The organism is Streptomyces griseus subsp. griseus (genome assembly GCF_000720255.1).
GTDB classification, from domain to species: domain Bacteria; phylum Actinomycetota; class Actinomycetes; order Streptomycetales; family Streptomycetaceae; genus Streptomyces; species Streptomyces griseus_I.
In genome coordinates this window covers 115,187-169,623 of record NZ_JOJE01000004.1, presented here as the reverse complement: position 1 = coordinate 169,623, position 54,437 = coordinate 115,187, and the positions used below count along the sequence as shown (strand labels likewise).

Below are 54,437 nucleotides of genomic sequence, written 5' to 3'. Positions count from 1 at the left end.
GGCATCATCACGCCGCTCCAGCGGCACCTGCCCAAGGAGGAGATGATCGAGCGCGGCTGGATCGACGAGGCGGGCAACGTGCTCAACCCCGAGGGCTTCAAGAGCCCGCAGCAGGGCGCCGCGACCCAGGTGTGGGCCGCGACCTCGCCCCAGCTGGCGGGTCTGGGCGGCGTCTACCTGGAGGACTGCGACATCGCCGAGGCCGCCCTGTCCGACGACGTGACCTCGGGCGTGCGGCCCTGGGCGACCGACCCGGAACAGGCGGCCCGACTGTGGAAGCTGTCGGCGGAGCGGACAGGCGTGGACGCGTTCGACGTCCGGTGATGGTTCGCCCGTGACCCGGGTACTCGGTCCGTTCCCCGGCGGAGCAGGTGAGAGGAGCCGAAGGTGAGCAGCGAAACGGGCATGAGGATCGTCGTCACGGGCGCCACGGGCAATGTCGGCACCAGTGTGGTGCGCCTGCTCTCGGAGGACCTGGGGGTGGGCTCCGTACTGGGTCTGGCGCGGCGGATCCCGGACTGGAAGCCGCCGGGGACGGAGTGGGCGGCGGTCGACCTGTCGGCCGAGCGGACCGACCTGGCCGCGCACTTCGAGGGGGCCGACGCGGTGATCCATCTGGCGTGGGCCTTCCAGCCGACGCACGATCCGGCGCGGACCTGGCGCACCAACGTCCTGGGCAGCATCAGGGTGTTCGAGGCGGTGGCGGCCGCGGACGTGCCGGTGCTGGTGCACGCGTCGTCGGTGGGCGCGTACTCGCCCGGACCCAAGGACCACACGGTGGACGAGTCCTGGCCTACGCACGGCTGGCCGGACGCCGCGTACTGCCGGGAGAAGGCCTACCTGGAGCGGGCGCTGGACACGTTCGAGCGCGACCATTCGAACACCCGGGTGGTGCGGATGCGGCCCGCCTTCCTCTTCAAGCGGGAGTCGGCGAGCGAACAGCGCCGCATCTTCGGCGGCCGCTTCCTGCCCGGACCGCTGGCCAGGCCGGAGATGCTGCGCTTCCTGCCCGATGTGCCGGGACTGCGGGTGCAGGCACTGCACACGGACGACGCGGCCGAGGCGTACCGGCTCGCGGTGACCACCGAGGTCCGCGGCGCCTTCAACCTGGCGGCCGAGCCGACGGTCGACGCGGAGCTGCTGGGCGAGATGTTCGGCGCCCGCCCGGTCCGGGTGCCCCGTACGGCGGCCCGCTCGGCGATCGCCGCCGCGTGGGGGCTGCACATGCTGCCGGCCTCCCCGCACCTCTTCGACGCGGTGCTCAGGCTGCCGATGATGGACACCGCCCGCGCCCGCGCCGAACTCGGCTGGCACCCCCGGCACACCGCGACCGAGGTGCTGGAGGAGTTCCTCCTGGGCATGCAACGCGGCGAGGGCGAGGACACGGCCCCGATGGCGGGGCGCAAGGTCGGCTGAGGCAGGGCGGAGCCCATCAAGCCGACCGGGGCCTGGTGCCGCGGTCGGCTCGGGGTGGGTGTGCGGGCGGGGATCAGGCCGAGGGTTCGTCCGGTACGGGGTGTTCGGGGTGGACGGTGGCTCCGTGCGGGGCGCCCTGGCGGCCCGTGCCCGCCTCGTCCGTGTCCGGGACGTCCTCGGAGCGGGGGGCGTTGTCCGGATCCTCGGTCTCGGCGTCGGCCTGCGCGCGGGCGGGGTCTCCCTCCCAGGGGTCCTCGCCGCCCTGTGCCTGCTGGTCCGGCAGGTCCCGCGGCACGGGCCCGTCACTCTGGCCCGGTCCTTCGACGCGATGCTCGGTCATGGCGTACTCCTTCCCCTCAGGGTTCCCGTCGTCGAAAGACACGCGAGTACCTCCGCCACGACCTGCGAAACCTCCGCGCCGGGGGCCGCGCGGGTCACGAGGCCGTGGACGACTCGATCTCGGTCAGGGCCGCGACGAGTTCGGGCGCGACCACGTCCCCCACCCAGGTGATGTGGTCAGCGCCGGCGGCCCGCGGGACGGTCTCGGAGATCATGATGAGGTAGAGGTACGCGCGGTAGAGGGCCAGCCGCAGCCGCACGGGCCGGTCGAACTCGGCGCGGCCGCCCGCCTCCCGGTAGCCGGCGAGGAACGCCTCGTCGGCGGTGATGTCCCCGAGCAGCGCCAGGGAGACGAAGTCGGCGAGCGGGTCGCCCCAGAACATGCGCTCACCGTCGATGAGCCCGCCGATCCGGGCCTCCCCCGCCGTACGGTCGACCAGGATGTTGCCCCGCCACAGGTCGAAGTGGACGAGGCGCGGGACGGTGACCTCGTCGAGGGCGTCGTACGCGCGCTCGGCGGTCCGGGCCACCTCGTCGGCCGGGCGGGGCAGCGGGGCCCGGTATCGGCGGGCGTCGTCGAGGACCGCGTCGAACATCGTGGTGAACGCGGTCCGCCAGTCGGGGGCGAGCGGCCCGAGGGCGCCGGACGGATAGCCGAAGGCGGGCCCGGTGATCTCGTGCAGCCGGGCCACCTGCCGCCCCAACTCCCCGCGCAGGACGATCCGTTCCGTCGCGGTGACGGAGTCGTCCCAGGGTGCGCCCGGGCACATCGTCATCAGCAGGTGCTGCCCGTCGAGCGCCACGACGCGCGGTGCCGGTACGCCGGCCCGGGCGGCCGCCCGGTAGAACTCCGCCTCGGAGACGAGCAGTCGGCTCTCGTGCCGCAGGCCCGCCGCGGTCGGCGCTGTCTTCAGCACGTAGCGGCTGCCGTCGGTGAGGCGGAGTTCGTCGACGGCGTTGTACGTCCCGCCGGTGAGCGGCGCCAGGTGGGCGAGGTGCTCGGACCGCAGGCCCGCGTCCGCGAGGACCCGCCGGGCCCGCTCCCAGGAGTCCGCCACCGTGCGCCCACCCTTCCTCTCGGTCCGCCCGCCGCTCGGTCAGCCGGCCACGTAGACGTCCTCGACGTAGCGACCGGCCGCGATCAGCCCGTCGAGCCACTGCTCGGCGTCCGCCTCGCCTGCGTCCGGCGTGCGGTCCCGGTACAGCGTACGGAACGCCGCCCGTACCCCGGGCGCCAGTTTCGAGCCGTCGCCGCAGACGTGGACGCGGGCGCCCGCGTTCAGCAGCTCCCAGACCTCGTCCGCCTCGGCGGCGATGCGGTGCTGTACGAAGGTCACGTCGCCCTCCGGGGCGGCGCTGAAGGCCGGCCGCAGCGAGACCGCCCCGGCGGCCTCGGCGGCGCGCAGTTCCTCGGCGTGCAGGAAGTCGGCGTCGGGCGCGTCGCAGCCGAAGTAGCAGAGCGCCGGGGCGAGTTCGGCGCCCGCCGCGCGTGCCGCCGTACGGTCGGCGACGGCGCCGCGGAACGGGGCGAGGCCGGTCCCCGCGGACACCATGACCACCGGTGCGGCGGTGTCGATCCGGAAGGCCTCGCGGCACGGCTGGACGCGGGCGAGGACGGTGTCGCCGGGTTCGACGTCCGCGAGGTGCCCGGAGCCGGTGCCCCGGTAGACGCCCCTGCCCGAGCGGGCGGGGGCCTCGAGGAGCGACACCATCAGGTCCGCGTGGCCGGGATCGAGGGCGGGCGAGGAGGAGATCGAGTAGTGGCGCGGGCGCAGCGGCGTGAGCAGCTCGAGGAGGTGCGACCAGTCCAGGGCGCCGCGCAGGGCCGGGAAGTCCTCGATCACCTCGACGAGGGTGCGCGGGTCGTCGGTGAGGGCGGCCAGGGCCATGCGCTCCGGCGGGCAGGGGTTGGCGGCGGAGAGCACGGCGAGCTGGGCGGCCGTCGGGCGCTCCTGCAGCTCGACGTGGTGAATGAGGAGCTGACGTACCGTCAAAGGACGGTCCACGGCGAGGCCGTCGCGGCGCGGGCGGGTGGGACGGATGTCCAGGACGGTGTCGAGGTCGACGCCGAGTGCGGCGGCGGCACGCTCGACGAGGGCCGGGGCGTTGGCCGGCAGGACGGTGAGGTGGTCGGCGGTGCGGTAGGCGGTGCCCTCCGGCAGGGCGACGCGGACGAAGCGCTTGCGCCGCGGGTGGCCGGGAGCGGTGAGGTCGTACGCCTCGGTGACCGTCATGGGGACGAGTCCGTGCCGGTCGGCGAGGGCGTCGAGCGGGCCGCCGGTGACCGCGCGGACCTCGTAGGCGGCCGTGGGCTCGGCGCCGGGGGCGGTGGCGTCCGGGTCGCCGTACTGGTCGAGGAGGGCGGTGCGCAGTCGCGCGGTGAAGTCGCGGACGGCGCCGGTCAGGTCGCCGGAGGCGTCGGCTGCGGTGCGGTCGGTGAGGCGGGTGGCGCCGAGTGCGGCGAGGCGTTCGTCGACGCGGGCCGGGACGTGCTGGTAGGTGGCGGCCCAGTTGCGGTCGCCGACGCCGAGGACGGCGTAGGTCACGCCGGACAGGTCGTGGGTGTCCTCCAGCCAGGCGGCGAAGGCGGTGGCGTCGTCGGTGGGGCGGCCGTTGTAGGAAGCGGCGGTGATGACGACGGGGCGGTCGGTGGGCAGTCCCCCGGCGAAGTCGTCGAGGGCGGCGACCTGGGTCTCGCAACCGATCACTGCGGCCTCGTCGGCGAGTTGGGCGGCGAAGTCGCGGCAGGTGCCGTAATTGCTGCCGTGCAGGAACAGGACTCCGGTGCCGGGGCGGACGCGGGTGGGCAGGGCGGCCGTGTCGGCGCTCTCGCCCGCCTGCGCGGGGGCGGCGCCCGGGAGCGGGGCGTGGACGCGGTCGGCCGCGGTGCGCGGGGTGAGGGTCAGGGTGAAGCCCTCGGGCTTGAGGGTGAGGGTCTCCTTGACCGTGAGCCGGTAGTCGGCGTGGTCGGCGGGCCGGTAGCGGTGGACGAGCATCGCGAGCAGCATGGTCGCCTCGTGCAGCGCGAACTGCCGTCCGATGCAGGCGCGTTCCCCCGTGCCGAAGGGCTTGAAGGCGTGCGCGGAGCGGGCCGCCTCCGCCTCCGCGGTGAAGCGCGAGGGGTCGAACAGCTCGGGGTTGTCGCCCCATACCGGCTGCCGGTGCAGCATCGGCGCGAGCACGGCGACGGCCTGCCCGGCCCGCAGCGGGACCCGGCCGCCGAGAAGGGTGTCCTCCACGGCGTGGCGGCTGAAGACGGCGGCCGTCGGCCACAGTCGCAGCGCCTCGTTGAGGACCTGGCGGGTGTAGGTGAGCCGGCCGACCTCGTCGTACGTCGGTTCGGGGTCGGCGCTGTCGCCCCACAGGGCGTCGACCTCGCGCTGCACCAGCTGGAGCGCGGCGGGGTGCTTGGCGAGGTAGTAGAGGGCGAAGGACATCGCGCCGGAGGTCGTCTCGTGGCCGGCGATCAGGAAGGTGATGACCTGGTTGCGGATGTTGGCGGCGTCCAGGGTGGTGCCGTCGGCGGGGTGCGCGGCGCTGAGCATGAGGCCGAGGAGGTCCTCGGCGCCGCTCTGGTCGGTGCCGGTGCGGGCGGCGATGACGTCGTCGACGACCCGGGCGAGGTAGTCGGCGTTCTCTCGGAAGGCCGCGTCGACCGCGGAGTGGTCCTGGCCCGGGATGCGGGCGAGGCGGGTCATGGCCCATTCCAGGCAGCGGACCATCGACTCGACGAAGGGGTGGGGTTCGTCGCGCTCGAAGGAGCCGAAGTCGTAGTCGAATCCGGCGAGTCCGATGGTGTCGAGGGTCATGCGGGTCATGTCGTCGGGGACGTTCACCGGCCGGCCGGCGACGGCGGCGCGGTCCCAGGAGTCGATGAGGCGCCGGGCCACCTTCAGCATGACCGGGTGGTAGGTGCGCATCGAGCCGAGTGCGAAGGCGGGCATGAGGATGTCGTGCGCCTTGGCCCAGTTGGGCTCGTCGTTGTACGCGGTGAACAGGCCGTCGGCGGCGAACTCGCGCACGTTCTCCAGCGCGGGCCCGACGTGCTTGGCGAACCGCCGTTCGTCGGCGAGTTCGGCCACCAGGTCGAGGTCGGCCACGAACAGGGTGTCCCGCCCGTGCAGGCGCCGGACCAGCACCGGCCCGTGCTCGCGCATCAGGTCCATGACCTGCTGCACGGGAGTGTGGCCGGGGCCGGTGGCGGAGATGTCGACGACGGGAACGCCGAGGACGGTGTCTGCGGTCTGCGGGCGCAGTGCGGTGGGGGGCATGGCGCGACAACTGCCTTTCGCGGTACGGGTGTACTGCGATCCAGCGTGATCCACTCCATGTGTCACCCCGGCCCCGCGCACTACACGATCGTGCAGTCGGGAGCGGGCCGATGGGCTTGCGAAGTCGGCGTCGATGCGCAAGACGTCGGTCTACCCTGGCGCGATGACCACCGCGAACGTGCTGTCGATCGCCCTGGACGAGACCGACGACCCGGCGCTGCGGCCGCTTCCCGCGAGGGCGGCCGAGTTGCTGGCGCGCCTGGCCGCTCCGCCACGACTGGTCGCCCATCTGCGGGCCGTGCACGACGTGGCCGCGCGGCTCGTCGAGTGGGTGGAGCGGTACTGTCCCGCGCTGGCCGTGGACCGGGAGGCGGTGCTCTTCGGCGCCGCCACGCACGACGTGGGCAAGACCCGGCACCCGGCGGAGCTGTCCGGACCCGGTTCGGCGCACGAGGAGGCGGGGCGGGCGCTCCTGCTGGCGCACGGGGTGGAGCCGGAGCTGGCCCGTTTCGCCGCCACGCACGCCTCCTGGGGCGCCCCGGGGACCGGCGTCGAGGACCTGCTGGTGAGCCTCGCCGACAAGGCCTGGAAGAACAAGCGCGTCGCCGGGCTCGAGGACCTGGTGGTGGGCGAGCTCTCGCGGGCGGGCGGCCGGCCGGTGTGGGAGGAGTTCATGGCTCTGGACGAGTTCCTCACGGCGGTCGGCGAGGGCGCCGACCGCAGGCTGGCCTACCAGAACGCCCACCCCGTGCATGCGTGATGATGGGCGGCGGGAGGTGCTGGTGGAAGCGGGTCGGCTGGAGGCCGTGGTCTGGCGCAACCGCGCGCTGATGCTGTTCGACCGGGTGGCGGTGCCGGTCGCGGTGTGCGACGTGTACGGCGACGTCCTGCTCGCCAATCCGGCGATGGCGGCGGAGTGCGGTACGACGCCGGGGCGGCTGCGCGGCCGGGCCGTGCTGGAGCTGTTCCGGCCGCAGGAGGCGACCCAGGTGGAGCGCATCGCGCAGGCGCTGCGTCTTCGGCACCGGTCGCGGTACCAGGTGTCGGTCGTCTGGCGGGCGCCCGACGGCCGGGAACGGTACGGGGAGCTGACGGCGGACCCGGTGAGCGACACCGTGGAGGAGACGCCCGCCCTGCTGGTGATGCTGCGGGTCATCGGCGACCGTGAGCCCCGCCCCGAGGAACCGGCGGTGCGGGTCACCGAGGTCGAGGCCACCATCCTCGCCCTGCTCGCCGGAGGCGCGACGACGGTCCGCGCCGCGCGCGAGACCGGCCTCAGCTCGGACGGCGTGACGTACCACCTGCGGCGCCTGTCCGCACGCTGGGGCGCGGCGAACCGTACGGAACTGGTCGCCCGCGCCTACGCGCTGGGTGTGCTGGCGACAGGGGTGTGGCCCCCCTCCCCCGCTCCGGCCGAGTAGGCGGTGCCCGCGCCCTCGGGGGCCCCGAAGCGGGCGAGGGTGTGCCACACCATCTTCAGGTCCTGGATCTCGTACCGCCCGGTGCGGGCGGCGTCCCCGATGACGCGCGGGTCGATGTGACCGTCCTCGGCGATGCGGGCGCCGAGGTCGGCGTACTCCTCGCCCCGGTAGTCGCCGTGGCGGCGCAGCTCGGCCACGGCGAGCCGGTAACCGGGGTGCCATTCGACGGGGACCGGGAGCCGGCGGGCCGCTTCCTCGACGGGGGTGTCGCGGTAGCTCGCGTCCAGGACCAGGGCCTCCACGTCCCGGGTGAGGTCGACGCCGCCGTGGATCTGGGCCTCTATGTAGTCGTTGAGGGCGTCCTGCTCGTCGGCCTCGGCCAGCGCGAGCAGGGACATGCCTGCGGCCACGCCGAAGTCGCCCGGTTCGGCGGCGCTGTCGGGGTAGCAGAACGTCGCCCTGGCGAGCGCGGCGCCGGTCAGCCGGAAATGGGAGGAGCCGAATCTGGGAGCGGCGCCGACGACCTGGCGGCGGAAGTTCAGCGCCCCGTACACCGGCCGCTCGTGCGCGGGCGCGTCGTCGTACGCGCCGCCGAAGATCCTGCTCTCCCAGCGCCAGCGGTCGCCACCCGGGTGCGCGGTCAGGCCGCCGTTGCCGGTACCGGTGACGAACTGCGAGTGGTAGGAGCCGTCCCGGGCCAGGGCATGGAGGATGGGCAGAGCACGGGCCGACCGGTCCGGGTGGAAGTTCAGCGTGATACGCAGGGCGGGGTCGACGGGCGGTCCCGCCGAACGGGCCGCGACATGGCGCAGCGCCTCCCGGGCACGCGGTGGGGCGACCTCCCGGAAATCCATTGGCTCTCCCTCGGCAAGCTAATTACCCTAGGCCAAAACCTAGGCCTACTAGGTTTCGAAGATCGGCGCCCCGGAGGCACTCCATGAGGTCACTCACCGAGCAGGACATCCGCAACTCTTTTATCAACTGCTCCAAGGGCGAGGCCAAACGCCTGGCGGTTCCCCGCGATCTCGACCAACGCCCCTGGGACGACCTGGACTTCCTCGGCTGGCGTGATCCGGGCGCGCCCAACCGCAGCTACCTGGTCACCGAACGGCAGGGCGAGCCGGTCGGCGTGACCTTCCGTTTTCCGTCCTCGCGGCGCGGCTTCCTGCACCGCAGCATGTGCTCCCTCTGTCTGACCACACACCCGGGCGGCGGGGTCTCGCTGATGACCGCCCGCAAGGCGGGCCCGGCCGGCCGCGAGGGCAACTCGATCGGCCTGTACATGTGCACCGATCTGGCCTGTTCCCTGTACGTACGGGGCAAGAAGTCCCCGGAGTCCGGTAGTCGCTTCGAGGAGAGCCTCACCCTGGACGAACAGATCGCCCGCACCACCGCCAATCTGTCCGCCTTCCTCGACACGCTGTACGTCTGAGCGGCGAGGTCCCCCCGAACCGAGGCAGGAAAAAACCACTGGTCGAGACGGGGGTCTTCCTCCGCACGCGGACGGTTACAGTCCCCTGAGCGCGTTCGACGCACCTCAGGAAGGGGAACAGGCCAAAGGATGCAAGACGTACGTGAGTGGCCGTCGTCCCTGGTGGGGTTGGCGAGGCGGTACCGGGAGCCCGTGGTCGTCCAGACGCTGCGGTCGGCGGGTGCCGCGACGATCGCCTACGTCATCGCGCTGCGCCTGAGCCCCGAGCCCGCGCCGCTGACCGCCCCCCTGACCGCGCTGCTGGTCGTCCAGGTCACCCTGTACGCCACGCTCACCAATGGCATCCGCCGGGTGAACGCCGTGGTGGCGGGCGTGCTCGTCGCCATCGCCTTCAGTCTGCTGGTCGGTCTGACCTGGTGGAGCCTCGCCCTGCTGATCGTGGCCGCGCTGGCGGTCGGGCGGCTGGTGCGGGTGGACGAGTACGTCCCCGAGGTGGCGATCAGCGCCATGCTGGTGCTCGGCGTGACCACGGTCGGGGACACGGCCTGGGCGCGGATCGTGGAGACCCTGATCGGCGCGGTGGTGGGGCTGGCCATCAATCTGCTGCTCGCACCGCCGGTGTGGGTGGAGGAGGCGGGCGAGTCGATCGAGGGTCTGGCGCGCCGGGTACGGCAGTTGATGCTGCGGGTCGGCGAGGAGGCGGCCGGCCGTACTCCCGTGGAGCAGGCGGCGGCGCGGCTGCACGAGGCGCGCCGGCTCGACCACGACATCGTGGAGGTGGACGCGGCCCTGCGGCAGGCCGAGGACAGCCTGCGGCTGAATCCGCGGGTGCGGGAGGGCCTGCTGCACCGGGTGGTGCTGCGCACCGGGCTGGACACGCTGGAGATCTGCACGGTGGTGCTGCGGGTCCTGGCACGCACGCTCACCGACCTGGCCAAGGCCCGCGCGCCGAAGCCGCTGTTCGCGTCGGAGACGGGCGCCGCGGTGGAGCAGCTGCTGTCCGAGATCGCCGACGCCGTGGTGAGCTTCGCGGTGCTGGTCACCACCCATCTCAGTGAGAGCGCCGAGTCGGCGGAGGCGCGGCTGACCGCGGAGCTGCGCGCGGCCGTGGGCACGCGCGACAAGCTGGCGCAGCTGCTGCGCGCGGAGTCCGCACACGAGGTCGAGCACTGGCAGCTGCTCGGCGCCGTCCTGACGGAGGTGAACCGGATCCTCGACGAGCTGGACACCGAGCACCGCTCGCGCCGCCTGCTGGAGGAACTGGACCGCGTGTCGCGGGAGCAGCGCGAACGGTTGCCGCGCCTGACCCGGCTGCGTGAGCGCCTCGGCGTTCAGGAACAGCTGTGGCGGAACCGCACGGGGCTCTGAGGGCGTTCTCGGTGAGAGAGCGCCGGGACCGGGCCGGCGCGGGACGAGGGGGAGCGAGCCGATGGCCGAGACCGGCGTACGGATCGACGGGAACACGCTGCGGCTGCCGGGCGGGGTGGCGGTGCGGTTCGTGCGCACCCTGCGGCTGCCCGAGACCGGCACCCATCCGCTGCCGCCCGGGCTCGGGGAGTTCCCGGTCCGCCGGGTCGCCGACTTCCCCGACACCGTGCCGGAGCAGTGGCGGGCGCGCGGTGGTGTGATGCTCCCGGTGTATCTGCGCGAGGCGATGTGGCTGAGCTTCACGGGCACGACCGAGCCCGCCGCGCTGCAGGTCGGGGTGGGCAAGGTGTGCGCGGTCTCGGGGAAACCGTGGAGCGACCGGCTCTCCCGGCACCCGCAGAACTACGTGGTGCTGCCCCGCCAGCCCTGGCTGGACGGCATCAACTCGGGCAAGGGCACGGTCCGCCAGTTCGTGGCGGTGCCGCTGGGCCTCGGCGCGACGGTCGAGGGCCAGGTCACGGGCGAGGAGGTCTGGGGCGGCGTGCAGCTGCAGTCCTTCCCCCTGCGGGACGAGGTGCTGGCGCCGTGGCGCGAGGAGGAGCGGCGCAGGGCCGCGCAGCGCTCCGTGCGGGCGGCAGGCTTCTATGGGGCCCCCATGCCGGTATCCGCCCCGATGGCGCCGGGCGCGGCTCCCGCGGCCGCTCCCGGGGGCCCGCCGCGGGCCGCGGCGGCCATGGGCCTCGGGGTCGGCGGTTCGATGCGTCAGGAGGTCTACCGGGACGAGCGGCCTGCGGCGGACTGGGCCGAGCGGCCCGCCGGGCGGGTCTTCGTCCACCTGGTGACGCCTCCGGAGTGGCGCCGCATCACCGGTGAGGCGCCCCCGCCGTCGCCGGTGGACCGTGCGGCGTACACGCGTGCGGGATTGCCCTGGTACGACTACTACGACGCCGACGCCGACGACCTCACCCCCACCGACACGCTCGGTGCGGTCAAACCGGTGGGCGAGTGGCTCGGTGACGACCTCGACCCCTGGCAGGCCCCCGCGCCCGACCAGGTGCAGCACGTCAAGGGCGAGCCGGTCGAGGACGGCGACTGGTAGCCGCTGCCCGCGTTGCGCCCCGCGCAACGCCCCGCGCCTCTTTTGCAGCGGGCGGGTGATCCGGGCGAAGGTGGCTGTGACGACCGGGGAACCGACGACCTGAGGTGCGGGCATGGGCAGTGGTACGGACGCGTCACGATGGGGGTCCCCCCGCTCGGGCGGAGCCGAGAGTGGGGGCGGCTGGAGCAGGCGCCGTTTCGTGGCCGCTCTCGGCGGGGCGGCGGCGCTTCCGGCCGTGGCGGCCTGTGGGAACTCCTCGGACCCCGCACCGCCGCGGGCGAACGGCGCATCGCCGCGCCCCGAGGGGAGCAGCCGGTCCTCGCCGTCGCCGACCGGGCAGCCCACGGGCCCACGCCCGCTCTACATCGGCACCTACACCTCGGTCGAGGGCGGCGGCACCGGCATCGGCGTGGCCACCTACGACCCCGGCACCGGCCGCGTCACCGGCGGCGACGCCCTCACCGGCGTCGCCGACCCGTCGTATCTCGCGGTGCACCCGGACGGCCGGACGCTGTACGCGGTGAACGAGCGCGAGCGGGGAACCGTGACCGCCGTACGCCTCGCCGACCGGAAGATCCTGGGCAGCCGTGCCACGGGCGGCGCCCAGCCCTGTCATCTCTCCGTCCATCCGAGCGGCCGGTGGCTGCTGAGCGCCGACTACGGTTCGGGCAGCGTGGCCGTGCATCCGATCGAGGCGTCGGGGGGCCTGCGCGAGGCGACCGACACGGTCAGGCACGCGAAGCCCGCTCCCGGACCGGGCCAGGACGGCCCGCACGCGCACCAGTTCGTCACCAGCCCCGACGGCGGCCACGTCCTCGCTGTGGACCTCGGCACGGACACCGTCTACACCTACCGCCTGGACGCCAGGGCGGGCACGCTCACCGAGACCGCGCAGGCCCACACCCGGCCGGGCGCCGGGCCGCGCCACCTCACCTTCCACCCCGGCGGCCGGTACGCCTACCTGGCCAACGAGACCGACGACACCGTCACGGTCTGCGCCTACGACCCCACGAGCGGCCGCCTGACCATCGGCGACCCGCAGTCCACCGGAAACGGCAAGGGCGGCGGGAAGATCACCAACTACCCGGCGCAGATCCTGGTGACGTCCAACGGCGCGTACGCGTTCCTCGCCAACCGCGGCGACAACACCATCGCGCGGTACGCGGTGGAGGCGGACGGCGCCCGGCTGCGGCTGCTCGGCACGGTGCCGGTGGAGGGGGACTTCCCGCGGCAGATCGCGTTCTCGCCGGACGGCGGGCTGCTGTTCGCGGCGAACCAGAGGTCGAGCACGGTCAGCGTCTTCCACGTGGACGTCGGGCGCGGCGAACTGCGCCTCGCGGGCGAGCCGTTCGCGTCACCCGTCGCCGTCTGTGCGCTGCCGCTGTAGGGCGCGCGGGCAGGCCGCCGCGTTCGCCTGTGCCAGCAGGACGTGCACCCGCTCGGTGAGCTGCGCGACGTCGTCGGCGGGCGTGTGGAACGGCAGGCGTACGTCGCCGTGGGCGCGGGCGCGTTCGATGCGCAGGGTGATTCCGTGCCGGTCGACGGCGAGCGGCTGGACACGGACGGCACCGTGCAGGCTGTCGCGTTCGACGAGCCGGGTGAGCCGTTCGACGGCGTCGGCGTGGCAGTCGGCCAGGTGGGTCAGCAGCCGCGCCTCGGCTCCGGCCAGCGGGTCGGGTGCGGCGGCGGCGAACTCGTCGAGGTCGACGACCACCGCGCCGGACGGCTCCTTGAGGACGACACGGGTGGCCGTGAAGACGAGGTGCTCGTCCTCGGGGGCGAACCAGCCGGCGAGCCAGAGCCGGGCGCGGATCCGGCTGTGCACGGGGACGGGCGCGACGTCGGCGAACTCCAGCACGGCGGACGGCTCGCCGCGCGGCGCGCAGATCGCGGCCGTGAGCAGGGCGCTGTCCTCGGGCACGCGCAGCAGCACCCGGCCGTCGTCCGCGACACTGTGCGCGCCGACGAACTCCTCGCGTCCGCCGTCCGTGGTCACCGCGCAGGACCACGCGGTGGCGAGCACGGAACGCGCCCGCTGAGCCGCGGCAGGCGCGGCCGTCCAGCTCTGGCTGTCACCCATCCCAGACCTCCTTAGGTAAGCCTTGCCTAACCTATCGGAGATCCGGGTGCAGGCCAACCGCCGCCCCCGGCCCGGCCGCGGACGTTCACGACGGTGCGGGCTCAGAGGACGCCCAGCAACGCCCGCGCACACAACTCCCGCACCTGCCGCCGGGACAGGTCCGGGCTGCGCAGCCACTCCAGGCAGACCGCGGTGATGAACGCCAGCCAGCCCCGCACCGCCAGCCGTACGTCGGGGCGTTCCTCGAAGGCCGGGCCGAACTCGGGGTCCGCGGCCAGGGTCGCCAGGATCTGGCGTTCCTGTGCGGCCAGGGCCCGCTGGTAGACCCGGCGCACGGTCTGGTCCCCGGCCGCGTCGGCCCGGTGGAAGGCGCGGTAGCCGTGGGCGTGGGTGAGCACGTATTCCAGATAGGTGTCGAGACCGGCGGCGAGCTGATCGCGCACGGGGACGCCGGGGACGGCCGCCGTCAGCCGCAGCATGCGCTCGCTCTCCCGCTCGACGACCGCGGCGAAGAAGTCCCGTTTGGTCGGGAAGTAGTGGTAGAGCAGCCCGCGGGAGACCCCGGCGATCTCGGCGACCTGTTCGATCCACACGTCGTCGTAGGGGCTCTCCGAGAACAGCCGTGCCCCCACCGACAGCAGCTGTTCCCTGCGCTCCTCGGTGCTGAGCCGGCGGCGTGTACGCGCTTGCTGGTTCGCGGCCATCCCCGCACCTTACTTGACGCCGGTTCAACAACGGGTCGAGACTGACCGCGTTATTGACCCCACGTACAACACGGGGTCCCGCACCGCACGTCACACGCACGTCCCGCACGCCCAACTGCCGCCGAACCGAGGGAGATCGCGTCATGGCGACGACGACGGGGGCCGTACCGACGAAGGGCCCGCGCGGCGCCGCTTCGGCCTGGCCCGAGCTGCACCGCATCCCCCATCCCCCGCACCGGCTGCCCTGGCTCGGCGACCTCCTGGGGGTGAGCCGGAACAACCCCCTCCAGGACAACATCCGCTTCGGCCGCCGGCTCGGGCCGATCTTCCGGCGCAAGGGCTTCGGCAAGGAGTTCGTGTTCGTCGGGGGCGCCTCACTCGCCGCCGACCTGGCGGACGAGGCCCGCTTCGCCAAGCACGTCGGCCTGGGCATAGCCAACCTGCGTCCCGTCGCCGGGGACGCGCTGTTCACGGCGTACAACCACGAGCCCAACTGGCAGTTGGCGCACGACGTACTGGCCCCGGGCTTCAGCCGCGAGGCCATGGCGGCCTACCACCCGATGATGCTGGCGGTGGCCGAGCGGCTCACCGCCCACTGGGACCACGCGGTTGCGGCGGGCCGGTCCGTGGACGTGCCCGGCGACATGACCAAGCTGACCCTGGAGACCATCGCACGCACCGGGTTCGGGCACGACTTCGGCTCCTTCGAGCGCACCCGGCCCCACCCCTTCGTCTCCGCGATGGTGGGCACCCTCACCTACGCGCTGCTCCTCGACACCGTGCCGTCACGGCTGTTGCTGCGACGGGCCGCGCGCCGCAACGAGGCCGACATCGCCCACCTCAACCGCACGGTCGACGACCTGGTGCGGGCCCGGCGCGGTGCGAGCGGGAACGGCGACCTGCTGGACCGGATGCTGGAGACGGCCCACCCGGAGACCGGGGAGCGGCTGTCCCCGCAGAACGTGCGCCGACAGGTCATCACCTTCCTGATCGCCGGTCACGAGACGACCTCGGGCGCGCTCTCCTTCGCGCTGCACTACCTCTCCCGGCATCCCGACGTCGCGGCCCGCGCCCGCGCCGAGGTGGACCGGGTGTGGGGCGATTCCGTGGTCCCGGCCTACGACCAGGTGGCCAGACTGCGGTACGTGCGCCGGGTGCTGGACGAGACGCTGCGGCTGTGGCCGACGGCGCCGGCCTTCGCGCGGGAGGCCCGCGAGGACACGGTGCTGGCGGGCGACCATCCGATGCGGCGAGGGGCCTGGGCGCTGGTGCTCACCCCGATGGTGCACCGGGACCCCTCGGTGTGGGGCGCGGACGCCGACCGGTTCGTCCCGGACCGCTTCGACGCCCGGGCCGTCCGCGCGCGTGCCCCGCACACCTACAAGCCCTTCGGGACCGGGGCGCGGGCCTGCATCGGGCGCCAGTTCGCCCTGCACGAGGCGGTGCTGGTCCTCGGTCTGCTGCTGCGCCGCTACGAGCTGGTCCCGGACCCGGGCTACCGGCTGCGGGTGACCGAACGGCTGACCCTGATGCCGGACGGGCTGCGGCTGCGCCTGGAGCGGCGCACCTCCACCGCCTCCCCGACGGCCGCCACCGCTCCCCCCGCCCTGGAGGAACCGTCGTCAGCGCCCCGCTGCCCAGTGCACGGGACGGGTGACTGACTTTGGCAGGCGGGTGCCCGCACTCCCCCGGGCCGCGTTGAGCTGTGGCTGGGTCAGGAAGAACGCGCCGGTCAGGTCGGCGTCGGTGAGGTCGGTGTCCCGCAGGTCGGCGCCTATCAGATCGGCGCCGCGCAGGTCGGCCCCGGTGAGGTCGGCGGCGATCAGGTAGGCGCCCCGCAGGGTGGCTCCGCGCAGGTCGGCGCCCCGGAGGCGGGCGCCCATGAGGTCCGCGTTCCGGCGGTCCTTGCCGCGGCCGCGGACCCCGGCCCGGGCCAGTTCGCTGGTCCGCAGCAGGAGCACGTTGACCTCCTGGCGGTGGGTACCCACGTCCAGCGCGGCGAGTTCCTCGGGGGTCTGCCGGGTGAGGTCCTCGGTACGCTCCAGGGCCCGCCGCAGATCGGCGTGGACCGGACGGGCGGCGGGCAGCGCGAGGGCCTCGGTGAGGTACCAGAGCAGTTCGTGCAGGTGCCGGACGACCGGGAACACGTCGAACATGCGGCGGGCGTGCTCGCGCGGCCCGGTGCGCCAGTCCTGCCCGCCGAAGGTGACCTGCGAGACCTTCTGTCCGGCGCCGAAGCAGTCGTAGACCGTGCAGCCGGTGAACCCCTTCTGCCGCAGCTTCGCGTGGATGCCGCACCGGTGGTCGCCCTGGAGGTTGGGGCAGGGCCGGCCCGCGTCCTTGTCGAGGGCGAAGTCGGCGGAGGCGGCGAAGGGCAGGGCCACGCAGCACAGGCCGAAGCACTGCGCGCAGTCGCCGCGCAGCGCGGCCCGGTCGGCTGTTCGATCTGACATGACGATCAGCCTACGTGCGCCCCGGGCCGCCCCGCGCCGCGGCGGCTACCTGCCGAACACCTCGAAGGAGACCGCGGGCTTCCCGCCGAACCGCTCCCCCGTGGTCTCGGCTTTCCGGGTCAGGAACGCGCGGACGTACGTCTCGGGGTCCTCGTCCGTCAACACCTCGATGTAGGTGCGGTGTTCGAGCAGCGACCGCACCGCGCGCTCCATGCCCGGCGTGGCGTCCACGGCGTGGGTGGGTGAGCAGGAACCGGAGACGGCGACCCAGCGCACCCCGTTCCACGGCTGAAGGCCCTGCTCGACGAGTTCCGGGAAGATCCAGCGGTTGCCCGCGTCCGCGGCCGCGTCCAGGGTGGCGCGCCCCACCGCGACATGGTCGGGGGTGTTCCAGGCGACACCGCCCCAGGTGTCGCGGTGGTTGAGGGTGATCACCAGCTCGGGGCGGTGCCGGCGGATCGCGGCGGCGATGTCGCGGCGCAGCGCGGTGCCGTACTCGACGACACCGTCCCGGTGGTCGAGGAACTCGACCGACGACACCCCGACCACGGCCGCGCTCGCCCGCTGTTCCCGCTCCCGCAGCGGGCCGCACTTCGCCGGCTCCAGTGTGTCGATGCCCGCCTCGCCGCGGGTGGCGAGCACATAGGCGACCTCCCTGCCGCCGTCGGTCCACGCGGCGATCGCCGCCGAGCAGCCGTACTCGAGATCGTCCGGGTGCGCGACGACGGCGAGGGCACGCCGCCAGTCGTCGGGCATGGGCTGGAGTTGGGTGTTCGTCGGCTCGGTCATGGGGCCAGCCTGTCAGACCTCGTCGCGCGCCAGGGCCAGAAGCCGGTCCAGGACCCGTGGGCCGCCCGCGCGGACACCGTCGTGCTCGAACTCGTCGGTGACCCAGGTGCGCAGGCCGCGGATCGCGCGGGCGGTGTCGAGGGAGTGGGCGGTGTCGACGTACATGTCGTCGTGGTAGACGGCCGCCGCGACCGGCACCTCGTTGGCGGCGAGGCGGGCGCGGTCGTAGAGGGGCGGCCAGTCGGTGCGCGCGGCGAGCAGTTCGGCGGTCTCGCGCAGGGGGCGCAGCGCGGGGTCGCAGTCGAACATCCAGGGGTGGACGGTTTCGCCGGTGAAGAGCAGCGGCCCGTCGCCCGCGAGGGTCTTGGCCGCGTCGAACTGCGGGAACTCGGCGCGGACGCGTTCGGCCGACCATGCGGTGGGGCGGGTGCCCTGGCCGTAGATCGCCTCGTGGACGAGGGCGTAGAGGGGGTGGCCGGCGTACGACAGGAGGCCCTGGACTTCCTCCTGGAACGCGTCGGAGAGGGCCGGGCCCTGGAGCGTGCGGACGAAGGCGTGTTCCAGGAGGTGGTGCAGGCGGTGGCTGCCCTCGCTGCCGCCGAGGACGATGCCGAGGGACTGGAAGGCCTCGACGGTGAGACGGTAGCCGTTCGGGAGGACCACCTCGTGCCGGGTGAGGTGCTCGGCGATCGCCCGCGCGCGTTCGACGTCCTGCGGGTAACGGGCGTAGTGCGCGTCCACCTTGCGCTCGATGCGCGGGTAGGCGGCGCGGTAGACGTCGTCGGCGTGCGCGTCGAGCGAGGGCAGGCCGCCGGTGATGATCGCGGTGCTCAGGCCCTCGGGGGCGGTCGAGAGGTAGTTCACCGTGCAGAAGCCGCCGAAGCTCTGGCCGAGGACGGTCCAGGGGGCGCCGCCGGTGACGGCCGGGCGGATCGCCTCGCAGTCGCGGACGATGGCGTCGGCGCGGAAGTGCGTGAGGTAGTCGGCCTGTTCGGCGGGGCCGCCGCGCAGCGGGAGCGTCTGGCGGTTGGCCGGGGTGGAGTGGCCGGTGCCGCGCTGGTCGAGGAGGAGGACGCGGTACTCGTCCAGCGCGCGGGCCAGCCACGCCTGCCTGCCGACGAAGCGCTGGGCGCCGAAGCCTGGGCCGCCCTGGAGGTAGACCAGCCATGGCAGGTCGCGCTGCGCCTTGTCGGCGGCGACGACCTCACGGGCGTAGAGCTCGATCGTCTCCCCGCCCGGGTCGCCGTGGTCGAGCGGCACGGTGAAGTGCCGGTCGGTGAGGACGAGGCCGGGCTGGCGGTAGCTGGCGGTCAACGGAGCTCCAGGGCGGTCGGGGTGCGGGCCGCGACCCAGTTCAGCACATGTCCGGGCCCGCGCGGGAGCCCCTGGATCAAGGTCGGCTACTGAACCGCCGCTCAGCGGGCCGACAGGCTGGAACGGCGGACCACCAGTTCCGGCTGGAGTACGACGCGCCGGTGTTCGTGCGGCCGGGCCGGGGTGCCCGTGGCGGTCTCCTCCGTCTCCTCCAGGAGCAGTTCGGCGGCGAGGGCGCCGAGGGTGACGGCGGGCTGGCGCACCGAGGTGAGCGGGACGGCCGCGGCGGCCGCGAACTCGATGTCGTCGTAGCCGACGATCGCGAGGTCCTCGGGGACGTCCACACCGGCCGCGTACATGGCCTGCAGGACGCCGAGGGCCAGCAGGTCGTTGGCGCAGAACACGGCCGTGGGGCGGTCGGAAAGCCCGAGCAGCCGGGCTCCGGCGTCCCGGCCCGCGGCGACGTCGAGCCGCTCGGTGGGCAGCTCGCGCAGGCACTGCGGACCGAGCCCCGCCTCGGCCAGCGCGTTCAGCGCGCCGGTGCGGCGGTCACGGACCTGGTTGAAGCCGGGCGGGCCGCTGACGTACGCGATGGAGCGGTGTCCGGCGTCGATGAGGTGCCGCACCGCGAGCGCGCCGCCCGCCACGTCGTCCACGGAGACGGAGCACTCGGTGGTGCCCTCGGCGACCCGGTCCACCAGGACGAACGGGATGCCGTGCCGGCGGAACGACTCGATGTTGCGGCCGGTCGCGTCCGCCGGGGTGAGCAGCACTCCCCGCACCCGCTGCTCGGCGAAGAGCGACAGGTACTCGGCCTCCTCGCCGACGCTCTCGGCGCTGTTGCAGACCATCACACCGAGCCCGGCGTCCCGGGCGGCCCGCTCGGCACCGCGCGCGACGTCGACGAAGAAGGGGTTGCCCATGTCGAGGACGAGCAGCCCCATGATCCGGCTGCGGCCCGCGCGCAGTTGCCGCGCGGACTCGCTGCGGACGTAGCCGAGCCGGTCTATGGCGGACTGGACGCGCGCCCGGGTCTCGGTGGCGACGGTGTCCGGCCGGTTGATGACGTTCGACACCGTGCCGACGGAGACTCCGGCGGCACGGGCGACGTCCTTGATACCCACCGACTGGGCCATCAGGCGGGGACCTCCAGGGAAACGAGGGGTGGCGGGCACGCCTTCACGGTACCGTCACGGCGGCACCCGCCAGACCCTCTCATGCGGGCAGGGCGAAGTCGACGACGTGCAGCGCCGACGGGGTCGTACCGCTGGACTTCTCCTGGTACATGAACGACAGCACGTTGTCCGTGCGGACGCGCATCTCGTCGATGACGACCTCGCCGAAGGCGTTGAGACCGCTGCCGTCGAACAGGAGCTTCCAGTCGGTGTAGCCGGAGGCCTTCGACGCGCCGGCGATCCTCCCGAAGGGGAAGACCGCGTAAGCGTTGTCGTACTTGTCCAGGAACAGCTTGGTGCGCTGACTGGAGTTGAGCGGGACCGGGATCTCGGTCTTCTGCCAGGCGCCGGAGGAGTTCTTGCGGAGGTGGAAGGCGCGGCCGTTGGCGGTGCGGTCGGCGACGTAGTTGGTGGTGCACTGCCCGAAGCGGCCGGGGACGTAGCTGATGATGGCGTGCGGCAGGCCGGCGGAGTCGGTGAACTGGCTCTCCTGGTTCATCAGGGAGTGGTCCGGGTTGAGCGGGTCGACGACCAGGCCGCTGTCGGTGACGGCCACCTTGTCGGAGCCGCCGGTGGTGCCGACGACGGTGCCCGCGTTGTTGCGCCAGGTGCGGCCCCGGTCGTCGGAGAAGACGTAGCCGGTGTCGTGGTTGGTGATGCCGCCGCTGTTGCACATCACGGCGCCGTTCTGCTCGCGCCAGGTGAAGAAGGCGTGCAGGCGGCCGTTGACGTCGTAGTCGATGCCGTGCAGGTACATGTTGCGGGCCGTCGAGGAGCCGTGCTCGCTGGTGTAGGTGCCGGTGGAGCTGGACCACTCGCCGAGGTTGGTCCAGGTCGAGCCGTCGTACTCGGCGACGGCGTTGCGGCCGTTGCCGGAGATGGCGACGCGGTAGCTCAGCTGGAGCTTGCCGTCGGGGGTGGCGACGAACTGCGGGTAGGTGAACTGCGAGGTGAGGGCCAGTCCGTCCAGCGTGGACTGGGGCGCGCCGAAGCGGCTCGCGGTCCAGCTCAGCCCGGCCGGGTTGTCCATCAGGCCCGCCACCGACTTGACGTAGGTGAAGCCGTCGCTGTGGGAGTCCATGTTGAGGTGGAGGCGGCCGTCGACCTTGGAGACGCCCATGGAGATGACGTTGTGGGAGTCGTTGGTCTTGAGGGTGTGGCCGACCTGGACCGTGGACCAGGTGCTCCCGCCGAGGACGCGGCGGCCGACGACGGCGTTGCGGTCGGCGGTGTACCAGACGGCGTACTGGTAGCCCTTGTAGGTCAGCAGCCCGTTCTTCTGGAACGAGTTGTTGTTGACCAGGCCGTCGTAGGACACGAAGAAGATGGCCTGGCTGTCCAGCGTGGTGGTGCCGGTACGGCTGACCGAGGGGCCGGGGTCGGCGGCGCGGGCGGTGCCGGCGGCGAGGGCGGGACCCACCACGGCACTGGCGAGGGCGGCGCCCAGCAGCGTACGTCTGTTCATCTCGGGGGACTCCATTGTCGGCGAGCGGGAACTGCGGGTACGGGGGTCAAGCGAGGTGGAACACTTCGGTGAGCGGTTTCATGGCCTCGTCGGGCCGGGCGCCGTCCAGCGACTCGAAGAACGGCGCCATCTCCGCCTGCCAGCGGGCGTTGACGTCGGTGGCTTCCATACCGGCCTGGGCGGCGGCGAAGTCCTCGGTCTCCAGGTATCCGACGAGCAGGCCGTCCTCGCGCAGGAAGAGCGAGTAGTTGTGCCAGCCGGTGGCCGAGAGGGCTTGAAGCATCTCGGGCCACACGGCGGCGTGCCGCTCACGGTACTCGTCGAGGCGGTCCGCCCTGACCTTCAGCAGGAAGCACACGCGCTGCATCAACAACCCTCCAGGGATCAGAAGTTGAACTGGTCGATGTTCTTCTTGTCGAACACGGTCGGCTTGCCGAGGCTGATCACGCCGTCCTTGCCGATGGTGTACGAGCCCATGTCGCCGGCCGTGAAGGTCTCGCCCTCCTTGCCGGTGATCTGCCCCGAGACCAGCGCCACGGCCGTGCGCGCGGCCAGCTCGCCGAGCTTCGCCGGGTCCCACAGCTCGAAGCCGTCGACGGTGCCGTTCTTGACGTACTTGCGCATGTCGTTGGGGGTGCCGAGGCCGGTCAGCTTGACCTTGCCCTTGTACTTGGAGCCCGAGAGGTACTGGGCGGCGGCCTTGATGCCGACGGTGGTCGGGGAGATGATCCCCTTCAGGTTCGGGTACTCCTGGAGCAGGCCCTGGGTCTGCTGGAAGGACTTCTGGGCGTCGTCGTCGCCGTAGGCGACCTTGACCAGCTTGACGTCCTTGTACTTCGGGTCCTTCAGCTCCTCCTTCATGAAGTCGATCCAGGTGTTCTGGTTGGTCGCGGTCTGCGCGGCCGACAGGATCGCGATCTCGCCCTTGTAGCCGATCTGCTCGGCGAGCAGCTGCACCTCGGTGCGGCCGAGGTCCTCGGCGCTGGCCTGCGAGACGAAGGCGTTGCGGCAGTCGGCGGTGGTGTCGGAGTCGTAGGTGACGACCTTGATGTCGTTCTTCATGGCCTGCTTGAGCGCGGGGCACAGCGCGCCCGGGTCCTGCGCGGAGACGGCCATCGCGTCGACCCGCTGCTGGGTGAGCGTGTTGACGTAGTTGACCTGACCGGAGGTGTCCGTGGCGCTGGACGGGCCGACCTCCTTGTAGCTGGAGCCGAGTTCCTTCAGGGCCGCCTCGCCGCCCTTGTCGGAGGAGGTGAAGTACGGGTTGTTGACCTGCTTGGGCAGGAACCCGACGGTCAGCCCCTTCTTCAGAGCGGCGTTCGGGTCGGCCTTGCCCCCCGAGGCCGCGGCCCCGGTGTTCTCGCTCTTCACGTCCTCCTTGGTGGTGCCGCCGCAAGCGGTGAGAGCGAGAGCGAGGGAGGAGACTGCGGCGACGGCCGCACAGGCACGACGAAGGGAAGTTCTGCGCATGACGAGGGTTCCTTTGTACGAAGGTGAGGTGAGTGCGCCCCATAGGGGCGCGGGTCTGGATTGATTTGAGGCTCCGCCGCGCGGGCGCGACCAGCCACGCACGGCCGTGACTCGGGGAGTCGACCTGTCAGGGGGATGAACTGGCCGCCCGGGCAACGGAGATCTGCCGCGCCACACGAGGCCCGAGCACGGACACCACCAGCAGCACACCGGTCACCACGATCTGCGACTGCGCGGAGACGTCCTGAAGGCTCATCACGTTCTGCAGCACACCCAGCAGGAAGACACCCGCGATCGCCCCGCCGAGCGTCCCCTTGCCGCCGTCGAAGTCGATCCCACCGAGCAACACCGCGGCGATGACGGACAGTTCCAGCCCCGTCGCGTTGTCATAGCGAGCGCTCGCGTAGTGCAGCGCCCAGAACACACCGGTGAGTGACGCCACCAACCCCGTCACCGTGAACAGGATCAGCTTGTGCCGCTTGACGCGGACGCCGGCGAACCGCGCGGCCTCCTCGCTCGCTCCGATCGCGAACAGCGACCGTCCGAACGGTGTGGCGTGCAGGACGACCAGGGCGATCGCGAGCAGCACCAGGAAGGGCAGGAGGGCGTACGGGACGAACGTGTCGCCGATGCGTCCCGCGGCGAAGTCCAGGTACTGCGTGGGGAAGTCGGTCACCGCGTCGGAGCCGAGCACGATCTGCGCGATGCCCCGGTAGGCGGCGAGGGTGCCGATGGTGACGGCGAGGGACGGCAGCCCCAGCCGGGTCACCAGCAGCCCGTTGACGAGCCCGCAGACGACGCCGAGGATCAGGCAGATCGGGATGATCGTCTCGATCGTCATGCCCTGGTTCCACAGCTTGCCCATCACCGCGCCGGACAGCCCCGCGGTGGAGGCGACCGACAGGTCGATCTCGCCGGCGACCACGAGCATCGTCATCGGCAGGGCGATCAGCGCGATGGGCAGGGCGCTGCCGATCAGGAACGACAGGTTGAAGGCGTTGCCGAAGCCGTCGACGAAGGAGAAGGAGAACAGCAGCAGGACGATCAGGAGAGCGCCGACAACTGTGTCCCAGCGGATCGCGCGGCTCACCAGGGATCCGGACTCAGGCATGGCGGGCGTTCCTCTTCTTCAGGGCCGACGCCACCCGCAGCGCGACGACGCGGTCCACGGCGATGGCGAGCAGGAGCAGGATGCCGTTGATGGCGAGCACCCAGACGGAGCTGACGCCGAGGGCGGGCAGGACACCGTTGATGGAGGTCAGCAGCAGGGCGCCGAGCGCGGCGCCGTAGACGCTGCCGGAGCCGCCGGTGAAGACGACACCGCCCACCACCACGGCGCTGACGACGGTGAGTTCGTAGCCGGTGCCGGTGCCGGAGTCGACGTTGCCGAACCGGGCCAGGTACATCGCTCCGGCGAGACCGGCGAGGGCGCCGCAGAAGGTGTAGGCGACGAGGGTCCGCTTGCGCACCGGGATGCCGGCGAGGCGGGCCGCCTCCGGGTTGGAGCCGAGCGCGTACAGTTCGCGGCCGCTGCCGAAGTGCTTGAGGTAGTAGGCCGTGGCGATCAGCACGGCGAGGGCGATCAGCGCCAGGTAGGGCACGGCGGAGATGCCGCCGGAGCCGAAGTCGACGAAGCCGCCGGGCAGGTCGGCCGCCGTGATCTGGCTGGAGCCGACCCAGATGGAGTCGACGCCTCGGATGATGTACATCGTGCCGAGGGTGACGACGAGGGCGGGCACCTGGCCGAGGCTGACCAGCAGGCCGTTGAGGAGACCGACGCCGATGCCGAGGAGCACCGCGAGCGCGATCGCGACGACCGGGTTGCCGCCGCCGTTGAGGTAGGTGCCGGCGGCGTAGGCGGTGATGCCGAGCGTGGAGCCGACGGACAGGTCGACGTTGCGGGTGATGACCACCAGCGACTGTCCGGTGGCGACCAGGACCAGGATGGTCGCGTTCAGCAGCAGGTCCTTGATGCCCTGCTCGGAGAGGAACTGGCTGTTGCCCGCCTGGGTGATCGCGATCATCACCAGGAAGACGACCAGGATGGCGAGTTCGCGCATCTTGAAGACGCGGTCGACCAGCCGGGTGCCACTGGACTTGGACACCTCGGTGGCGGGGGCGGGAGTGGGGGCGGTCACCGTCATGCGGCGGCCCTCCCCGTGGCTGCGGCCATCACGGTTTCCTCGGTGGCTTCGGAGCGGGGGATCTCGGCGGTGAGCCGGCCCTCGTGCATCACCAGCACGCGGTCGGCCATGCCGAGGACCTCCGGCAGGTCGGAGGAGATCATCAGGACGGCGACCCCGTCGGCGGCCAGCTGGGACAGCAGCCGGTGGACCTCGGCCTTGGTGCCGACGTCGATGCCGCGCGTGGGCTCGTCCACGATGAGCACCTTGGGGCCGGTGGCCAGCCACTTGGCGAGGACGACCTTCTGCTGGTTGCCGCCGGAGAGCGTATTGACGGTGTCGGCGATCCGGGCGTACTTCACCTGGAGCTTGACGGCCCAGTCGAGGGAGCGGCTGCGCTCGGCGCCGCGGTCCATCAGGCCGGCCTTCACGGTCGTACGCAGTCCGGTGAGGCCGATGTTGCGCTCGATGGACATGTCCATCACCAGGCCCTGGGCGCGCCGGTCCTCGGGGACGAGTGCCAGGCCGGCAGCCATGGCGGTGGAGGGGGCGCCGTTCGTCAGCCGGTGTCCCTGCACCTCCACTTCCCCGGCGTCCCAGCGGTCGATGCCGAAGACCGCCCGGGCGACCTCGGTACGGCCGGCGCCGACGAGTCCCGCGAGGCCGACGATCTCGCCGCAGCGGACCTCGAAGGAGACGTCGGTGAAGACGCCCTCGCGGGTCAGGCGGCGGACGCTGAGGGCGACCTCGCCGGGCTCGACGTCCTGCTTGGGGTAGAGCTCGTCCAGGTCGCGGCCGACCATGCGGCGCACGAGGTCGTCCTCGGTCATGCCCTCGACCGGCTCGCTGGCGATCCAGGCGCCGTCGCGCAGGGTGGTGACCCGCCGGCAGATCTCGAAGATCTCCTCCAGGCGGTGGGAGATGAACAGCACCGCGGCGCCCTGTTCGCGCAGGGTGCGTACGACGCCGAAGAGACGGGCGACCTCGCTGCCGGTGAGGGCGGCGGTCGGCTCGTCCATGATCAGGACGCGGGCGTCGAAGGAGAGGGCCTTGGCGATCTCGACGATCTGCTGGTCGGCGATGGACAGGCCGCGGGCGGGCCGGTCGGGGTCGAGGTCGACACCGAGGCGCTGCATCAAGGCCGCCGTGGCCGTGTGGGTGGCCTTGTGGTCGATCCGGCCGAGGGCGCGGCGCGGCTGGCGGCCCATGAAGATGTTCTCGGCGATCGACAGGTCGGGGAAGAGCGTGGGTTCCTGGTAGATCACGGCGATGCCGGCGTCGCGGGCGTCGCCGGGTCCGTGGAAGACGACGGGCTCACCGTCGAGCAGCACCTGGCCGGAGTCCGGACGGTGCACCCCGGCGAGCGTCTTGATCAGTGTCGACTTGCCCGCGCCGTTCTCACCGGCGAGGGCGTGCACCTCGCCGGGGAACAGCTCCAGGGAGACGCCTCGCAGGGCGCGTACGGCACCGAAGGACTTGGAGATGTCCTTCAGCGCCAGCACCGGGGCGGGTCCCGTGTCGGACGGGTGGGTCATGGGTGGCTCCTCGACGACGCCTGCGGGAGGCCGTCACGGCGTCGTGAAAGGTTTCAACTGGGTTGCCGGGACGTTAGGCACGGCGGCCATGTCACGTCAATGGGTCCGCGTCGAAAAAATTTCGATAGTGGAAGGTCACGCGCCGGTCACGACGAGAAGGGCTGGGCAGAGGGGTTGACAGCCCTCCGGCGGGCTCATAGCTTCCCATTCTGAATCGTTTCATACGGAAGCCGCCAACCCCGATGTCTCAGGAGCCCGAAGTGACCGATCTCGCCGCGGTGAAGGCCGCGCTGAAGACCCAGGCCGTCGAGACGCCTTCGTGGGCGTACGGGAACTCGGGGACCCGTTTCAAGGTCTTCGCCCAGCAGGGCGTCCCGCGCACTCCGCAGGAGAAGCTGGAGGACGCGGCCCAGGTGCACGCGCACACGGGGGTGGCGCCGACCGTCGCGCTGCACATTCCGTGGGACAAGGTGGAGGACTACGCGGCTCTGGCGAAGTTCGCCGAGGAGCGGGGCGTCAAGCTCGGCGCCATCAACTCCAACACCTTCCAGGACGACGACTACAAGCTGGGCAGCATCTGCCACCCGGACGCGAAGGTGCGACGCAAGGCCGTCGACCATCTGCTGGAGTGCGTCGACATCATGGACGCGACGGGCTCCGCCGATCTCAAACTGTGGTTCGCCGACGGGACGAACTATCCCGGGCAGGACGACGTGCGGGGGCGGCAGGACCGGCTGGCGGAAGGGCTGGCCGAGGTGTACGAACGGCTCGGGGACGGGCAGCGGATGCTGCTGGAGTACAAGTTCTTCGAGCCCGCGTTCTACACGACCGACGTTCCGGACTGGGGCACCGCCTACGCGCACTGTCTGAAGCTCGGGCCCAAGGCGCAGGTCGTGGTCGACACGGGTCACCACGCGCCGGGGACCAACATCGAGTTCATCGTCGCGACGCTGCTGCGGGAGGGGAAGCTCGGCGGGTTCGACTTCAACTCGCGGTTCTACGCGGACGACGACCTGATGGTGGGGGCGGCGGATCCGTTCCAGCTGTTCCGGATCATGTACGAGGTCGTGCGTGGGGGTGGGTTCACCTCCGAGGTCGCGTTCATGCTGGACCAGTGCCACAACATCGAGGCGAAGATTCCGGCGATCATCCGGTCCGTGATGAATGTGCAGGAGGCCACGGCGAAGGCGCTGCTGGTGGATCGGGCGGCCCTGGCTGACGCGCAGGTCTCGGGTGATGTGCTGGAGGCCAACGCGGTGCTGATGGATGCGTACAACACGGATGTGCGGCCGTTGCTTCGTGAAGTGCGCGAGGAGATGGGGTTGGACGCGAACCCGATCGCCGCGTACAAGGCGTCCGGGTGGGCCGAGAAGATCGTTGCTGAGCGGGTTGGTGGGGAGCAGGCCGGCTGGGGGGCGTGAGCTTCTGCCGGTTCTGTTGTGTGCGGGGTGCGGGCCCTGTGTGTGGCTGGTCGCGCCCACGCGGCGGAGCCGCATATCGATGCAGCCCCGCGCCCCTATGGAAGTGCACTCATCCCTCCTCTGGAAGTTAGGAACATTCATGTCCACCCATCCCGAAGCCGCCGCCCTTCTCGCGCGGTCCCGTCGGCTTGGTGCTGATCCCCGCAACACGAACTACGCCGGCGGCAACGCGTCCGCCAAGGGCACCGACACCGACCCCGTCACCGGCGGGGACGTCGAGCTGATGTGGGTGAAGGGGTCCGGCGGGGACCTCGGGACGCTCACCGAGGCGGGCCTGGCCGTGTTGCGGCTGGATCGGATGCGGGCGCTCGTCGATGTGTATCCCGGTGTGGAGCGCGAGGACGAGATGGTCGCCGCGTTCGACTACTGCCTGCACGGTAAGGGGGGCGCCGCTCCCTCCATCGACACCGCGATGCACGGTCTCGTCGACGCCGCCCATGTCGATCATCTGCACCCGGACTCGGGGATCGCGCTCGCGTGTGCGGCGGACGGGGAGAAGCTGACCGCGGAGTGCTTCGGGGACAGCGTGGTCTGGGTGCCGTGGCGGCGGCCCGGGTTCCAGCTGGGGCTGGACATCGCGGCCGTGAAGGAGGCCAACCCGCAGGCCATCGGGTGTGTGCTCGGCGGGCACGGGATCACCGCCTGGGGTGACACCGCCGAGGAGTGCGAGCGCAACTCGCTGCACATCATCCGGACCGCCGAGGCGTTCCTCGAGGAGAAGGGGAGGCCGGAGCCGTTCGGGGCGGTCGTCCCCGGGTACGAGGCGCTGCCCGAGGCGGAGCGCAGGGAGCGGGCCGCCGCTCTGGCGCCGTATGTGCGGGCCGCCGCCTCTCAGGACAAGCCGCAGGTGGGGCACTTCACCGACTCCGATGTGGTGCTGGACTTCGTGGCGCGGGCCGAGCACCCTCGGCTCGCCGCGCTGGGGACGTCGTGCCCCGACCACTTCCTGCGGACGAAGGTTCGGCCGCTCGTCCTCGACGTGGCGCCGAACGTGCCGCTTCAGGACGCGGTCGCCCGGCTCAAGGAGCTGCACGCCGAGTACCGGGCGGAGTACGCCGCCTACTACGAGCGGCACGCCGACGCCGACTCACCGGCGATGCGCGGTGCCGACCCGGCGATCGTGCTGGTGCCGGGCGTGGGCATGTTCTCCTTCGGCAAGGACAAGCAGACCGCCCGGGTCGCCGGCGAGTTCTACGTCAACGCGATCAACGTGATGCGGGGCGCCGAGGCGGTGTCGACGTACGCGCCGATCGAGGAGTCGGAGAAGTTCCGCATCGAGTACTGGGCGCTGGAGGAGGCCAAGCTCCAGCGGATGCCGAAGCCGAAGGCGCTCGCCACGCGGGTCGCGCTCGTCACCGGGGCCGGCAGCGGCATCGGCAAGGCGATCGCCCACCGGCTGGTGGCCGAGGGAGCCTGTGTCGTCGTCGCCGATCTGAACGCCGAGAACGCGGCCGCCGTCGCGGAGGAGCTCGGCGGGGCCGACAAGGCCGTCGCCGTGGCCGTCGACGTGACGTCCGAGGAGCAGATCGCGGACGCGTTCAAGGCGGCGGTGCTGGCCTTCGGCGGGGTCGACCTCGTCGTCAACAACGCGGGGATCTCGATCTCCAAGCCGCTGCTGGAGACCTCCGCGAAGGACTGGGACCTCCAGCACGACATCATGGCCCGCGGGTCCTTCCTCGTCTCGCGTGAGGCGGCCCGGGTGATGATCGCCCAGGAGCTGGGCGGCGACATCGTCTACATCGCCTCGAAGAACGCCGTCTTCGCCGGGCCCAACAACATCGCCTACTCCGCGACCAAGGCCGACCAGGCGCACCAGGTGCGGCTGCTGGCCGCCGAGCTCGGTGAGCACGGCATCCGCGTCAACGGGGTCAACCCGGACGGGGTGGTGCGCGGCTCGGGCATCTTCGCCGGTGGCTGGGGTGCCAAGCGGGCGGCCGTGTACGGGGTCGAGGAGGAGAAGCTGGGCGAGTTCTACGCGCAGCGGACCATCCTCAAGCGTGAGGTGCTGCCCGAGCATGTCGCCAACGCCGTGTTCGCGCTGGCGGGCGGGGAGCTCACCCACACCACCGGGCTGCATGTGCCCGTCGACGCGGGTGTAGCGGCCGCGTTCCTCCGGTGACGGGCGTGCGGTCGTACGCCGCGGTCGACCTCGGCGCGTCCAGTGGGCGCGTGATGGTCGGCCGCGTGACCCCGGACTCGCTGGACCTGGTGGAGGCGCACCGCTTCCCCAACCGGCCGGTCCGGGTGCCGGAGGGGCTGCGCTGGGACATCCTCTCGCTGTACCGAGGGGTGCTGGACGGGTTGCGGGCGGCCGGGCAGGTGGATTCCGTCGGCATCGACAGCTGGGCCGTGGACTACGGCCTGCTGGACGCCGACGGGGCACTGCTCGGCAACCCGGTGCACTACCGCGACGCCCGCACCGAGGGCGTCGCGGAGAAGGTGTGGGCGAGTGTGCCCGCCGCCGAGCTGTACGCGGCGACGGGCATCCAGTACGCGCCGTTCAACACGCTGTACCAGCTGACGGCGGCCGCCGGTTCGGCCCAGCTCGCGCAGGCGCGCCGGCTGCTGCTCGTTCCCGACCTACTGTCGTACTGGCTGACGGGCGAGCAGGGCACCGAGCTGACCAACGCCTCGACGACCCAGCTCGTCGACCCCCGGACGCGCGCGTGGTCGTACGACCTGGCCGCCCGGCTGGGGATCGACCTGAGCCTGTTCGCGCCGCTGCGGCAGCCGGGGGATCCGGCCGGCGCGCTGCGGGCGGAGGTGCTGGAGGAGACGGGGCTCACCGGGCCGGTGTCCGTGACGACGGTCGGCTCGCACGACACCGCGTCCGCGGTCGCCGCGGTGCCCGCCACGGGCGAGCGGTTCGCGTACATCTGCACCGGGACCTGGTCGCTGGCCGGTCTGGAGCTGGACGCGCCGGTGCTGACCGAGGAGAGCCGCGCCGCCAACTTCACCAACGAGCTGGGGCTGGACGGCACGGTCCGCTATCTCCGCAACATCATGGGACTGTGGCTGCTCCAGGAGTGCGTACGGGCCTGGGGCGACCCGGACCTGGGCGTGCTGCTGCGGGAGGCGGCCGCCGTACCGGCGCTGCGGTCGGTGGTGGACGCGGGGGACCCGGGGTTCCTGGCGCCGGGGCGGATGCCGGAGCGGATCGCCGAGGCGTGCCGGACGTCGGGGCAGCCGGTGCCGGAGAGTCGGGCCGAGGTGACCCGGTGCATCCTCGACTCGCTCGCGCTCGCCCACCGACGGGCGATCGAGGAGGCGCAGCGGCTGGCCGGCCATCCGGTGGACGTGGTGCACATCGTGGGCGGCGGCACCCGCAACGCCCTGCTGTGCCAGCTCACCGCCGACGCCTGCGGGCTGCCGGTGGTGGTCGGCCCGACGGAGGCGGCCGCCCTGGGCAATGTGCTCGTGCAGGCCCGGGCGCAGGGCCTCGTCGGTGACCTGGCCGACATGCGGCGCCTGCTCGCCCGTACCCAGCCGCTCACGCGGTTCGAGCCGCTCGGCGGCACGGACCGCTGGCGTGCCGCGGAGGCCCGTCTCGCCACACGGTGAGACGGGGACTCCCCCTGCCCGTCTCCTCCTATTAGGCTGCACTCATCCGATGACCGACCTCGAGGAGCCGCGATGCGTGTCGCATTGTTCCTGACCTGTGTCAACGACACGCTCTATCCGGACACTGGCCGTGCCGTGGTGAAACTGCTGGCCAGGCTGGGTGTCGACGTGGACTTCCCGATGGCCCAGACCTGCTGCGGGCAGGCGCACTACAACACCGGCTATCGTCACGAGACGGAGCCGCTCGCCCGGCATTTCTCCGATGTATTCGGTGAGTACGAGGCGATCGTCACGCCGTCCGGGTCGTGTGGGGCGATGGTGCGGGAGCTGTATCCGCGGATGGGTGAGCGGGCCCGGGCGGAGGGGCGCGGGGAGAGTCTCGCGGCCACGCTGGCGCCGGTGGTGCCGAAGACGTACGAGCTCACGGAGTTCCTGGTGGACGTGCTGGGGGTGACGGACGTGGGGGCGTACTACCCGCACAAGGTGACGTACCACCCGACGTGTCACGGGCTGCGCGGGCTCGGGCTGGGCGACCGCCCCCGACGGCTGCTCCAGGCCGTCAAGGGACTGGAGCTCGTGGAGCTGCCGGGTGCCGAGGAGTGCTGCGGTTTCGGCGGCACGTTCGCACTGAAGAACTCCGATGTCTCGGCGGCGATGGGCGCGGACAAGGTGCGCAACGCCGAGTCGACGGGCGCCGAGGTGCTGTGCGCGGCCGACAACTCCTGTCTGATGCACATCGGCGGGACGATGGCCCGGCTGAGCACGGGCATGCGGCCGGTGCACATCGCGGAGATCCTGGCGAGCACGGAGGAGGAACCGGCCGTATGAGCGGGACGTTCGTCGGCATGCCGGCGTTTCCGAAGGCCGCGCACGAGGCCGTGGGCAACACGACCCTGCGCGGCAACCTGCGCCACGCCACGCACACCATCCGTGCCAAGCGGGCGAACGCCGTGGCGGAGGTGTCCGACTGGGCCGAGCTGCGCGAGGCGGGCAAGCGGATCAAGGACCACACGCTGCGCCATCTCGACCGTTATCTCGAACAGGTGGAGGAGTCGGTCGTCGCGGCGGGCGGCGTCGTCCACTGGGCGGCCGACGCCGACGAGGCGAACCGGATCGTGACCCACCTGGTGAAGATGACCGGGGAGTCGGAGGTCGTCAAGGTCAAGTCGATGGCCACGCAGGAGATCGGGCTCAACGAGGCCCTGGAGGCGGAGGGCATCCACGCCTACGAGACCGACCTCGCCGAGCTGATCGTGCAGTTGGGCAAGGACCGGCCCTCGCACATCCTGGTCCCCGCCATCCACCGCAACCGGGGCGAGATCCGCGACATCTTCGCCCGGGAGATGGGCGAGTGGGGCCGTCCTGCCCCGGAGGGTCTGACCGACACCCCGGCCGAGCTGGCCGAGGCGGCGCGGCTTCACCTGAGGGAGAAGTTCCTGCGCGCGAAGGTCGGCATCTCCGGTGCCAACTTCATCGTCGCGGACACCGGCACCCTGGTGGTCGTCGAGTCCGAGGGCAACGGCCGGATGTGTCTGACCCTGCCCGAGACACTGATCTCGGTCGTCGGCATCGAGAAGATCGTGCCGACCTGGCGGGACCTGGAGGTCTTCCTCCAGACCCTCCCCCGCTCCTCCACGGCCGAGCGCATGAACCCGTACACCTCGACCTGGACCGGCACCACCGACGGCGACGGCCCCAGCACCTTCCACCTGGTCCTGCTCGACAACGGCCGCACCGACACCCTCGCCGACGAGGTGGGCCGCCAGGCCCTGCGCTGTATCCGCTGCTCGGCGTGCCTGAATGTGTGCCCGGTGTACGAGCGGGCCGGAGGCCATGCGTACGGTTCGGTGTACCCGGGCCCGATCGGCGCCATCCTGAGCCCGCAACTGCGGGGCACCCAGAGCGAGATCGACGCCTCGCTGCCGTACGCCTCGTCGCTGTGCGGGGCCTGCTACGAGGTGTGCCCGGTCGCCATCGACATCCCGGAGGTGCTGGTGCACCTGCGGGAACGGGTCGTCGAGGGCGGCCCGGTGACGCGGGAGGGCAACAGGGTGGTGCTGAAGCCGGCGAAGGGGCACGCCACCGAGCGGGCCGCCATGCGGGCGGCGCGCTGGGCGCTGGGCCGGCCGGGCGCGCTGCGTACCGGCCAGCGGCTGGCCTCCCGCACCCGGAGGCTCCATCCGCGCGCGCTGCCGGGTCCCGGCAAGGCGTGGAGCGGGACGCGGGACCTGCCGGCGGTGCCGGCGGAGCCGTTCCGCGACTGGTGGCAGCGCACGCGCGGCGGGAAGGACGGCGGACAGTGAACAGCAGGGAACGGATCCTGGGCCGGGTGCGACGCGCGCTGGCCGACGTACCGGGCGACGAGGCGTCCTACGAGCGGGCCGTGGCACGGGACTATCTGCGCGAGCACGGGGAGCGCACCGTCGAGCAGACGGTGGACCTGCTCGCGGAGAACCTGGCGGACTACCGCGCGATCGTGCACCGCTGCACGGCCGACGATCTGGCGGCGACCGTCGCGGGAATCCTGTCCGCACGGGGCACGCGGACGGTGCTCGTGCCGCCGGGTCTGGATCCGGGGTGGCTCGCGGCAGTGGAGGGCGCCGAGCGGGTCGCGGACCGGGCGGAGAGCACCCCGCACGAGCTGGACGGGGTCGACAGCGTGGTCACCGGGTGCGCGGTGGCGATCGCCGAGACCGGCACCATCGTGCTGGACGGGGGCCCCGACCAGGGGCGCCGCCGCGTCACCCTCGTCCCCGACCACCACATCTGTGTGGTGCGGGTGCCGGAGCAGGTGGTGTCGTCGGTGCCGCAGGCCCTCGAACGCCTCGATCCCGTACGCCCGTTGACGTGGATCTCCGGTCCTTCGGCGACCAGCGACATCGAGCTGGACCGCGTGGAGGGGGTGCACGGCCCGCGCACGCTGGAGGTGGTGCTGGTGGGCGAGGTCTGACGGACGTGAACCGCCCCCGCCCAAGGTCAGTGGGCGGGGTCGGCGTCGTAGGCCTCCCTGGCGTTCTCGACCCTGTCGAGGTGGGTGGCGGCCCACTCGGCGAGGTGGGCGAAGAGTGGGGCGAGGCTGAGTCCGAGGTCGCTGATCTCGTACTCGACGCGGGGCGGCACCTCCGGATGGTAGGTGCGCACCACCAGCCCGTCGCGTTCCAGTTGCCGCAGCCGCTGGGTGAGCACCTTCGGCGTGATGCCGGTGATCCGCCGTTCCAGCTCCACGAAGCGCTGACGGCCGTAGGTGTGCAGGCTCCACAGGATCGGCGTGGTCCACCGGCTGAACACGATGTCGACCACCGGGCTGACCGGACAGGCGAGTTCGGGGACGGTGGCGGTGGACGACGCCCCGTGCTGATGACCAGTCATGCGCATCCCTCCGGGGAAGTCACTTTCCTCTAGGTACCTACTATATCCGCGCTGTTAGCGTCGCTCCCGTCTTCAACCACACGGTTACAGCTGGGAGTTGGTCATGTTCGTGGTGACGGGTGCGACCGGGAACGTCGGCAGAGAGCTGGTACGGGCCCTCACGGAGGCCGGGGAACGGGTCACGGCGGTGTCGCGCGGGGTCTCGGGGGTGCCGGACGGGGTGCCGCACCGGAGGGCCGATCTGACCGAGCCGGAGAGTCTGCGGCTCGCCTTCGAGGGCGCTCACGCGGTCTTCCTGCACGACGGTGGGCCCGGCGCCCATCTGCTCAGCCCCCGGGACATCGTGGACGTGGCCAAGCGGGCCGGTGCCGCCCGGGTGGTGCTGCTGTCCTCGCAGGGCGTCGTGACCCGGCCGGCGTCGGCCTCGCACGGCGGCACGGGCCGCGCGATGGAGGACGCGGTGCGCGGGTGCGGGCTGGAGTGGACGATCCTGCGGCCCGGCGGCTTCCACTCCAACGCGTTCGCGTGGGCGGAGTCGGTCCGTTCCCGGCGGACCGTCGCCGCGCCGTTCGGTGACGTGGGCCTGCCCGGGGTCGACCCGGCCGACATCGCCGAGGTCGCCGCGGTGGCGCTGCGCGAGGACGGCCACGCCGGAGCGGTCCACGAGCTGACGGGCCCGGCCCTGGTCACGCCCCGGCAGCGGGCCGGGGCGATCGCCGCCGCGCTCGGCGAGCCGGTGCGCTTCGTCGAGCAGACGCGCGAGGAGGCCCGGGCGCAGATGCTGGCGTTCATGCCCGAGCCGGTGGTCGACACCACCCTGGACATCCTCAGCGAACCGACCCCCGCCGAACTCCGCGTCAGCCCCGACGTGGAGCGCGTCCTCGGCCGGGCACCGCGCGACTTCGCCGACTGGGCGCGGCGGCATGCGTCGGTCTTCCGCGGGGGCGGTACGGCGACCGGGTGACAGAAGCGCTGAACAAGCGCTTAGATAGTCGCCCGGCCACTGTTCCGCCCGCGACCACCGGAGGCCCTGGTGTTCACGTCCGTCGACGAAGTCTCCGCCCGCCTCGCCGAGACCGGCTACCTGGCCTCCCCCGCGGTCGCCACCACCGTCTTCCTCGCCGACCGCCTCGGCAAGCCGCTCCTCGTCGAGGGCCCGGCGGGGGTCGGCAAGACGGAACTGGCGAAGGCCGTGGCGCAGGTGGCCGGGGCGCGGCTGGTGCGACTGCAGTGCTACGAGGGGGTCGACGAGGCCCGTGCGCTGTACGAGTGGAACCACGCCAAGCAGCTCCTGCGCATCAGCGCGGGCCGCGAGGAGTCGTGGGACGAGACGCGGACCGACATCTTCAGCGAGGAGTTCCTGCTGACGCGTCCGCTGCTGACCGCGATCCGCGGCGACGACCCCAAGGTGCTGCTGATCGACGAGACCGACAAGGCGGACGTCGAGGTGGAGGGCCTGCTCCTGGAGGTCCTCAGCGACTTCCAGGTGACCGTGCCCGAGCTGGGCACCATCACCGCGACCCGCCGCCCCTTCGTGGTCCTCACCTCCAACGCGAGCCGTGAGCTGTCGGAGGCGCTGCGCCGGCGCTGCCTGTTCCTGCACATCGGCTTCCCCGAGGAGGAGCTGGAGCGGCGGATCGTCCGGCTGAAGGTGCCGGACATCGACGAGGCGCTGGCCGCGTCCGTGGTGCGGGTAGTGGGCGCGCTGCGCGCGATGGACCTGCGCAAGGTGCCGTCGGTGGCCGAGACCCTCGACTGGGCGCGCACCCTGCTGGCACTCGGCGCGGACACCCTCGACGAGACCGTCGTACGCGACACCCTGGGCGTGATCCTCAAGCACCAGGACGACGTCCTCAAGGCGGCCGCCAAGCTGGACCTGGACGCGCTGTGACGCCGGACGCGGCCACGCCCACGGAGCCCACGGACGTGACGGCGCGGCTGACCGCTCTGGTCGCCGCGCTGCGCACGCACGGCATCCGCATCGGCACCGGTGAGACCGTGGACGCCGGGCACGCGGTCGCCGCGCTGGGTCTGGCCGACCGCGGGCTGCTGCGTGAGGGGCTCGCCGCGACGCTGCTGCACACACCGGGCCAACGGGCCGTGTTCGACGCCGTCTTCGACCTGTACTTCCCCCTCGGGGTCGGCGCGCCGGAGGGCGGCCGGGCCGACCGCGACGACCTGCGCGACCGGCTCGTGGCGGCGCTCACCGCCGACGACACCGCGCTGCTGGGCCGGCTGGCGATGGAGGCGGTCGACGGCTTCGGCGGGTACGGGAGTTCACCGGGCTCGGACGGCTGGTCGTCGTACCAGGCCCTCGACCGCATCAGGCCGCAGACGCTGATGGCCCGCGTCCGCGACGGCGTGCGCGCGCAGTCGGGCGCGGCGGGGTTCACCGACCGGCTCCTCGAGGACGAGATCCGGCGGCGGATCGAGGCCTTCCGCGCCCTGGTGGGGGCGGAGGCGCGGCGCCGGGTCGCCGAGCGGCGCGGCCGCGACGAGATCGCGCGGCGGGCGGTGGCCCCCACCGCCGACCGGGTCGACTTCCTGTACGCCGGGAAGGACCGGCTGGCCGAACTGCGCCGCACCGTGCAGCCGTTGGCCCGCAAGCTGGCCACCCGGCTGGCCGCCCGCCGCCGGCGCGCCGCCCGCGGCACGATCGACCTGCGCCGCACCCTGCGCGGCTCGCTGTCGACGGGCGGGGTGCCGGTTCGGCCCGTGCTGCGCCGACGCCGGCCCGCCCGCCCCGAACTGGTGCTGCTGTGCGACGTGTCGGGCTCGGTGTCCGGCTTCTCCGACTTCACGATGCTGCTGGTGCAGGCGCTGCACGACCAGTTCAGCAAGGTGCGGGTGTTCGCCTTCGTCAACCGCATCGACGAGGTGACCGGCCTGCTCGCGCACGGCACGGCCGACCCGGAGGGCCTCGGCGCCCGCATCCGCGCCGAGGCCACCCTCACCGGCTGGCACGGCAGCAGCGACTACGGCGTCGCCCTGGGCGAGTTCGCGGAACGGTACGGCGCCGCGGTCGGCCCCCGTACGACGGTGTTCGTGCTCGGCGACGCCCGCACCAACATGAGCGACCCGAACCTGCCCGCCGTCCGCCGGATCACCGAACGGGCCCGCCGGGCCTACTGGTTGAACCCCGAGCCCCACGCACAGTGGGGCACGGGCGACTCGGCCGCCCTGGCCTACGCCGAACTGATCGAGATGCACGAGTGCCGCAACGTCCGCCAACTCAGCTCACTGGTGGGGCGGTTGCTGCCGATTTGAGCGCTCGCCGATGGCTTCTCACTCTGCTGACGAGTCTGCGTAGCGGGCCGCGATCGCGGCGGCGCGGTCGCGCAAGGCGGTGCGCAAGGACTGCGGGGCCAGGGCTTCCGCGTCCGTGCCGAGCTGCCACAACGCCCATTCGGCGTGCCGTGAATCCTGGAAGGTCACCTCCAGCCGCAGCCGGCCGTCCGCGTCGGGTTCCTCGGCCCGGACGGCCAGCACGGTGTCCAGCAGTTCCTCCCGCCGCTCCGGGTTCACCCGCACCAGCACGGTGATGTGGTCGCCGCCGGAGAGGAACCGAGCGGAGCGTTCCCGCCAGATCCGGTCGAGATCGACCCGGTTCGGTCGCTCCGCGGCTTCGGGGAGTTCCTCGGCGGCCAGCACCCGGGACAGCCGGTAGGTGCGGTCCGCGCCGGATCGCGTGGCCAGCAGGTAGGCCCGGTCGCGTACGGTGACCAGCCCGATCGGGTCCACCGTGCGCCACTGCGGTGTCTGCCCCGTGGCCGCGTAGTGGATGCGCAGCCTGCGCCCGGCGAGCACCGCGCGCCTGACCACGGCCATGGTGGTGTCGGGTACCTCGTCGGTGACCAGCCGGCGTGCGAGCAGGTCGGTCTCCGGGTCGACGAGAAATCGCTGGGCCGCGTCGCTCGCGGTGGCCCGGTGGCTTTCGGGCAGCGCGTCGACCACCTTCCGCATGGCCGAAGCGAGCGCCGAACCGAGGCCGAACACCTGCTCACCGCGCCCCGACCCGGCGGTCAGCACGGCAAGGGCCTCGTCGTGGTTCAGCCCGGTGAGCTCTGTCCGGAAACCGGGCAACAACGCGAAGCCGCCGTGCCGGCCGCGCTCGGCGTAGACGGGGACACCGGCCGCGGACAGCGCCTCGATGTCGCGCAGCACCGTGCGGGTGGACACCTCCAGCTCGCGCGCGAGCGTGTCAGCGGTCAGCCGACCGCCCCGGCGCAGCAGCAGCACCAGTGAGACCAGCCGGTCGGCGCGCATACGCGAACTGTATCGAAATACATGACTGGGGATGTCGTGATTTTCGGGGAGGCTCGTACTGACACGACGTCATACGTCGTACGTCGGGACCTGGTTCCCATGATTCGAATGGAGCTGATGTGGCAGTGGAACGAACGGCGGTCAACCCGGTGACGTGGTCGGTGGAGATGGGCTTCAACCAGGGCGAGGTGGTCGCCGGGCACGCACGGACCCTGTACATCTCGGGGCAGACCGCGATGAGCGCCGACGGCAAGCCCCAGCACGACGGTGACATGGCGGCGCAGTTGACGCTGAGCATCGACAACGTGGAGGGCGTGCTCGGCGCGGCCGGCATGTCCCTCGCGAACCTCGTCCGCCTCAACGTGTACACGACCGACGTCGATCTGCTCTTCCAACACTACGGCGTGCTGGCGGCGCGGTTGGGCGCCGCCGGGGTGGCGCCGACCACCACCATGCTCGGGGTGACGCGGCTGGCGATCCCCGGCCAGATGGTCGAGCTGGAGGGGACCGCCGTCGCGTGATGTGACGACTGCTCAGCCTGTGGACTTCGCGTATTCCGAGGCCATCTGGCCCGCGAAGTCGTAGACCACGCACTGCTCGTCGCCCACGACCCAGGCGTCGTGTCCGGGCGAGACCACGAAGACGTCGCCGGGGCCCACCTCGGTCTCGCCGCCCTCGTCCATGGTGACGTGCATGCGGCCCTGCACCACGTAGCCGTTGTGGTGGACCTGGCAGCTGTCGGTGCCCGCGATCGGTGCCACGGACTCGGTCCAGCGCCAGCCGGGCTCGAAGGTCGCGATGGCGAAGTCGAGGCCGGACATGTGGACGGCTTCGAGGTGACCGCGCGGGAAGTCGCGCCGCTCGTCCGGCTTGTCGAGCGCTTTCACTTCCAGCATGACGCTTCTCCCTTCCGGCCGCGTCTCATCGCGGCCGGGGCCGGTCTCCCCGGCGGCCGTGGTCGTCACCGGTGGGGGCCGAGCCCCACCACTCCATCGTCCGCCCGTCCACTCGGGGCCGCCATTCGGGGGAATCCGGCTGCCCGGCCTTCCCGCAGGTCAAGCAAGGCCCCCGCACAGGGAGGCGAAGCGGGCCGCGTCGATGTTTCCACCGGAGACGATCACCCCGACCCGGCGCGGGAGCGGGCCGGCGCGGCCGGTGAGCAGGGCGGCCAGCGGGGTGGCCCCGCTCGGCTCGACGACCATCTTCAGGCGCTCGAAGGCGAACCGCATGGCCTGCCGGATCTCGTCGTCTGAGACCAGGGCGATGTCGTCGACGAGCCGTCGGTTGACGGAGAAGGTCAGTTCGCCGGGGATGTGCAGGGCCTGGCCGTCGGCGATGGTGCGCGGCACGGGGATCTCGACACGGCGGCCCGCCTCCAGGGACCGCTTGGTGTCGTCACCCGCCTCCGGTTCGACGCCGATCACCCGGATGCCCGGGTGGAGGGCCTTGGCCGCCGTGGCGCTGCCGGCGATCAGTCCGCCGCCGCCGACCGGTGTCAACAGCGCGTCCAACTCGCCGACTTCCTCCAGGAGTTCGAGGGCGGCGGTGCCCTGCCCCGCCATGACGTGCGGATGCTCGTACGGCGGGATGAGCGTCAGGCCCCGCTCGGCTGCGAGAGCCTCGGCGAGGGCGACACGGTCTTCGGAGTAGCGGTCGTAGGTGACGATCTCGGCGCCGTAGCCGGCGGTGGCCTCGCGCTTGGCGGGCGGGGCGTCCTCGGGCATGACGATCACGGCGGTGGTGCCGAGTTCCCGTGCGGCGAGGGCGACGGCCTGGGCGTGGTTGCCGGAGGAGTAGGCGGCGACGCCCCGGGTGAGCTGCTCGGGGGTGAGCCGGGAGGCCGCGTTGTAGGCGCCGCGGAACTTGAAGGCTCCCACCCGCTGGAAGTTCTCGCACTTGAGGAGCACCTCGGCGCCGACGAACGCGTCGAGGGTGCGGGAGCGCACCACGGGGGTGCGGTGGGCGACGCCCTTGAGTCGCGCGGCGGCGTCGCGGACGTCGTCGAGGGTGAGCGGCGGGGGCGCGGTCGTCACGTGGGGTCTCCCCCAGCGGTTCGGTCGGTGGCTCTGGCCTGCGAGAGGTAGCTGTAGGCGGAGGCGCGGGAGATGCCCAGACGCACGGCCACCTGTTCGATCGCGCGGCGCACGGCGAACACGCCCCGCTCGTCGAGGCTGCGGAACAGTCGCAGTCGCCGCGCGCGGTCGAGACCGGCCCAGGTCTGGTTCTGGCGCAGCAGATGGGCGTCGACCAGGGCGTCCACGACGGAGTCGATGTCGTTGCCGAAGGTGGTCACCGGCGGCTCGGCGCCGTTGCCGGCCCCGGCGATTCCGGCGAGCGCGCCGAGCAGGGCATGGGCCTGGTTGACCGCGGTGACGTCCAGGTTGACGCACAGGGCGCCGAAGACCGCGCCCGTGGAGTCGCGCAGCACCATCGTGGAGGACTTCACCAGCTGTCCGCCGTCGGTCCTGGTGAGGTAGTTCAGCTCGTCCGTGGCGCGGTCGCCCCGGGCCAGGACACGCATGCCGATCTCACTCATCGCTCCGCCCACGGCGCGCCCGGTCACCGAACCGGCGACGGCGACGACCGACTTCTCCGGGCACCGGTAGTCGTGGACCACCACCTCGCACATCGGTCCGAAGGTGGCCGCGAGCCCGTCCGCGACCGGCCCCAGCGCGGCGATGATCGCGTCCCGCTCGCGCTCCAGGCCGTGGGACGGGGACTCGGGCTGCTGGGATGCCATGCGCTCCCCTTCTCGGGCGGAGCCGCCTACGGCCCCTGGGCACGCCATGTTAGACGAACAGTCCAGCAACTGTACAGAGAGTCCAGCACCGTGCCTCGACGCGCCCGCCCCTCCCCCGTCGCCGCCGGCCTACCGGGCCGTCTGCATCTCCCTCCCGCGCCGTGCTCCGCCATGGACGTCGACGAGCGCGCTCCCGCCCCCGTGCCAGGCGTCGAGGAGGCGGGCGCCGAGCCGGTCCTCGAGCAGGGTGGTCGCCTGGATGCCGAGGACGACGTCGGGCTCCAGCGAGGGTTCGCTCTCCAGCAGCCCGCCGATCACGTCGTGCCGCACGACCTGCTCGTGCACGGCGTCCGCCTCCACATGCTCGTCGTAGAAGCGCACGGCGGCGGGTCCGGCCCCGACCCGGCGCAGGGCCTTCGCCAGTCGGCGGGAGCCGGGGGACGACGTCACCTCGACCGTGGCGAAGTGCCCGACGAGGGCTCCGCGCAGGGCACGGTGCAGACCGAGGAGGGAGGCGAGGTTGACGGTGGCGAGGAGCTCGGCGGGCGCGACGTCCACGTAGTGGCCGTAGGCCGTCTCCAGCCCCAGGTCCTCCATCAGGTCGGCGAACAGCCGGGCATGGATCTCGTCGGGCCGGCCGGCGCCGAACTCGTCGAACTCGACGGCGACCATCGCGGCCTTGGCCCGGCCGTGCAGGCGGGGGATGACCCAGGCGTGCGGGTCGGCCTCCTTGAGGTGGTACAGCGACCTGAGGGCCGCGTACTCCCTGAGGTGCCGCATCTCGCCCTCGTCCCGCAGGAAGTGGCTCACTCCGGCGGCCTCGGGTCCAACGGGCTCGGTCTGGAGATCGTCCAGCGCCTCCAGCGCGGTCGCGCCGCCGGGGACGTCGTCGCGCAGGGCGGTGAGGAACCGGTCCTCCAGGGCGCGGCGGGCGCGCAGGAGCGCCGGGTCCCACTCGCGCTCGTCCTCGACGCCGTCGAAGCCTTGGTAGTGCAGCTCGTAGAGGACGTACAGGGCGAGCTGGAGGTCGTCGCCGTACGGGTCGGCGCCCTCCACCGCCCTCAGGGACGGCTGGTGGCACGCGTCGCGCAGGGCTCCGAGTACCGCGTTGGACAGCGGTCCCCGTGCGGTGGGCAGCCGCGGGCTCCGCTCACGCGGTTCGCGACCGATGGGCATCAGCTGACTCCCTTCGTCTGTCGGGTACGGTCGTTCTCCGGCGTACGGTCGTTCTCCGGCGTACGCTCCTTCGCCGAGGTTCGGTCGCCGCCCTCACTCGTCCTCTTCCGTCGCCGATGGCTCGTGTCGCACCACGGGTAGATGGCGCTGCGGCGGCAGGTGCAGATGGCCACGGCGAAGCGGCTGGAGGTGACGATCTCGCCGTCGTCGCCGACGATCTCGACCGGGCCCTCTACGAGCAGCGGCCCGTCGCGCTCGGCGCGGATACGACACGGACGCTCATTCCTTCGTGGCACGGATCACCACCAGCTCTTCCCTCAGGTCGGCGGCGGACAGCCCGCTCTGCCGCAGCCAGGCCAGCCGGGAGAGCAGCACCGGGCCGAACGGGATCGACGTCCGGTCCGTGACCACCGCGCTCAGCCCGGCGTCCCCCAGCCGGGCCAGCGTGTCCTCCACCCCGCACAGACCGGAGTGCACCAGCAGCAGGGCGCCGGAGGGGCGCAGCACCTCCGGCGCCTCGGCGCACACCCGGTCCAGCAGGGCGCGCCCGTCCTGCCCGGCGTCCCAGGCCCGCGCGGCTCCACGCGGTGGCCGGCGCTCGGGTGACGGAACGTAGGGCGGGTTGCTGATCACCAGGTCGAAGGCGCGATCACGGACGGCGGCCGTGAGGTCACCGTGGCGGACGCTGACCTGCTGCCGGGACAACCACGCGTTGAAACGGGTGGTGAGGACGGCCCGCCAGGAGATGTCCACCGCGGTGACCCTGGCGCCGAGCCGCGCGGCCTCCAGCGCGAGGGCTCCGCTGCCCGTTCCCACGTCCAGGACGTCCGCGCCGGGCCTGATGCCCTCCCGGCGCAGGGCGTCGGCCAGCAGACGGGTGTCGTGCTGCGGCTCGTAGACCCCGGGCGGGGTGCGCAGCCGCAGGGGTTCGGGCAACGTGGTGGTTTCGGTGGTCATCGGACTCCTCACCGTGCTCCGCGGCACTCCTGGGTCAGGTTCGTCGCCGCTCCCGGGTCCCCCGTCTTCACCGCTGCCACACATCACCCGACCCCCTCGCATGATCGGTGCGCTTGCGGCACTCCGGGGTACCCGGCGCACGATCACACCGGACGATCACCGGACGGTCAGCGAACGGAGCGCACCGGACGATCGCACGGGACCACACAGGACCACTCCGAGGAGGGCCGATTCGATGGGCCGTACGAATGATCTTCCCGTCCTGCGTTCCCTCGAAGAGCTGGGAAGCCTGGTGCGCCGCTACCCCGACCTGTTCGTGCGCTGGTCGCGGGGCCCCCGCACCGACCTCGGCGCCCCGGGAAGCAAGGACGAGCTCACGGGCGTGCGGATGCCGGGCCTGTCGGCCAATCCGCTCGCGGTCGAGCCCTGGTGGGAGGACCGGCCGGTGGAGCTGTGGGTGGCCCGGCGGCTCCACGACTACTCCCATCTGCCCCGCGACAAGGGCCCGGGGGTGCGCCCCTGGGTGCTGCGCGGGCAGGTCGAGGGCCGCGGGCCCGACAACGAGCCGCTGGTGCGCGAGATACGACCGGTCGGCTGGGTGGACGAACGGGTCATCGCGGACGCGCAGGCCGAGGTCGACCGGCAGGAGGGGACCTGGGGTCCGCTGCGGCGCAACGCTCAGGACGGCGACGCGGAGATGAACGGCGACGCGGGGATGGGCGACGGCAGCGAAGACGCCCGCGCCGACGACCTTTGAGGCGTCGGCGCGGGCGGGCGCGCCCTGCAGCAATCCGGTTCAGTCCTCGCCGCGGACGATGTTCCACTCGGGGCCGTTGTGGTCGACGGGCGCTACGGACCGCTTCTCGACGGCCGCGACCCAGGTGCGTACCCCCTTGCCCCGCAGGCGGCGGGCCCTCGACCAGCCCGTCTCGGGCCTTCGGACAACCGGATTCTCCATGGCGTGCGCGGTCACTGCTATGTCATCTTCCTTCTGCTGTCGCAACTGTCGTCGTCTGTCCCCGACCGTCCCGTGCGGGAGGTCCCGCGTCCGGGAGGTGCCGACCGGGTTCCCTCGCGCGCCACGGGCAAACTTCCGCGGCCCGTGGAAGGGCTCACTTGTTGGACTCCGCGGCGCTGATGTCGCCGAGCGCCGACCCCGGGTCGCGCTCCATCGCCATGTCACCCAGGGAGACGATCCCGATCGGGTGCCCCTCCTCGACGACGGGGATACGGCGCACGGAGTGCTCGCGCATCAGCTGCACCGCGTGGTCGAGTTCCTCGTCCGGCCGTACGACGACGAGATCGTCGCTGCACACACCGGCCACGGTCGTCTCGTCCGGGTCCCGGTGTTCCGCGAGCGCCCGTACGACGAGGTCGCGGTCGCTGACGAGGCCGCGCAGCCGGTCGTCGTCCGTGACGAGGACGGCTCCGATGTTCTGCTCGCTCATCAGCCGGGCCACGTCCGTCACCGAGGTCTGCGGTTCGACCGTCACGGGTCGGCTCGTCATGATGTCGCGTACGAGCTGGGCCATCACATGCCCCTTCCTCGGTCGATGGCGGTGTCGGTCACCGCCGTTCGTGCGCCGAGTACCCGACGAGGTGCGCCCCTCACCTCCCGCCGGTGCCACCGCTGCCGAACGAACCGCTGGAGCCCTCGTCCCAGCGCGGCGGTGCCTGGTCCGCGCGGCGCCGGCCACCGGAGTGCCTGAGCTCGTGCGGGGTGAGGCGTTCGCTCGCGTCGGTCGCCTGGGGCATTTCATCGGGTTCGCGGTATTCCCGGGTCTCGCGGACCGGCCCGTCCTCCGGGAGCCGGGGGTGGCGCTCGCCGGGTCGCGGGTGGGCGTGTTCGCGCCCGCGCACCTTGATGCCGAGGCGGACGGCCCACACCAGCGCGCCGGTGATGACGAGACCGCCGAGGAGGATGACGATGAATCCGGAGGTGGTGCCGGCCCCGGCTGCTTCGTAGTGGATGGTGTCCATGGCCCCCGGGTACCCCCCACCGGCCGCCGGAATACGGTTCGACGCCGCCGACCCCTCCTACGGCGGAACGGGAGGCGTGGCCCGGGCGACCGCGCCGGGGTTCGGCAGTGGCGTCGGGCTGCCCCGCCGGATCGCCGCTGCCGGCCCCGCACTCGCGAGGCGCGCACGGAGGAGGAGGACGAGGCGGAACGCCTTGCGCAGGAGCGGGCCGTAGCCGTCGTGCACCGGCAGTCGGGCGTCGGCCGCGTCCACGACTCGCCCGCCGGGCAAGGACCCGCGCGCGGTGACACACTCGCCCGGCGTGGTGGTGGCGCCCCTTCGGCCTGTTCAGTCGTCGGGGTGGCCCTCGGCGGTCCTGCGGTTGGCCTGCGGGCTGGGCGATATCGGGTCGCCCGTTCCGCCGTGGGTCGGCTCCGCGATGTCGACATCGTCCTCGTCGCCCTCCTGCTTCAGCTCCTCCAGGACCTCCTCCGTGGCGTTCCGGGTCGGTTCCTTGTGTGTGTGACGGCGCTTCAGGATGTTTCGCATGGGCGCCGAGTACCCGATGATCCGACGCTCAGTGCTCGCGGCGCGCGCATTACGCACGCGCCTCTGGGTACGCAGCCACCATGCGTGTAGGAGTGGTGGACGCTGGGTCGAACACGGTGCGGCTCGTGGTCGCGGACGCGGAGGGCGGGGTGCCGCTGCCGGTGCACACGGCCAAGTGGAAGCTGCGGCTGTCCGAGCAGGTGGGGCCGGACGGCCACATCGGCGAGGACGCGGTGGACCAGCTGGCGCAGGCGGTGGGGGCGGCCGCCCGAAAGGCCCAACGGTGGGGCGCGGCGGGCCCGTTGGCGTTCGCGACCGCGGTCGTGCGGGCGGCGCCGAACCGGCTGGAGGTGCTGCGCGCCGTGTACGAGCGGACCGGGGTGCGGATGTGCACCCTGCCGGGCGAGGTGGAGGCCGAGCTCACCTTTCTCGGTGCCCGGCGCTGGCTGGGCTGGCGCTGCGGGCCGCTCGCCCTGTTCGACATCGGCGGCGGCTCCCTCGAAGTGGCCTTCGGACGGGGGCGGCTGCCGGAGTTCGCGGCGTCGCTCCCGCTGGGCGCCAACCGGCTGACCAACGAGTTCTTCCGCACCGGGGACCCTCCCTCGCCGGACGAGGTGAAGGCACTGCGGCGCAGGGTGCGCCACCAGTTACGGGACGTCTCGGCCCGCATCCGCTGGGAGGGGCCGCGCACCGCGGTCGCCACCTCGCGGACGTTCCAGCAGCTGGCCCGGCTGTGCGGAGCGGCGCCCGGGCGTGACGGCCCCTTCGTCCATCGCGTCCTGCACCGCACCGACCTGCGCCGTGCCGTGGACACGCTCGTCGCGCTGCCCACGGCCGAGCGTGCGCTGCTGCCGGGCATCTCCGCGCCCCGGGCCCGGCAGAGCCTGGCGGGCGCGATCGTCGGCCACACCGCCCTCAAGCTGACCGGCATCCGGACGGTCGAGCTCTGTCCCTGGGCCATCAGAGAGGGCGTACTCCTGCGCTACATCGAAGAGGGACCCGACTGGTGGACGAGCACCGCCCGCGAGATCGACGGCGAGGCCACCACCGGCGGGGCACCCCTGCGGGTGGCGGCATCGACCAGCTGAGCCCCGCCGCGCGGCCAGAGCTCACAGCCGGCGCGGGCGCCGGCCGGCGCGTCGGCTCAGACGACGCAGCAGTCGGAACGTCTGGAAGAGAGTGAGCGGCCACAGTGCGGCGAAGCACCAGACGACGACGGGGTCCGAGGTGCGGATTCCCATCACCGCGAGGAAGACCGAGGCAGCGGCCAGCAACAGCACCGACACGATCAGCCACGGCCCGGCCGGCTTTCCGCGCATCGCACGCGCGAAGCGCCGGTCACGCCCGAGCGTCGCCTCGATCCGCAGCAGGGCGAGGCGTTCACTCGGTGACAGTCGAACGTCGTCCGTGTCCCCGTCGTCCACGCGGCGGCACCTCCTTCGAGCACGAGATCCCGTCCGACCGGGTACCCCGCAACCCGCCGTTCGAAGCAGGCCGGCCCCGGAGCCTTCCGCTACCTGCGGATCTTGCGGATCCACCGGCCGATCTCGGCGGCGATCGGCTCGGACCGCCGGGCCCACGCCATGTGGCTGAGCCGTTCGTCGAGGTGCCACCGTGAGACGTCCGCGCCGCGCAGCAGCCCGCACAGGGCGTCCACCGCGCCGGGCGGGGCGAGCACGTCACCGCCGACGGACACCGCCAGCACCGGCAGGCGCAGGGCGGCGATCAGGTCCTCGTAGTCGACGTCGGCCCCGGCCGGGCGGTAGTGGCCGGTGCGGGCCATGCTGGCCCAGTCGGCCACCAGCACCCGGGACTGCCGCCCGGCGAAGCGCAGTACGTCGCCCGGCCAGTAGCCGCGCAGCGCCGCGACACCGGCGACGATGCCGGTGCCGAGCAGCGGGATCAGTCCCGTGAGTCCCGGATAGGTGCGGAAGTGAGGGGTGCCGGCGGCGACCAGCAGGACGCCGTCGAGGGCGGCGGGGTTCCGGGCGGCGTACATCAGGCCGATCTGGCCGCCGAGGCTGTGGCCCAGCAGGAACACCGGGCTGCCCGGGGCTCGTTCGCGCAGGGCGGCGAAGACGGCCGGGAAGTCGACGGTGGCCAGCTCGTGGTAGCCGTAGCGGGCCGAGGCGTCCGGCCTGGGCCGGCTGTCGCCCTGCCCTCGCAGGTCCACGACCGCCACCCCGAGGCCCTGCGCCGTGAGGGTCGTGGCGAAACGCCGGTAGAACAGGGCCCGTACGCCGAGCGCGGGCCACACCACGACCAGCGGTGCGCCGGACGCGCCGGGCCAGTGGTGGACGGCGAGTTCCGCGCCGTCCGGCAGTGTCACCGTCAGCCGGTCGGCCACGGCGGTCTCGTCGGGACGCTCACTCATCGTCCGCGGAGCCTTCCAACGCCGTCTTCAGTCTGTCCAGGGTCCGCCGCATGCCGTCCCGGTTGACGGCGGCGCGCCGGGCGGGTGGGGTGCCGGTGAAGACCAGGCCGAGCAGTCTGGCGGCCGGTGCGCTGCGTCCGGTCCGCAGGTCCCTCCAGTACTCCGTCACGAGGCTGCTTCGGCCCCGGTCCTCGAAGCGGTAGCCCCACAGCGCCACCGGCATTCCGAAGGTCCTGACCTCGAAGGCGAACTCACGCGCGTGGTCGGCCCGCACCACCCTGCACGAGGTGAACCAGAACCACCATCGCCGGCGGTTGAACCCGATGAAGCGGGACCCCGCCCCGAACTGCCGGCTCCGGGACCAGACGCCGATGCATTCCGGGCTCCACTCCCCCATGCGCCGGACATCGCTCACAGCCCGGTACACGGATTCGGCGGGAACCGAGAGGACCGCGCTCTCCTCCACTTGCCCCATCTCGTCCACCATGTCTCCACACAGGATCGGGTCGGCGTTCACTATAGCGGTGGTCAACTCAGGGAACAGCCCGAGGCGTTGACCCGTCCCCGGTGTCACAGCACAATGAGCGCGATTCATGAGAGCGCTCTCAACCCGGACTTCGAGGAGACCCATGAACGGCAGCCAAGGTCCCGCGCCCAGTCGCCGCGCGATCATCGGGACCGGACTCGCTGTCGGTGCCGGGGCGCTCACCGGTGCCGGCGCCGGCACCGCCGTGGCGGCGGACCGCCCCGCCACCGCCGTGGCCTCCGCGGCAGGCCGCGCCTACGCCTTCCTCGCCGCCGCCACGGACGCGTACCCCGATCACGGTCCCGTCCGGCTGGCCCAGAGCTACACCGACCAGGCCGGCCTGTTCAGCACGGCGTTCACCTACGACAACGCCCTCGTCGTCCTGGCCCACCTCGCCTCCCGCACCGCGGACGCCCGCTCCCGGGCGACCGCGCTGGGCGACGCGCTCCTCTACGCCCAGGCCCACGACCCCACGTACGACGACGGCCGGCTGCGCCAGGCGTACAACGTGGGGCCGTACACCTTCTACGACGGTTCGCCGCAGCCGGACGGCTTCGTGCGGGCGGACGGCACGGCCAACGTCGGTACCCAGTTCGGCTTCACGGGTACGGCGGTGGGCGACATGGCATGGGCCGGCATCGCGCTCGCCGCGCTCGCCCGGCGCACGGGGGAGCGCCGTTTCCTCACCGGCGCCGTGCGGATCGGCGAGTGGATCGAGCGTGTCGGCCGCACGGACGAGCCCCTCGGCGGCTACAAGTTCGGTGTCAACGGGGCGGACGAGAAGCTCCCCTTCACCTCGACCGAGCACAACACCGACCTGATCGGCCTGTTCGGGCAGCTCGCCCGGCTCACCGGGGACCGGGTGTGGCGGGAGCGGCGCGCACGGGCCGCGGCCTTCGTCACGAGGATGTGGGAGCCCTCCGGGGGCTTCTTCTACACCGGCACCAACGACGGTGTGACGGTCAACAGGTCGCCGGTCCCCGAGGACACCCAGACCTGGACCCACCTCGCTCTCGGCTCCCCCGCGTTCGCGCGGTCGCTGGACTGGGCCGCGAGCGAGCTCGCCGTGCGGGACACGGCCGGCCGCCGCAACAGCACGGTGCCCGCGGGCCAGTCCTACGAGGGCGTCACCTTCAGCTCCGCGAGTCTCCTGGCGAACGAGGACGTCCCGATCGCCGAGGGTCAGCCCAGGCCGGACCGCAATGGCGTGTGGTTCGAGGGCACGTCCCATCTGGCGCTCGCGCTGCGCGACCGGTGCGCCCCCGGCGACGAGACGCGCGCCCGGCGGCTGATCGCCTCGGTCGAGCGCGCGCAGGACCTGCTGGGCGGCGGCCGGACGATCGGGGGCGGGGCGGTCCCCGAACGTTCCGGCGTCGTGTCGGCCAGCAGCCCGCTGGACACGGGTTTCGGGTTCGGCTACTACCCGTACCGGCACACCGGGGCCACCGCCTGGTACCTGCTCGCGACGGCACGCGCCAACCCGCTGCGGGCCTGACCCGCGGCCCCGGTTTGTGTTCCCCGCCGCCGGGAAACCCGGAGCGGACGAACTGCCCGTCGGAGGGAGCGCAGATGCCCTCGCGCCGTCACGAACCGTACGGCCGTGCCCTGTTGACCGACCCGCTGCGCAACAAGGGTGTCGCCTTCACCGAGGAGGAACGGGAGAAGTACGGCCTGGTGGGCATGGTGCCACCCGGCGTGCTCTCCCTCGAACAGCAGGCCCGGCGGGCCTGGGAGCAGCTGGAGTCCCAGGACGGCGACCTGGCGAAGAACGTGTACCTGGAGCAGCTCCACGACCGCAACGAGGTGCTGTACCACCGGCTCCTGGCCGACCGTCTGACCGAGCTGCTGCCCATCGTGTACGACCCGACGGTGGGTGAGGCGATCAAGCGGTACAGCCATGAGATCCGCCGCCCCCGCGGGGTGTTCCTGTCGGTGGACCGTCCGCAGGACGTGCGGCCCGCGTTCGAGGCGCTGGAGCTGGGCGCGGACGACGTCGACCTGGTGGTGGCCACCGACGCCGAGCAGATCCTCGGCATCGGGGACTGGGGCGTCGGCGGCATGCGGATCTCCGTCGGCAAGCTGGCCGTCTACACGGCGGCCGCCGGCATCCATCCGGGCCGGGCGGTCCCGGTCGTGCTCGACGTCGGCACCGACAACCAGGCGCTGCTCAACGACCCGCTGTACGTCGGCAACCGGCACAGCCGGGTGCGCGGTAAGGCCTACGACGCCTTCGTCGCCGCGTACGTCGACACCGTGCGGGAGCTGTTCCCGCACGCGCTGCTGCACTGGGAGGACTTCGGTCCCGGCAACGGCCGCCGCCTGCTTGAGACGTACGGCGAGAAGGTCTGCACGTTCAACGACGACATGCAGGGCACGGGTGCCATCACCCTGGCCTGTGTGCTGAACGCGTCGCGGGTCTCGGGAACGCCGATGCGTGAACAGCGGGTGGTGGTGTTCGGCGCGGGCACGGCCGGGGTGGGCATCGCCGACCAACTGCGGGACGCGATGGTCCGCGACGGTCTGGGGCGCGACGAGGCCACGGCCCGCATCTGGTGCGTGGACCGGCAGGGCCTGCTGCTGCGGTCCACCGAGGGGCTGCGGGACTACCAGCGGCCGTACGCGCGTCCCGACGACGAGTGGGACGACCCACCGGTGCGGCTCCAGGAGGTCGTGGACCGGGTCCGTCCGACGGTGCTGGTGGGCACCTCGACCGTGCGCGGCGCCTTCACGGAGGACGTCGTACGGTCCATGGCGAAGCACGTGGAGCGGCCGGTCGTACTGCCGTTGTCCAATCCGACCGAGAAGATGGAGGCCCAGCCGGAGCAGGTCCTGCGGTGGACCGACGGCAGGGCGCTCGTCGCGGCCGGGGTTCCCCTGCCGCCGGTGGAATTGGACGGCACGACGCATGTCATCGGGCAGGCCAACAACGCCCTGGTCTATCCCGGGCTGGGCCTCGGTGCGATCGTCGCTCGGGCCTCCCGGGTCACGGACGGCATGCTGCGGGCCGCGGCCGAGGCGGTCGCGGACATGGCCGACCCGTCCGGGCCCGGCGCCCCGCTGCTGCCGGAGGTGGAGAACCTGCGTGCCGCGTCGGCGACGGTGGCAACGGCGGTCGCCCGCCGTGCCGCCGAGGACGGAGTGGCGGGCGCCGATCTGGACGACGTCATCCAGCAGGTGCAGGACGCCATGTGGGAGCCGGTCTACCCGGAGCTCGGCCAGTGACGGTGAGCTCCGGGGAACTCAGCTGCTGTGGACCTCCACCTCGTTCAGGGAGTATCCCCAGTCCGTGCCGCGGGCCAGGCCCTGGACGCGGACGTAGCGGGCGGGGGTTCCGGTGAAGCGGGCCGTGTCCAGGCCGCCGTCGCCGGAGGTGGTGGACCAGGCGGTCTTCCAGTTCACGCCGTCGGTGGAGAGGTCGACGCGGTACGACTTCCCGTAGGCGCGTTCCCAGTCGAGGGTGACGCGGGCGACCCGGTGGGTGGCGCCCAGGTCGACCTGCCACCACTGGTCGTCGCTCCAGTCGCTCGCCCAGCGGCTGCCGCTGTCGCCGTCCGCGGCCCGGCCGGGCGCGTAGCTGGTGAACGGGTTGGACTCGGACGAACTCGCTGTCGCCGGGGCGCCCTTGGCGAGGTTGGTCCCGGCCTGGTGCTTCTCGGAAGCGCCCCAGGTGTCGAGGTAGGACTCGGCGCCCCGGAAGAGGTCGTTGACCACGTCCTGGCCGCCGACGAGCCGGATGTCCTCGATCCAGTCGGGGACGAGCCCGTAGTGGGCGGCTCCGTCGGTGTTGAGGTCCCAGGTGCGCTGTCCGGTGGTCTGCCGGTCGATGACGGAGCCGCCGTCGACGCTCTTGAAGGGGTACGTGACCTTGTGGGGGGCGTCGGCTCCGCGCGGGGCCGGCCAGCCGCCGACGCCGTTCATGTCGGTGCCGAAGCCGTAGCCGACGCCGTACTTGTCGCGCAGGGCGTCCGTGCGCTTCGCCTCGGCGCCGAACTGCTCGGAGCCGTGCATGTACTGGGCGACGAAGCCGCCGAGGCCGTAGACCCGCTCGGTCCAGTTCAGGTCCATCCAGCTGTGCGAGGAGAGGACGCCCGGGTAGGACGCGGACTCGAAGATGTCCAGGACGCGGCCGGTGGCCTTGACGCTCATGTGGTCGACCTCGAGCATCATCTTGCGTTTCATCATGCCGCGCACGGCGTACTCACCGAGTTCGGTGAGGCCGCGGGTGTTGCACTGCGCGTCCGCGGCGTACGCGGGGACGTCGACACCGGCCGGGAGTTGCTTCTCTGCCTCGGGGGCGGCGGCCCCGCCGATCGGGTTGTCGTGCTGGGGGCCGGCGCACTTCTCGGTCTTCCAGAAGGTGCCGGTCGACAGGAACTGCCCGACGTTGATGGCGGTGCCGAGGCCGCCCTCGTCGAAGCGGACGCCGCACAGCGCGTTGTCGAACTTGTGGCACAGGAACATGCTGCGCACGCCGAGCCCGTACAGCTCGTCCAGGCCCTTGTCGATGTCGGCCCTGCTGCACTGCGCGATGTCCAGGACCTGCTTGCAGCCGAACGGCTCGGAGGTCTCCACCCCGAGGACGACCGCCAACTTGCCCTGCTCGACGACCTGTCGGGCCTGTGCGCTGTCGGTGACGATACGGAACCAGCCCTTGCCGGGGCCGCCGTACATCGTGTCGACGTAGGACTGGAGGTCGTAGGTCAGCTTCGCCTGGAGGCGGATCGACGTCATCTCGTCGCAGCCGCGGTCCTTGAAGAAGTACACCGAGCAGATCACGCCGTTGGTGACGAGGTCGTTGACGAGCACCCGCTGGCCGCCGCGCCAGGCCCGCTCCACCCAGGCGTAGTAGTTCTGCTGGTGGGTCAGTGAGTTGTAGCGGGGCCAGTCCTTGAAGGTGGGCCAGCCGTTCGGATCGTGCTTGCCGTCACCACCGTTGGTGATGAAGTCGAAGACGGCGAGGGAGCCGTCGGGGTAGTGCTCGGGACAGTCCTTGAGGGCGTCGGCGATGCCCTTCTCGGAGAACGT

Annotated in this window: 56 protein-coding genes (2 of these 56 running past the window's edge); 23 read left to right on the top strand and 33 right to left on the bottom strand. The window is 72.2% G+C overall.

The genetic code is table 11. The annotated features are described in order from the left end of the window. Both IG99_RS07970 and IG99_RS07965 read left to right on the top strand, forming a co-directional pair. Window positions 1-324 carry the end of an SDR family NAD(P)-dependent oxidoreductase gene (locus tag IG99_RS07970; protein WP_037671476.1) on the top strand. The gene continues 651 nt to the left of window position 1, outside the view, so 324 of the gene's 975 nt are visible here — the last part of the coding sequence; its start codon lies off the left edge, out of view; its stop codon occupies window positions 322-324. A gap of 63 nt (window positions 325-387) precedes the next feature. Continuing rightward, on the top strand, window positions 388-1,416 hold the full coding sequence (locus IG99_RS07965; protein WP_037671284.1) for an SDR family oxidoreductase: 1,029 nt from the start codon (window positions 388-390) through the stop codon (window positions 1,414-1,416). Between the two features lie 73 nt (window positions 1,417-1,489). Here IG99_RS07965 and IG99_RS07960 read toward each other — a convergent pair whose 3' ends face one another. The 3 genes from IG99_RS07960 to IG99_RS07950 all read right to left on the bottom strand — a co-directional run bounded on the left by IG99_RS07960 (window position 1,490) and on the right by IG99_RS07950 (window position 6,026). Further along, window positions 1,490-1,756, bottom strand: a complete 267-nt coding sequence (locus tag IG99_RS07960; RefSeq protein WP_037671282.1) for a hypothetical protein — start codon at window positions 1,754-1,756, stop codon at window positions 1,490-1,492. A 94-nt stretch (window positions 1,757-1,850) separates the two neighbouring features. Next, the gene (locus tag IG99_RS07955; RefSeq protein WP_037671279.1) at window positions 1,851-2,813 is read right to left on the bottom strand and encodes a phosphotransferase family protein; all 963 of its coding nucleotides are present in this window, start codon (window positions 2,811-2,813) and stop codon (window positions 1,851-1,853) included. Window positions 2,814-2,852: 39 nt separating this feature from the next. Continuing rightward, window positions 2,853-6,026 (bottom strand): cytochrome P450, encoded by a 3,174-nt coding sequence (locus IG99_RS07950; protein WP_037671278.1) that lies wholly within the window; start codon window positions 6,024-6,026, stop codon window positions 2,853-2,855. Between the two features lie 163 nt (window positions 6,027-6,189). Between IG99_RS07950 and IG99_RS07945 the strand changes: the two genes are divergently transcribed. Both IG99_RS07945 and IG99_RS07940 read left to right on the top strand, forming a co-directional pair. Continuing rightward, on the top strand, window positions 6,190-6,786 hold the full coding sequence (locus IG99_RS07945; RefSeq protein ID WP_037671474.1) for an HD domain-containing protein: 597 nt from the start codon (window positions 6,190-6,192) through the stop codon (window positions 6,784-6,786). Further along, window positions 6,779-7,447 (top strand): PAS domain S-box protein, encoded by a 669-nt coding sequence (locus IG99_RS07940; protein ID WP_394297986.1) that lies wholly within the window; start codon window positions 6,779-6,781, stop codon window positions 7,445-7,447. The genes IG99_RS07945 and IG99_RS07940 overlap by 8 nt, the downstream gene beginning before the upstream one ends. On the opposite strand, the gene IG99_RS07935 is transcribed toward IG99_RS07940, so the two are convergent. Further along, complete coding sequence (locus IG99_RS07935) at window positions 7,387-8,301, bottom strand: DUF3626 domain-containing protein (RefSeq protein WP_037671277.1); 915 nt, start codon at window positions 8,299-8,301, stop codon at window positions 7,387-7,389. The genes IG99_RS07940 and IG99_RS07935 overlap by 61 nt on opposite strands. A gap of 83 nt (window positions 8,302-8,384) precedes the next feature. On the opposite strand from IG99_RS07935, the gene IG99_RS07930 reads away from it, so the two are divergent. The 4 genes from IG99_RS07930 (at window position 8,385) to IG99_RS07915 (ending at window position 12,733) form a co-directional block, all read left to right on the top strand. Beyond that, window positions 8,385-8,879, top strand: coding sequence for an FBP domain-containing protein (locus tag IG99_RS07930; protein ID WP_037671275.1), 495 nt, complete (start codon window positions 8,385-8,387; stop codon window positions 8,877-8,879). A gap of 129 nt (window positions 8,880-9,008) precedes the next feature. Further along, complete coding sequence (locus IG99_RS07925) at window positions 9,009-10,247, top strand: FUSC family protein (protein WP_037671273.1); 1,239 nt, start codon at window positions 9,009-9,011, stop codon at window positions 10,245-10,247. Between the two features lie 61 nt (window positions 10,248-10,308). Then, window positions 10,309-11,346 (top strand): hypothetical protein, encoded by a 1,038-nt coding sequence (locus IG99_RS07920; RefSeq protein WP_037671271.1) that lies wholly within the window; start codon window positions 10,309-10,311, stop codon window positions 11,344-11,346. A gap of 112 nt (window positions 11,347-11,458) precedes the next feature. Continuing rightward, window positions 11,459-12,733, top strand: coding sequence for a lactonase family protein (locus tag IG99_RS07915; RefSeq protein WP_051865020.1), 1,275 nt, complete (start codon window positions 11,459-11,461; stop codon window positions 12,731-12,733). On the opposite strand, the gene IG99_RS07910 is transcribed toward IG99_RS07915, so the two are convergent. Together IG99_RS07910 and IG99_RS07905 are read right to left on the bottom strand one after the other, a co-directional pair. Continuing rightward, window positions 12,701-13,426 carry a DUF2470 domain-containing protein gene (locus tag IG99_RS07910; protein ID WP_037671269.1) on the bottom strand — a complete coding sequence of 242 codons (726 nt, stop codon included), beginning with the start codon at window positions 13,424-13,426 and terminating at the stop codon, window positions 12,701-12,703. The genes IG99_RS07915 and IG99_RS07910 overlap by 33 nt on opposite strands. 101 nt (window positions 13,427-13,527) lie before the next feature. Then, the gene (locus IG99_RS07905; protein ID WP_037671268.1) at window positions 13,528-14,130 is read right to left on the bottom strand and encodes a TetR/AcrR family transcriptional regulator; all 603 of its coding nucleotides are present in this window, start codon (window positions 14,128-14,130) and stop codon (window positions 13,528-13,530) included. A 143-nt stretch (window positions 14,131-14,273) separates the two neighbouring features. On the opposite strand from IG99_RS07905, the gene IG99_RS07900 reads away from it, so the two are divergent. Next, complete coding sequence (locus IG99_RS07900) at window positions 14,274-15,791, top strand: cytochrome P450 (protein WP_037671265.1); 1,518 nt, start codon at window positions 14,274-14,276, stop codon at window positions 15,789-15,791. Here the strand turns inward: IG99_RS07900 and IG99_RS07895 are convergent. The 10 genes from IG99_RS07895 to IG99_RS07850 all read right to left on the bottom strand — a co-directional run bounded on the left by IG99_RS07895 (window position 15,753) and on the right by IG99_RS07850 (window position 26,454). Continuing rightward, complete coding sequence (locus IG99_RS07895) at window positions 15,753-16,583, bottom strand: pentapeptide repeat-containing protein (protein WP_037671264.1); 831 nt, start codon at window positions 16,581-16,583, stop codon at window positions 15,753-15,755. The genes IG99_RS07900 and IG99_RS07895 overlap by 39 nt on opposite strands. A gap of 45 nt (window positions 16,584-16,628) precedes the next feature. Continuing rightward, complete coding sequence (locus IG99_RS07890; RefSeq protein ID WP_037671262.1) at window positions 16,629-17,372, bottom strand: PIG-L deacetylase family protein; 744 nt, start codon at window positions 17,370-17,372, stop codon at window positions 16,629-16,631. Between the two features lie 12 nt (window positions 17,373-17,384). Further along, on the bottom strand, window positions 17,385-18,686 hold the full coding sequence (locus tag IG99_RS07885; protein ID WP_037671261.1) for an alpha/beta fold hydrolase: 1,302 nt from the start codon (window positions 18,684-18,686) through the stop codon (window positions 17,385-17,387). A gap of 101 nt (window positions 18,687-18,787) precedes the next feature. Further along, a complete protein-coding gene (locus tag IG99_RS07880) occupies window positions 18,788-19,822 on the bottom strand; it encodes a LacI family DNA-binding transcriptional regulator (RefSeq protein WP_037671259.1) in 1,035 nt (344 codons plus the stop codon). A 79-nt stretch (window positions 19,823-19,901) separates the two neighbouring features. Next, window positions 19,902-21,326, bottom strand: a complete 1,425-nt coding sequence (locus tag IG99_RS07875; protein ID WP_037671257.1) for a BNR repeat-containing protein — start codon at window positions 21,324-21,326, stop codon at window positions 19,902-19,904. A 46-nt stretch (window positions 21,327-21,372) separates the two neighbouring features. Continuing rightward, a complete protein-coding gene (locus IG99_RS07870; protein WP_037671256.1) occupies window positions 21,373-21,693 on the bottom strand; it encodes an L-rhamnose mutarotase in 321 nt (106 codons plus the stop codon). Window positions 21,694-21,710: 17 nt separating this feature from the next. Beyond that, the gene (gene rhaS, locus IG99_RS07865; RefSeq protein ID WP_037671254.1) at window positions 21,711-22,796 is read right to left on the bottom strand and encodes a rhamnose ABC transporter substrate-binding protein; all 1,086 of its coding nucleotides are present in this window, start codon (window positions 22,794-22,796) and stop codon (window positions 21,711-21,713) included. 127 nt (window positions 22,797-22,923) lie between these two features. Next, complete coding sequence (locus IG99_RS07860) at window positions 22,924-23,907, bottom strand: ABC transporter permease (protein ID WP_037671252.1); 984 nt, start codon at window positions 23,905-23,907, stop codon at window positions 22,924-22,926. Continuing rightward, window positions 23,900-24,940, bottom strand: a complete 1,041-nt coding sequence (locus tag IG99_RS07855; RefSeq protein WP_037671250.1) for an ABC transporter permease — start codon at window positions 24,938-24,940, stop codon at window positions 23,900-23,902. The genes IG99_RS07860 and IG99_RS07855 overlap by 8 nt, the downstream gene beginning before the upstream one ends. Further along, a complete protein-coding gene (locus IG99_RS07850) occupies window positions 24,937-26,454 on the bottom strand; it encodes a sugar ABC transporter ATP-binding protein (RefSeq protein WP_037671248.1) in 1,518 nt (505 codons plus the stop codon). Before IG99_RS07850 ends, IG99_RS07855 begins: the two co-directional genes overlap by 4 nt. Before the next feature lie 260 nt (window positions 26,455-26,714). On the opposite strand from IG99_RS07850, the gene rhaI reads away from it, so the two are divergent. The 6 genes from rhaI (at window position 26,715) to IG99_RS07820 (ending at window position 34,446) form a co-directional block, all read left to right on the top strand. Continuing rightward, the gene (rhaI, locus tag IG99_RS07845) at window positions 26,715-27,875 is read left to right on the top strand and encodes an L-rhamnose isomerase (RefSeq protein WP_037671247.1); all 1,161 of its coding nucleotides are present in this window, start codon (window positions 26,715-26,717) and stop codon (window positions 27,873-27,875) included. Between the two features lie 139 nt (window positions 27,876-28,014). Beyond that, on the top strand, window positions 28,015-30,054 hold the full coding sequence (locus IG99_RS07840; protein ID WP_037671246.1) for a bifunctional rhamnulose-1-phosphate aldolase/short-chain dehydrogenase: 2,040 nt from the start codon (window positions 28,015-28,017) through the stop codon (window positions 30,052-30,054). 5 nt (window positions 30,055-30,059) lie between these two features. Beyond that, window positions 30,060-31,496, top strand: coding sequence for a rhamnulokinase (locus IG99_RS07835; protein WP_037671470.1), 1,437 nt, complete (start codon window positions 30,060-30,062; stop codon window positions 31,494-31,496). Window positions 31,497-31,568: 72 nt separating this feature from the next. Further along, a complete protein-coding gene (locus IG99_RS07830) occupies window positions 31,569-32,324 on the top strand; it encodes a (Fe-S)-binding protein (RefSeq protein WP_037671244.1) in 756 nt (251 codons plus the stop codon). Further along, entirely contained in the window at window positions 32,321-33,799 is a 1,479-nt protein-coding gene (locus IG99_RS07825) for a LutB/LldF family L-lactate oxidation iron-sulfur protein (RefSeq protein WP_037671242.1), read from the top strand. The genes IG99_RS07830 and IG99_RS07825 overlap by 4 nt, the downstream gene beginning before the upstream one ends. Further along, entirely contained in the window at window positions 33,796-34,446 is a 651-nt protein-coding gene (locus IG99_RS07820; RefSeq protein ID WP_037671240.1) for a LutC/YkgG family protein, read from the top strand. The genes IG99_RS07825 and IG99_RS07820 overlap by 4 nt, the downstream gene beginning before the upstream one ends. Window positions 34,447-34,472: 26 nt before the next feature. Here IG99_RS07820 and IG99_RS07815 read toward each other — a convergent pair whose 3' ends face one another. Continuing rightward, window positions 34,473-34,865, bottom strand: a complete 393-nt coding sequence (locus tag IG99_RS07815; RefSeq protein ID WP_037671468.1) for a winged helix-turn-helix transcriptional regulator — start codon at window positions 34,863-34,865, stop codon at window positions 34,473-34,475. Between the two features lie 103 nt (window positions 34,866-34,968). Here IG99_RS07815 and IG99_RS07810 point away from each other — a divergent pair, with 103 nt between their 5' ends. The 3 genes from IG99_RS07810 to IG99_RS07800 all read left to right on the top strand — a co-directional run bounded on the left by IG99_RS07810 (window position 34,969) and on the right by IG99_RS07800 (window position 38,132). After that, window positions 34,969-35,829 carry an NAD(P)H-binding protein gene (locus IG99_RS07810; protein WP_037671239.1) on the top strand — a complete coding sequence of 287 codons (861 nt, stop codon included), beginning with the start codon at window positions 34,969-34,971 and terminating at the stop codon, window positions 35,827-35,829. A gap of 69 nt (window positions 35,830-35,898) precedes the next feature. Next, on the top strand, window positions 35,899-36,756 hold the full coding sequence (locus IG99_RS07805) for an AAA family ATPase (protein WP_037671238.1): 858 nt from the start codon (window positions 35,899-35,901) through the stop codon (window positions 36,754-36,756). Window positions 36,757-36,791: 35 nt separating this feature from the next. Further along, window positions 36,792-38,132: a VWA domain-containing protein gene (locus IG99_RS07800; RefSeq protein WP_037671467.1), complete on the top strand. Its 1,341-nt coding sequence runs from the start codon at window positions 36,792-36,794 to the stop codon at window positions 38,130-38,132. Window positions 38,133-38,150: 18 nt separating this feature from the next. Here the strand turns inward: IG99_RS07800 and IG99_RS07795 are convergent, their stop codons facing one another. Further along, window positions 38,151-39,131 (bottom strand): helix-turn-helix transcriptional regulator, encoded by a 981-nt coding sequence (locus tag IG99_RS07795; protein WP_037671237.1) that lies wholly within the window; start codon window positions 39,129-39,131, stop codon window positions 38,151-38,153. Between the two features lie 125 nt (window positions 39,132-39,256). Between IG99_RS07795 and IG99_RS07790 the strand changes: the two genes are divergently transcribed. Continuing rightward, window positions 39,257-39,652 carry a RidA family protein gene (locus IG99_RS07790; protein WP_037671236.1) on the top strand — a complete coding sequence of 132 codons (396 nt, stop codon included), beginning with the start codon at window positions 39,257-39,259 and terminating at the stop codon, window positions 39,650-39,652. A 12-nt stretch (window positions 39,653-39,664) separates the two neighbouring features. Here the strand turns inward: IG99_RS07790 and IG99_RS07785 are convergent, their stop codons facing one another. The 6 genes from IG99_RS07785 to IG99_RS07760 form a co-directional block, all read right to left on the bottom strand. After that, complete coding sequence (locus IG99_RS07785; RefSeq protein WP_037671234.1) at window positions 39,665-40,027, bottom strand: cupin domain-containing protein; 363 nt, start codon at window positions 40,025-40,027, stop codon at window positions 39,665-39,667. 159 nt (window positions 40,028-40,186) lie between these two features. Next, complete coding sequence (locus IG99_RS07780) at window positions 40,187-41,164, bottom strand: threo-3-hydroxy-L-aspartate ammonia-lyase (RefSeq protein WP_037671231.1); 978 nt, start codon at window positions 41,162-41,164, stop codon at window positions 40,187-40,189. Beyond that, window positions 41,161-41,871, bottom strand: a complete 711-nt coding sequence (locus IG99_RS07775) for a helix-turn-helix transcriptional regulator (RefSeq protein ID WP_051865018.1) — start codon at window positions 41,869-41,871, stop codon at window positions 41,161-41,163. Before IG99_RS07775 ends, IG99_RS07780 begins: the two co-directional genes overlap by 4 nt. Window positions 41,872-42,000: 129 nt before the next feature. Next, window positions 42,001-43,047 (bottom strand): iron-containing redox enzyme family protein, encoded by a 1,047-nt coding sequence (locus tag IG99_RS07770; RefSeq protein WP_051865017.1) that lies wholly within the window; start codon window positions 43,045-43,047, stop codon window positions 42,001-42,003. Further along, entirely contained in the window at window positions 43,047-43,343 is a 297-nt protein-coding gene (locus tag IG99_RS07765) for a CDGSH iron-sulfur domain-containing protein (RefSeq protein WP_037671229.1), read from the bottom strand. The genes IG99_RS07770 and IG99_RS07765 overlap by 1 nt, the downstream gene beginning before the upstream one ends. Beyond that, window positions 43,327-44,004: a HemK2/MTQ2 family protein methyltransferase gene (locus tag IG99_RS07760; protein ID WP_037671227.1), complete on the bottom strand. Its 678-nt coding sequence runs from the start codon at window positions 44,002-44,004 to the stop codon at window positions 43,327-43,329. Before IG99_RS07760 ends, IG99_RS07765 begins: the two co-directional genes overlap by 17 nt. Window positions 44,005-44,239: 235 nt before the next feature. Between IG99_RS07760 and IG99_RS07755 the strand changes: the two genes are divergently transcribed. Further along, on the top strand, window positions 44,240-44,761 hold the full coding sequence (locus IG99_RS07755; RefSeq protein WP_234311769.1) for a DUF6098 family protein: 522 nt from the start codon (window positions 44,240-44,242) through the stop codon (window positions 44,759-44,761). 39 nt (window positions 44,762-44,800) lie between these two features. Here IG99_RS07755 and IG99_RS49520 read toward each other — a convergent pair whose 3' ends face one another. The 5 genes from IG99_RS49520 to IG99_RS07735 form a co-directional block, all read right to left on the bottom strand. After that, on the bottom strand, window positions 44,801-44,962 hold the full coding sequence (locus IG99_RS49520; protein WP_199815468.1) for a hypothetical protein: 162 nt from the start codon (window positions 44,960-44,962) through the stop codon (window positions 44,801-44,803). Window positions 44,963-45,116: 154 nt separating this feature from the next. Continuing rightward, window positions 45,117-45,536: a CBS domain-containing protein gene (locus IG99_RS07750; RefSeq protein WP_037671226.1), complete on the bottom strand. Its 420-nt coding sequence runs from the start codon at window positions 45,534-45,536 to the stop codon at window positions 45,117-45,119. Window positions 45,537-45,612: 76 nt separating this feature from the next. Next, complete coding sequence (locus IG99_RS07745; protein WP_037671224.1) at window positions 45,613-45,984, bottom strand: DUF6479 family protein; 372 nt, start codon at window positions 45,982-45,984, stop codon at window positions 45,613-45,615. Between the two features lie 57 nt (window positions 45,985-46,041). Beyond that, window positions 46,042-46,254, bottom strand: a complete 213-nt coding sequence (locus IG99_RS07740; protein ID WP_158973152.1) for a hypothetical protein — start codon at window positions 46,252-46,254, stop codon at window positions 46,042-46,044. Between the two features lie 57 nt (window positions 46,255-46,311). Beyond that, on the bottom strand, window positions 46,312-46,512 hold the full coding sequence (locus tag IG99_RS07735; RefSeq protein WP_037671221.1) for a hypothetical protein: 201 nt from the start codon (window positions 46,510-46,512) through the stop codon (window positions 46,312-46,314). Window positions 46,513-46,592: 80 nt separating this feature from the next. Between IG99_RS07735 and IG99_RS07730 the strand changes: the two genes are divergently transcribed. Further along, window positions 46,593-47,600, top strand: a complete 1,008-nt coding sequence (locus IG99_RS07730) for a Ppx/GppA family phosphatase (RefSeq protein WP_037671220.1) — start codon at window positions 46,593-46,595, stop codon at window positions 47,598-47,600. Between the two features lie 21 nt (window positions 47,601-47,621). Here IG99_RS07730 and IG99_RS07725 read toward each other — a convergent pair whose 3' ends face one another. From IG99_RS07725 to IG99_RS07715, 3 genes are all read right to left on the bottom strand, one after another. Next, window positions 47,622-47,936: a DUF3040 domain-containing protein gene (locus tag IG99_RS07725; RefSeq protein ID WP_037671219.1), complete on the bottom strand. Its 315-nt coding sequence runs from the start codon at window positions 47,934-47,936 to the stop codon at window positions 47,622-47,624. 89 nt (window positions 47,937-48,025) lie between these two features. Continuing rightward, window positions 48,026-48,886, bottom strand: a complete 861-nt coding sequence (locus IG99_RS07720) for an alpha/beta hydrolase family protein (RefSeq protein ID WP_051865015.1) — start codon at window positions 48,884-48,886, stop codon at window positions 48,026-48,028. Further along, window positions 48,879-49,361 carry an SRPBCC family protein gene (locus IG99_RS07715; protein ID WP_234311768.1) on the bottom strand — a complete coding sequence of 161 codons (483 nt, stop codon included), beginning with the start codon at window positions 49,359-49,361 and terminating at the stop codon, window positions 48,879-48,881. Before IG99_RS07715 ends, IG99_RS07720 begins: the two co-directional genes overlap by 8 nt. 154 nt (window positions 49,362-49,515) lie before the next feature. Here IG99_RS07715 and IG99_RS07710 point away from each other — a divergent pair, with 154 nt between their 5' ends. Next, window positions 49,516-50,907, top strand: a complete 1,392-nt coding sequence (locus IG99_RS07710) for a hypothetical protein (protein WP_037671215.1) — start codon at window positions 49,516-49,518, stop codon at window positions 50,905-50,907. A 74-nt stretch (window positions 50,908-50,981) separates the two neighbouring features. Continuing rightward, window positions 50,982-52,634 (top strand): NAD-dependent malic enzyme, encoded by a 1,653-nt coding sequence (locus tag IG99_RS07705; RefSeq protein ID WP_037671212.1) that lies wholly within the window; start codon window positions 50,982-50,984, stop codon window positions 52,632-52,634. A gap of 18 nt (window positions 52,635-52,652) precedes the next feature. Here the strand turns inward: IG99_RS07705 and IG99_RS07700 are convergent, their stop codons facing one another. After that, window positions 52,653-54,437: the 3' portion of a galactose-binding domain-containing protein gene (locus IG99_RS07700; RefSeq protein WP_037671210.1), read on the bottom strand. 279 nt of this gene lie beyond the right edge of the window; only the last 1,785 of its 2,064 coding nucleotides appear in the window; its start codon lies beyond the right edge, outside the window — the gene reads right to left on this strand; the stop codon is at window positions 52,653-52,655.

What these genes read in the sequence shown, in the direction of transcription:
- IG99_RS07960 (WP_037671282.1), bottom strand. Translation starts at nt 1,756, where the DNA reads ATGACCGAGCATCGCGTCGAAGGACCGGGCCAGAGTGACGGGCCCGTG.
- IG99_RS07950 (WP_037671278.1), bottom strand. Translation starts at nt 6,026, where the DNA reads ATGCCCCCCACCGCACTGCGCCCGCAGACCGCAGACACCGTCCTCGGC.
- IG99_RS07945 (WP_037671474.1), top strand. Translation starts at nt 6,190, where the DNA reads ATGACCACCGCGAACGTGCTGTCGATCGCCCTGGACGAGACCGACGAC.
- IG99_RS07940 (WP_394297986.1), top strand. Translation starts at nt 6,779, where the DNA reads ATGCGTGATGATGGGCGGCGGGAGGTGCTGGTGGAAGCGGGTCGGCTG.
- IG99_RS07935 (WP_037671277.1), bottom strand. Translation starts at nt 8,301, where the DNA reads ATGGATTTCCGGGAGGTCGCCCCACCGCGTGCCCGGGAGGCGCTGCGC.
- IG99_RS07930 (WP_037671275.1), top strand. Translation starts at nt 8,385, where the DNA reads ATGAGGTCACTCACCGAGCAGGACATCCGCAACTCTTTTATCAACTGC.
- IG99_RS07925 (WP_037671273.1), top strand. Translation starts at nt 9,009, where the DNA reads ATGCAAGACGTACGTGAGTGGCCGTCGTCCCTGGTGGGGTTGGCGAGG.
- IG99_RS07920 (WP_037671271.1), top strand. Translation starts at nt 10,309, where the DNA reads ATGGCCGAGACCGGCGTACGGATCGACGGGAACACGCTGCGGCTGCCG.
- IG99_RS07915 (WP_051865020.1), top strand. Translation starts at nt 11,459, where the DNA reads ATGGGCAGTGGTACGGACGCGTCACGATGGGGGTCCCCCCGCTCGGGC.
- IG99_RS07910 (WP_037671269.1), bottom strand. Translation starts at nt 13,426, where the DNA reads ATGGGTGACAGCCAGAGCTGGACGGCCGCGCCTGCCGCGGCTCAGCGG.
- IG99_RS07905 (WP_037671268.1), bottom strand. Translation starts at nt 14,130, where the DNA reads ATGGCCGCGAACCAGCAAGCGCGTACACGCCGCCGGCTCAGCACCGAG.
- IG99_RS07900 (WP_037671265.1), top strand. Translation starts at nt 14,274, where the DNA reads ATGGCGACGACGACGGGGGCCGTACCGACGAAGGGCCCGCGCGGCGCC.
- IG99_RS07895 (WP_037671264.1), bottom strand. Translation starts at nt 16,583, where the DNA reads ATGTCAGATCGAACAGCCGACCGGGCCGCGCTGCGCGGCGACTGCGCG.
- IG99_RS07890 (WP_037671262.1), bottom strand. Translation starts at nt 17,372, where the DNA reads ATGACCGAGCCGACGAACACCCAACTCCAGCCCATGCCCGACGACTGG.
- IG99_RS07880 (WP_037671259.1), bottom strand. Translation starts at nt 19,822, where the DNA reads ATGGCCCAGTCGGTGGGTATCAAGGACGTCGCCCGTGCCGCCGGAGTC.
- IG99_RS07875 (WP_037671257.1), bottom strand. Translation starts at nt 21,326, where the DNA reads ATGAACAGACGTACGCTGCTGGGCGCCGCCCTCGCCAGTGCCGTGGTG.
- IG99_RS07870 (WP_037671256.1), bottom strand. Translation starts at nt 21,693, where the DNA reads ATGCAGCGCGTGTGCTTCCTGCTGAAGGTCAGGGCGGACCGCCTCGAC.
- rhaS (WP_037671254.1), bottom strand. Translation starts at nt 22,796, where the DNA reads ATGCGCAGAACTTCCCTTCGTCGTGCCTGTGCGGCCGTCGCCGCAGTC.
- IG99_RS07860 (WP_037671252.1), bottom strand. Translation starts at nt 23,907, where the DNA reads ATGCCTGAGTCCGGATCCCTGGTGAGCCGCGCGATCCGCTGGGACACA.
- IG99_RS07855 (WP_037671250.1), bottom strand. Translation starts at nt 24,940, where the DNA reads ATGACGGTGACCGCCCCCACTCCCGCCCCCGCCACCGAGGTGTCCAAG.
- IG99_RS07850 (WP_037671248.1), bottom strand. Translation starts at nt 26,454, where the DNA reads ATGACCCACCCGTCCGACACGGGACCCGCCCCGGTGCTGGCGCTGAAG.
- IG99_RS07840 (WP_037671246.1), top strand. Translation starts at nt 28,015, where the DNA reads ATGTCCACCCATCCCGAAGCCGCCGCCCTTCTCGCGCGGTCCCGTCGG.
- IG99_RS07830 (WP_037671244.1), top strand. Translation starts at nt 31,569, where the DNA reads ATGCGTGTCGCATTGTTCCTGACCTGTGTCAACGACACGCTCTATCCG.
- IG99_RS07825 (WP_037671242.1), top strand. Translation starts at nt 32,321, where the DNA reads ATGAGCGGGACGTTCGTCGGCATGCCGGCGTTTCCGAAGGCCGCGCAC.
- IG99_RS07815 (WP_037671468.1), bottom strand. Translation starts at nt 34,865, where the DNA reads ATGACTGGTCATCAGCACGGGGCGTCGTCCACCGCCACCGTCCCCGAA.
- IG99_RS07810 (WP_037671239.1), top strand. Translation starts at nt 34,969, where the DNA reads ATGTTCGTGGTGACGGGTGCGACCGGGAACGTCGGCAGAGAGCTGGTA.
- IG99_RS07795 (WP_037671237.1), bottom strand. Translation starts at nt 39,131, where the DNA reads ATGCGCGCCGACCGGCTGGTCTCACTGGTGCTGCTGCTGCGCCGGGGC.
- IG99_RS07785 (WP_037671234.1), bottom strand. Translation starts at nt 40,027, where the DNA reads ATGCTGGAAGTGAAAGCGCTCGACAAGCCGGACGAGCGGCGCGACTTC.
- IG99_RS07775 (WP_051865018.1), bottom strand. Translation starts at nt 41,871, where the DNA reads ATGGCATCCCAGCAGCCCGAGTCCCCGTCCCACGGCCTGGAGCGCGAG.
- IG99_RS07770 (WP_051865017.1), bottom strand. Translation starts at nt 43,047, where the DNA reads ATGCCCATCGGTCGCGAACCGCGTGAGCGGAGCCCGCGGCTGCCCACC.
- IG99_RS07760 (WP_037671227.1), bottom strand. Translation starts at nt 44,004, where the DNA reads ATGACCACCGAAACCACCACGTTGCCCGAACCCCTGCGGCTGCGCACC.
- IG99_RS07755 (WP_234311769.1), top strand. Translation starts at nt 44,240, where the DNA reads ATGGGCCGTACGAATGATCTTCCCGTCCTGCGTTCCCTCGAAGAGCTG.
- IG99_RS49520 (WP_199815468.1), bottom strand. Translation starts at nt 44,962, where the DNA reads ATGGAGAATCCGGTTGTCCGAAGGCCCGAGACGGGCTGGTCGAGGGCC.
- IG99_RS07750 (WP_037671226.1), bottom strand. Translation starts at nt 45,536, where the DNA reads ATGGCCCAGCTCGTACGCGACATCATGACGAGCCGACCCGTGACGGTC.
- IG99_RS07745 (WP_037671224.1), bottom strand. Translation starts at nt 45,984, where the DNA reads ATGGACACCATCCACTACGAAGCAGCCGGGGCCGGCACCACCTCCGGA.
- IG99_RS07735 (WP_037671221.1), bottom strand. Translation starts at nt 46,512, where the DNA reads ATGCGAAACATCCTGAAGCGCCGTCACACACACAAGGAACCGACCCGG.
- IG99_RS07730 (WP_037671220.1), top strand. Translation starts at nt 46,593, where the DNA reads ATGCGTGTAGGAGTGGTGGACGCTGGGTCGAACACGGTGCGGCTCGTG.
- IG99_RS07720 (WP_051865015.1), bottom strand. Translation starts at nt 48,886, where the DNA reads ATGAGTGAGCGTCCCGACGAGACCGCCGTGGCCGACCGGCTGACGGTG.
- IG99_RS07715 (WP_234311768.1), bottom strand. Translation starts at nt 49,361, where the DNA reads ATGGGGCAAGTGGAGGAGAGCGCGGTCCTCTCGGTTCCCGCCGAATCC.
- IG99_RS07710 (WP_037671215.1), top strand. Translation starts at nt 49,516, where the DNA reads ATGAACGGCAGCCAAGGTCCCGCGCCCAGTCGCCGCGCGATCATCGGG.
- IG99_RS07705 (WP_037671212.1), top strand. Translation starts at nt 50,982, where the DNA reads ATGCCCTCGCGCCGTCACGAACCGTACGGCCGTGCCCTGTTGACCGAC.